Below are 57,671 nucleotides of genomic sequence, written 5' to 3'. Positions count from 1 at the left end.
ATTGGTATACACGGCGATATCTGTGGTGCCGCCACCGACATCTACCAGACAAACACCCAGATCTTTTTCATCATTAGTCAGTACCGCATCGGCCGAAGCGATACCGGAAAACACCAGGTCGTCCACCTTGAGGCCACAGCGTTCAACACTCTTGGTGATGTTCTTGGCCATATCATTGGCGCAGGTGACTATATGCACCTTGGCTTCCATCCGCATGCCGGACATGCCGATAGGGCTGCGGATCCCTTCCTGAACATCTATGGCATATTCCTGCGGCAGTACGTGCAAAATGCGGCGCTCGGTGGGGATCTTCACCGAACGGGCCGTGTGGATGACGTTATCTACATCTTCCTGGGTCACCTCTTCATCATTGATGGAGACCATGCCGTTTTCGTTCTGACAGGCGATATGCTTGCCGGAAATGCTCAAATACACCGAAGACACCTGACAGTCTGCCATCAGCTCGGCCTGATCCAGGGCCCGCTGCACACTGCGCACGATAGAATCAAGGTCGTTGACCCCGCCTTTATCCATGCCGCGCGATGGATGATTACCCAGGCCGACGACACTGATTTCGCCATCGGGCAAGACTTCACCTATGATCACAGCGACCTTGGAGGTCCCTATGTCCAATCCGACGATCAGATTTCTATCTTGGTTCTTGGTCATTAATTAACGGCTCTCTTCTTGTGCATCTTCCCAGCCTACAGCCAGACCCGTGTCATAGCGTAGATCCACTCTGGCGACACTCTTTTCCTGTTTAACCAACTCCGGATACACATTGATAAAACGCTGTATCCGCGCCATCTTGTCCTCTCGCCCCAACGCCAGCATGATGCCATTGCCCAAAGTCGCCTCCCAGGCATGTCTCGGGCTGAGACTCAATCTATCCAGCTTGAAGCTGTTTATCCGCAACAGTTCATCCATCTGCCTAAAGGAGGTCAACACCTCATGCGACATCGACTCTGGTCCCGCCAACCAAGGTAAATCTTCTAACCCGGGTTGTGGTGGCGCCAGGAACACCTCGCCGTGTTCATTGAGCCATTCATCCTGATTCCAATGCGCTACGGCAACCTGTTCCTGCAGATAAACCTTCAGCTTGGCCGGCCATTCACGCCGAACCGAGGCCCGGTATACCCAAGGCAGAGCTTCCAGCGCCTGCTGCACTTCAGTCACATCAGCGCTGAAGAAACTACGCTGCATCAAGTCCTGCAAGGCGCCGCGGATTTCCGCATCCGTGGTGTATTGGCGCTCACCTTTTATCGCCACAGCTTCAATGGGCAAGGCCTCGGCATCATTCAGCACCAATCCCAGCTTCCACGCCGCCATGCCGAATGCCACCAGTACCAACAACAGGAAACAGATCCCGCTGCAGAGATACCAATTGACTCCAGCAAGCCTTTCACGGCTCTTTTGCCACCTGTCCTTCAGCGCCATGGTCGATGCCTGTTAGGTCGGTGGAAAACCGGCCATTATATAGAGCTGGCTTTCTTGGTCAAAAGATACTGTTTTCAAACCATTAACTGGTGAAAATCTATTCAACAATCGCATCTTTCTGCTCACTGTGAAACCCCAGCTTATTACTCGCCAGCTGCCTTGCCAGGGCGCCGATATTGCCGGCACCTTGAGTCATTAGCAGGTCGCCGCCCTTGAGTACATCCGGCAGTATTTCTTGCAACTGCTCCGGCGTAGCGACATAGATAGGGTCGACCTGCCCCCGTAATCTGATGCTGCGGCACAGCGCGCGGCTGTCGGCTCCCGCGATAGGCGCTTCACCGGCGGGATAGACCTCCAGCAGCAATAGACCATCGACCTGAGACAATACCTCGACAAAATCCTCGTAGAGATCCCGGGTGCGGCTATATCTGTGAGGCTGATAAGCCATCACCAGGCGCTTATTCGGCCAACCGGCGCGAGCCGCCTTGATAGTGGCGGCGACTTCGCTGGGATGATGACCGTAATCGTCGACTAACATCACTTCACCCTTGGGAGTCTCGAAGGCCCCCAGGTGCTGGAAGCGGCGACCAATTCCCTGGAACTCCGCCAGCGCCTGCACTATAGCGGCATCTTCTATGTCATCTTCGCTAGCCACAGCGATTGCCGCCAAGGCGTTCAGCACATTGTGCCGTCCCGGCAGATTCAGCAGCAGCTCCAGGTCATCCCGCCCCTTGCGGCGCACGGTAAAACGGCATTGATGCCCTTCCTGGCTGAAGTTGAGCGCCTGCACATCGGCCTCATCGCTGAAACCATAGGTCACCATGTGGCGACCAATACGCGGCATGATCTCTTTCACCACAGGATCATCGATACAGAGCACGGCCACGCCATAGAACGGCAGGTTATGCAGGAAGTCGACAAAGGTGGTTTTCAACTTTTCGAAATCACCACCATAAGTATCCATATGGTCGGCTTCTATATTCGTTACCACACTCACCATGGGCTGCAGATGCAGGAAGCTGGCATCACTCTCATCGGCCTCGGCGATAAGGTAACGGCTGTGCCCCAAGCGAGCATTGGTGCCGGCACTATTGAGCAGACCACCTATCACAAAGGTCGGATCCCGCTCGGCCTGGCCATAAACACTGGCGATAAGGCTGGTTGTAGTGGTCTTGCCATGGGTGCCGGCAATCGCCACCCCATGACGGTAACGCATCAGCTCGGCCAGCATCTCGGCACGGCGCACTATCGGAGTGCGGCTGGCTCTGGCGGCCGCGACTTCCGGGTTATCCGCTTTAATCGCGGTGGAAACCACCACCACATCAACGTTAACCACAGCATCGGCACTGTGGCCGATAATGATGCGAGCACCCAGCGCTGCCAAACGTTCGGTCACGGCATTTTCGGCAATATCCGAACCACTGACCTGATAACCTTCGTTGACCAGAACCTCGGCAATGCCCCCCATGCCTGCGCCACCTATGCCAACAAAGTGAATGCGACGCACCCGGCGCATTTCCGGGATCATGGCGCGAAGCTGGGCGTATTTCTCTGCTCTGTTATTCATCTATTTCCTTTCTCTGCCAGTTCGATACAGACTTGGGCGACTTTATCGGTCGCATCCAGCACGGCGGCCGCTCTGGCTCTTTGCCCCATCAGGGCCAATTCATTTCTATCGCTGCCAAGCAGGGCTAGCTTATTTGCCAGCCTGGGCACATCGACAATCGGTTGCGGCAACAGGAAGGCCGCGCCCGCATCCACCAACACCTGGGCGTTGCGAGTCTGGTGATCATCCACCGCATGGGGATAAGGCACCAACAGGCTGGGCAGGCCAACGGCCGCCAGCTCGGAAACGGTTAACGCTCCGGCGCGGCAGATGACCACGTCGGCCCAGCGATAGGCGGCTTCCATATCATCGATAAACTCAGCCACTTTGACTCTGCCGTCCTGCCCCAGTTGCTGATATTCAGCTTCCACCGGCGCCTGATTACCCTTGCCGACCTGATGCCAAACCGTCACCAACTGCGACTTGCTGACCTCGGCGACCACGGCCGGCATAAGGTCGTTGAAGACCTTGGCACCCAAACTGCCACCGACGACCAGAATTTTCAGCGCATCCTGATGCTGGGCTCTGGGCTGTCCACCCAGAGTGATAAGCTCCTGGCGAATAGGGTTGCCCACTACTTCGGCCTTACCCGGTTCGAAGGTGTTGGCAAAGGCGCACAGCACCTTAGTGGCGATACGGGAAAGTAACTTATTGGTCATCCCCGGAATGGCGTTTTGCTCATGCAACACCAACGGAATACCGCTGAGCTTGGCGGCAACGCCGCCCGGACCGCTGGCAAAGCCGCCCATGCCCAACACCACATCCGGCCGAAATTCGCGGATGACCCTGCGCGCCTGGATAATCGAGCGCAACACCTTGAAAGGCGCCGCCAGCTTGCGCACTATGCCGTTGCCACGCACGCCTTTAATGTCGATAAAATCTATGTCAAAGCCGTGCTGAGGCACTAAACGTGCCTCCATCCGGTCCGCCGTACCCAGCCAACGCACCTGCCAGCCCTGCTGTGCCAGGCGTCTGGCCACTGCCAACGCCGGAAAAACGTGACCGCCGGTACCACCGGCCATCACCAAAATACGTTTGTTATTCACATTATTACCTTTCATGACTTCAGCCTCCCCTGCACCGCCTGGATAAGGCTGAGACGCCGCTCATGATCTATCCGGATCAGCATCATGACCGCAGCCGTCATCACCCAGAGGCTACTGCCGCCATAGCTGATAAAGGGCAGAGTCAGCCCCTTGGTCGGCAAAATGCCGATACTGGCGCCCACGTTCACCACAGTCTGAAAACAGATCCAGATCCCTATGGCGTAGGCCAGATAACCTTCAAATGCCCGGTCCATGGCCAGACATTGACTGCCCAGACGAATCGCCCGCAGCGCCACAAACAGCAATACCGCCAGCACGGCAACTATGCCGACAAATCCAAGTTCTTCCCCTATAACGGCGAAGATAAAGTCAGTGTGCGCCTCCGGCAGGTATTCCAGTTTCTGGATACTGTTGCCAAGCCCCTGACCAAACCAGTCACCACGGCCATAAGCCATCAGCGACTGAGTCAACTGGTAACCACTGCCGAACGGATCCTGCCAGGGGTCGAGGAAGGAGGTCACCCGCCGCATCCGGTAGGGTTCCAGCAACACCAAAGCCACAAAGGCCATGATCCCGGTCAGGATCAGCGCAAAGAAGTCCAGCAAACGGGCGCCGGCCAGAAACAGCAGCCCCACGGTGCCGACAAACAGCACTACAACAGTCCCCAGATCCGGTTGCATCAGGATCAAGAAGGCATAGACGGCAAAAACCGCAATCGGCTTGTAAAAACCCTTGGCGTTCTCACGCACTTCCTGATGCCGCCTGACCAGATAACCGGCCATGTACACGGCAAATGAAAACTTGGCTATCTCGGCCACCTGGATTCTCACCGGCCCCAGAGACAGCCAACGGGTCGCCCCGTTTACCGTGGTGCCTACTATCAATACCGCCACCAACATGACGCCGACCAGCAACAACATCAGTGGACTCAGTTGCTGCCAGCGCTGCATCTCTACCTGCAACACCACGGCGGCGATCACCACGCATCCCACCAGATAAAACAGATGCCGGGTCACAAAGTGAAACGGATTACCTGTCAGGCTCTGGGCTTCCGGCATAGAAGCCGACATCACCATCACAAAGCCAAAGGCGATAAGCGACAAAACGGCAAGCAGCAAACGCCGGTCATACAGTTGCATGCCCTGCGCTTGCTTCTCACCGAACCAGTTGGGCCAGCGCCACTTGAGGCTGGTCCCGAACAGGCTGAGTTGTCGCTCCTCACTGCTCATCCAGTGCCTCCACCAGTTGGCGGAAATCATCGCCCCTGGCCATAAAGTTGCTGTACATATCTAGGCTGGCGCAGGCCGGTGACAATAAGACTATGTCTCCGGAACTCGCCAGCTCGGCGGCCTTGCTCACGGCTTCTGCCATGGAGCCGACCTTGATGGCGTCCTCTTTCAGTGCCGCTATCTTGTCACCGTCTCGCCCCAGGGTAATAAGGTGAGTCACTGTACCCAGCGCACTGGCTAACGGCCGGAAATCGGCTCCTTTACCATCGCCACCTGCGATCAGGATCACATCACCGAGATAGTCACTGAGCCCTTCTAGAGCCGCCACGGTAGCGCCCACATTGGTGGCCTTGGAATCGTTGAGCCAAGTGGCGCCATTCTTGACGGCTACCAGTTCACATCTGTGCGGCAGCCCCTTGAACTCGCGAGCCACTCTGGCCATGGCTTCCTTATCTACTCCGGCCGCATCGGCCAACGCCATGGCAGCCAGCAAGTTGGAATGGTTATGGCTGCCAAGCAGCGCCACATCCATTAGATTCATGATTTCACTGCTGCCGTGGAAAATCTTGCCATCGGTGATCCCCCACTCATCCCCTTCGGGGTTACCCAGACCAAAGCTGTTGTTGTTCATGGGTGACGTGGGCTGCGTTTGCGGATCATCCCGGTTGAAAATCGCCAGTCGGCTCAGCTCATAGAGCCGCAGTTTGGCCTGACGATAGGCTTCCAGATCGCTGTATCTGTCCATGTGGTCTTCAGAAATGTTCAGGCAAGTTGCCGCCAAACATTTGAGACTATGAGTGGTCTCCAACTGGAAACTGGACAGCTCCAGCACATAGTGACTGACGTTTTCGCCCAAAAGCTCCAGCGCCGGTACCCCTATGTTGCCGCCGATAGCCACCTGCTTGCCGCCGGCTTTGAGCATTTCACCGACCAGGGTAGTCACTGTCGACTTGCCATTGGAGCCGGTAATCGCCAGCACACATGGGCCCTTGTCAGCGATAGCGCGAGCAAACAACTCCACATCGCCAATCACTTCTATGCCCATATCCAACGCCGCCCTAACCTCAGGAGTATCCATGGGAACTCCGGGACTAATAATAATCTGCTCCGCCTGCACCAAACCACGGCAATCAAAACCACCGAAGCAAAACTCCAGATCCGGAAACTCATTTTTCAGCGCCTCGGCACCGGGTGGATTGCGGCGACTATCCATCACCATAGGGGCAAGCCCCTGAGCCACCAGATAGCGCACCACAGACAAGCCTGTGGCCCCCAATCCCAACACTATGTGCGAACAGCGACTCATCATGACTGCTTACCTCAACTTCAGGGTGGCCAATCCCAGCAGAACCAGGAACAAGGAGATAATCCAGAAACGCACTATCACTCTGGGCTCGGGCCAACCTTTCAATTCATAGTGGTGGTGTATGGGTGCCATGCGGAAAATCCGTTGGCCACGCAGCTTATAGGATCCAACCTGAAGGATGACTGACACAGTCTCCATTACGAATACACCGCCCATGATCACCAGCAAGATTTCCTGGCGTACCAGCACCGCCATGGTGCCGAGCGCCGCTCCCAGTGACAGCGAACCCACGTCGCCCATAAACACTTGCGCCGGATAGGTGTTGAACCAGAGGAAACCGAGACCGGCGCCGACTATTGCGGTGCAGACGATCACCAACTCACCGGCGCCGGGCAGATGCGGAATATGTAAGTAGCCGGCAAATTGCGCATGGCCGGAGAGGTAAGCAACCAATGCAAACGCGGCTGCCACCATGACGGTCGGCATAATGGCCAAGCCATCGAGGCCATCGGTCAGGTTCACCGCATTGCTGGAACCCACTATGGTGAAGTAGGCCAAAACAACGAAGAACAGCCCCAGTTGCGGCATCACATCCTTAAAGAAAGGCACCACCAGCTGGGTTTCACCTGGCAGAGATGCGGTCGCGTAGAGATAAAAGGCCACCGCAATCGCCGCCAGCGACTGTAAAATATACTTCCAGCGGGCCACCAGCCCCTTGGGATCCTTACGCACTACCTTGCGGTAATCATCGAGGAAACCGATGAGGCCAAAGCTGCCCAGGACGAATAACATCACCCAGACATAACGGTTACCGAGATCGCCCCACAGCAGGACACTGATAAAGATCCCCGCCAGCACCAGCAATCCCCCCATGGTCGGGGTGCCGCGTTTACTGAAATGTGACTCGGGGCCATCGTTACGCACCACCTGGCCTATCTGCAAGACTTGCAATCGCTCGATTAGCTTGGGCCCCCACCAGAGTGCGAAGCTGAGGGCGGTCAACAACCCCAGAATCGCTCTGAAGGTCAAATAGGAAAACACGTTAAACCCGGTATAAAACTGGGTTAGATACTCCGCCAGATACACCAGCATCTACACTAACTCCCCACGCCCGAAGGCTGCTTTAAGGGCCTCGACCACACGTTCCATACGCATGCTGCGTGACCCCTTGACCAACACAGTGACACTCCCTGGCAACTGATTGATATATTTGATTAAACTTTCCACCAAACGCTCCTGGGTATCCAGGTGTTCCGTACCGAATCCCTGGCTGGTGTTCCGGGTTAATTGACCGCAGCAAAACAGGGCATCTATCCCGGCTTCGTGGGCATATTCGCCCAACTCGCGATGCAAAAGGGGGGCATTGTCGCCTAATTCCCCCAAATCGCCCAGCACCAGAATGCGATTTCCGTGAATTTCGTGAAGCCAGTTGATCGCAGCCTTGACCGAGGCCGGATTGGCGTTATAGCTATCGTCTATCAGCTGCACCCGCCCAAGCTCAGTGGGTAGCATGCGTCCCTTGACCGGCTGCATCTGCTGCAAGCCGGAGATAATGTTTGCCATATCCAGGCCCAGCGCCAGGCAAACCGAAGTTGCTGCCAGAGCATTGGCCACCTGATGTCGTCCGGCCAGCGGCAGCGCCAGCGGATACTCCTGCTGCTGCCAGCAAAGCGTGCAGCGATAACGCCCCGAGGCATCGGCCTGTAGATCTTTGGCTGTCAGTTCGGCTGCTGCGTCAATGCCATAGCTTAACTGACGGTAGCCTAACGCAGCCTGACGCATTACCTCGGCGTATCTGTCATCGGCATTGATAATGGCGCAGCCGTCTGGGGCCAAGTGATTGAAAATCTCGGATTTGGCCGCCGCCACACCGGCCTCTGAGCCAAACCCTTCAAGATGAGCGCTGGCGACATTGTTCACCAGGGCAACATCCGGGCGCACTATGGCCGAGGTGTAATTAATTTCACCCTTGTGATTGGCGCCAAGCTCAAATACCGCATATTCGTGTTCAGGCTCCAACCGCAAGGCTGTCAGCGGCACGCCTATGTCGTTGTTGAAGTTACCGGCGGTGTAGAGCACCTTGGCACGTTGCGACAATATGGTCGCCAACATCTCCTTGACGCTGGTCTTGCCGTTGGAGCCGGTCAAGGCAACACACTTGAGTGATACCAGGCTGCGCACCATGGCCGCCAGTTGCCCCAGGGCCTGGTGAGGGTCGGCCACCAGCAGCTGCGGCACATCGAGTGCCAACTCGCGGCTGACCAGGAGCGCTGCGGCGCCATTTTTGACCGCCGTTGGCGCAAACTCATGGGCGTCGAAGCGCTCTCCCTTGAGGGCGATAAACAAACCTTGGGTGCCTATATCGCGGCTATCTGTGCTGACACTCTCAATCAACTGCTCTGCGGCAGTCGCTGGAATCAACTTGGCATTCAGCGCCGTGGCTATCTGTTGCAGGGTTAAAGGGATCATGCCTTGCCTCCGCTAAGTTCCAGCGCCAAGGCCCGCTCATCATAGTGGTGACGGCTTCCGGCCACTTCCTGATAGGTTTCATGCCCCTTGCCGGCCAATAAGATCACATCTCCCGCCTCGGCCTGGGCGCAAACCTGTTTAATCGCGGTCACCCTATCGACACAGGAGAATGCCACATCGGGGCGAGTCAGCCCGGCCATGACTTCATCAATGATGGTTTGTGGCTCTTCGCTGCGAGTATTGTCACTGGTGACCATCAAGCGGTCGGCAAAAGCCTCGGCGGCGCGGGCCATCAGCGGCCGCTTGCCCTTGTCACGATCGCCACCGCAACCAAAGACACACCAGAGGCGGTTGTCGGTATGCAGCCGCAGCGCCTTGAGCGCTTGCTCCAGCGCATCCGGGGTATGGGCATAATCCACCACCAGCGAAAAACCTTGGCTCGATGGGAAACACTCCATCCGTCCGGGCACGGGTTTCAGAGCCGGTGACAGCGACAGCAGCTTTTGCAGCGGATAACCCATGGCATAGAGCGCCGTCAACGCCGCCAACAGATTGGAGAGATTGAATTCGCCCAGCAGCGGGGTTTCCAGCACACCTTTACCTTCCGGCCAGTGGATCTCGGCGCGTACGCCCTTGGCGTGATATTGAGGATTAACAGCAATAACCGCCGCTCTGGGATCTTGCTTAATGCTATAGCTGAGCAACTTGGCCTTGGGCAGCTCCTCGAACCAGGCCTGTCCTGTGGCGTCATCCAGGTTAATCACAGCGTGTTTGAGACTGGCAAACCGCATTAGCCTCAATTTGGCGGCGGCATAAGCCTCCATAGTCTGGTGATAATCCAAATGATCCCGGCTCAGGTTGGTAAACACCGCCACTTCAAAGGGCGCGGCTTCTACCCGTCCCTGCACCAAACCGTGGCTGGACACTTCCATGGCGCAGACGCTGACATCCATCTGCTCAAAAGTCTTGAGCTGTGCCATTACGGCCAAGGCATCACTGGTAGTATTGGTCGCTTCCTGGAGTTCCCCCAGCAAACCGTTCCCCAAAGTACCCATGACACCGGCCTTTTCACCGAGCAAAGACACCCACTGGGCGACTAGCTGGCTGACGGAAGTCTTGCCATTGGTGCCGGTAATCCCCACCAAACGAGGCTTGGCCGCGTGAATGCCATAGAACTGGGCCGCCAGCGCCGATAGCTGCCGACTCAGTTGAAAAAAATAAATGGTTAAGCCTTGCTCCCGCTCTACCTTGCCGTGGGCATCCGGATCGTCCGTATGCAACAAGGCCGCCGCGGCTCCCTTGTTGAAGGCGGCGGCAACATACTCCCGACCATCGGCCTGATGTCCGGGAACGGCCACAAAAAGGCCGCCTTCAACTACTTTCCGACTGTCGAGACAGGGCTCGGTCACCGCCTCCGCGCCGGAGTAATGAAACCAGGGAGCCAGCAGATCCCGCAATAACATCATTCTGCTCTCCTAGGTACCTGAGCCAGTTGTACGCGAGCATCATCACTCACTGGCTCCACATTCAACATCTGCAACGCGCCGGACATCACCTTGCCAAATACAGGTGCCGCCACCACGCCGCCATAATATCTGTCCCCTTTGGGCTCGTTGATCACCACGACCATAGCGAGTCTGGGGTTGTTGGCCGGCGCAACACCGGCAAACAGGGCGACATAATCATCGCCATAGCCACCGGCTATCGCCTTACGACTGGTGCCCGACTTACCGGCGACCGGATAACCCTCAATATGAGCCCGGGTACCTGTGCCACCCTTCTCGGTCACGCCCACCAACATGTTGATCACATCGCGGGCCACGTCCGGGGCTATCACCCGGGTGCCTTCCGGCGGTTGCTTCAGTTTCAGAATCGATACCGGGTAAAGTATGCCGCCGCTGCCCAGAGTGGCGTACATTCGCGCCAACTGCAGCGGGGTGGCTGTCAGACCATAGCCAAAAGATAGAGTCGCCCGTTCAAAGTCAGACCATCTGTGTCTGTCCTGTACCAAACCGGCACTCTCGCCGGTCAGGTTGATCCCTGAATAGTTGCCAAGCCCCATGGACTGATAGGTGCCCAAAAGCTGCTGCACCGGCATTTCCAGCGCCAACTTACTGATCCCCACGTTACTGGACTTGATCAAAATCTTCGCCAACGACATATCGCCATAGTTGCGGACATCCCGCACCTGCCGACCACCAATACGCATCCAACCGGGTGATGTCGGGATCAACTCATCATTCTTGACGATCCCGGCCTCCAACGCTGCCACCACCACAAAGGGTTTTACTGTCGAACCGGGCTCAAAGGTGTCTGTCAGGGCGCGGTTACGCATCCTGTGACTCTGCAGATTATCCCGCGAGTTGGGGTTATAGGAGGGAGTGTTGACCATCGCCAGCACTTCGCCCGTATGCACATCCAGCACCACCACGGAACCAGACGTTGCCTGGTTCATTTCGGTGGCACGCTTGAGCTCACGGTAAGCCAACTGCTGAATACGCTGATCTATGCTGAGCACCAGATCGTTGGGACTCTCGCCCTCCTGGATTATATCCAGCCGCTCAACCACCCGACCGTCGCGGGATTTACGCACCTTCTGTTTGGAGGGCGTGCCGGTCAGCCAGCTGTTGTAGGTGTTTTCAATGCCTTCGATGCCGACATCATCGATATTGGTGATCCCGACCAGCTGAGCACTGATCTCACCAGCCGGATAGTAACGGCGTGACTCGGACTTGAGGTAGATACCGGGTAGCTTCAGCTGCTCAATATAGTGTGCCACCGCCGGGGTAACTTGGCGCTTGAGATAGGTAAAACGCTTCCTGGGGTTGGACTGCACTCTGGCCAACAGGTCATCCAGCGGCTCGTGCAATACATCGGCCAGCGCCCGCCAGCGACGCATGTCATTGAAACCATCCTTGTCGTGAACCACCTTGGGGTCGGCGTAGACGGCACGTACAGGCACACTGACGGCCAACATCTCGCCGTTGCGGTCGGTAATAAGCCCTCTTTGCACCTGGTTGGAGGTGGTTCGCAAAGTACGCATATCACTCTCGTGACGCAGTTTTTCCGGCTCTATCACCTGGATGTAGGCGGCGCGTCCCACCAGTGAGACAAACAACAGGCAAACAAAAGCCACCACCACCTGCAGTCGCCAGTGGATCAGTTGGGGCTTTTGAATCCTTTTAGCCTGTTTTCTCATGGAAGTCTCACTACCACCTCTTCATTGGGTAAGGGCCTTATCATGTCCAATTCCTTGGTTGCAATCCGGGTTATCCGGCTGTGCTCAGCCTGTGACTGTTCTTCCAGTAACAGGTTGCGCCACTCGATATCCAAGCGATCCCTTTCCTGTAACAGCTTGTCCAACTCACTGGTCTGGGTACGGCTGATGTGGCTGGTATATACCACGGCAACCGCATTCCCCAACACCAGCATGCCCAGCAAGAGGAGCCATTTGTGCTGCCAAAGATCCCGCAGCACTATGCGCGCCAGATTGAGTTGCGACTTACTCACCGCCACCTCAGTAGGGCAAACGCTCGGCAATTCTGAGTACAGAACTGCGTGCCCGGGCATTAACGGCAATCTCTTCATCCGACGGTTTCATCGCCTTGCCTATGGGCAACAGCTGCCGCGAGCGGTTGAGCTCGGCCTCGGTTACCGGCAAGCCGTAAGGCACTTCCTCACCTTTGCTGTGACGGCGGATAAAACGCTTCACCATGCGATCTTCCAGAGAATGGAAGCTGATGATCGACAGCCGTCCCTTGGGCGCCAATACCTTCAATGCCCCTTCCAGCGCCTGATCTATCTGATCCAGCTCGCTATTGATATAGATGCGAATCGCCTGAAACACTCGGGTTGCCGGATGCTTGTTGCGCTCTTTGTGTTTGGTGATCCTTTCGATCAAGCCGGCCAAATCTTTGGTGCGTAAAAACGGTTTCTCATCACGATCGGCGGCGATACAACGGGCAATATGGCGGGCGTTTTTCTCTTCACCATAGGTCTTGAACACCCAGGCCATATCTTCGACCTCGGCCCTGGCGAGCCACTGTGCCGCCGTTTGGCCCTGGCTATTATCCATCCGCATATCCAGTGGGCCATCACGCAGAAAACTAAAGCCACGTTCGGCATCGTCCAGCTGCGGCGATGACACACCGAGATCCAGCAAGACACCGTCTATCTTGCCCACTAGCCCAAGTTGCTCAACATAGTCGGCCAACTGGCCAAAACCACCATGGACTATGGAGAAACGCGGGTCGTCAGCAAACTGTTTCGCGGCTTCAATGGCTGCCGGGTCTCTATCGATGGCGATCAGCCGCCCTTGAGGCCCCAGGCGGGCAAGGATCTGACGTGAGTGTCCACCCCGACCGAAAGTACCGTCGATATAGATGCCATCTGGGCGGATATTGAGCCCGTCTACCGTTTCTTGAAGCAGGACAGACAGGTGGGCAAAGTTTTGGCTCATCACTCTCTTCTTTAATCTGGTCTCACTCATCAGAGTGAAAAATCGGCCAGCCGCTCACTGGCGGTTAATCCCTGGCTCTTAATCATCTCCAGGCTGTCGGCCAACTGTTGCTGCCAGACCTGTTCATCCCAGAGTTCGAATTTATTCAACTGCCCGACCAACATGGCCTTCTTTTCCAAAGAGGCGTATTGCCTGAGCGGCGGAGTCAGTAAAACCCGGCCGTTAGCATCCAATTCACATTCCTGGGCATAGCCCAACATCAGGCGTTTCATCGCCCGCTCCTGCGGTTGAAAATCAGATAAGCCGAGCAGTTTTTCGGCAACTTTGTTCCATTCGTTTACCGGATAGACCAACAAGCAGGGAGATTGGATATCCACAGTAATCACCAGCTTGCCCTGATGATCGGCATGCAAAGTCTCGCGGTATCGCGTTGGCATAGCGATCCGCCCCTTGGCATCCAGATTCAAAGCACTTGCGCCGGAAAACACGTGATCTCATCCTTGCTCAGTTAATAGATCCACAAATATCCACAAATTCCCACAGATGCTAAGTTTAGGGACAGTCAACAAGGATTGTCAAGCAATGCAAACTCGAATAAAGCCAGTCGCCAAGCGGGTTAGCAGCGTGTCACAACATTTTTTGAACAGCCGAATTCCAAGTGGCAAAAAGTGGTGCCATCGCTATCGACAGTGGAAAAATTCAACACTGACAAGGGAGGTTTTCACAGTGAAAAGAAACGATTGTGGAGAAGTTTCCCGGATCCGGGCATATGGGAGTGCGATCCAGTACAAACTTCTATGAGTGTAAAACTCGCTCAGGATAAACCACCAAAACCAAGATCCAGTCATACAAGAGGCTTAAATGATGTAAAAATGTTAAGCAATATTTTACTTCTATTATTGCCAGCCTAGCAGACAAGGCGCATCCCCTGCCCAGGCATTTCACTCAAGCTTGCTGACCGCAGCAACATCAAAGCATAAAATTAGGCTAATTTTTAGTCTAAAGAGGCCGATAATGGATATAACATAGACTCACAGGCAAACATTTGACCCGAGTAAGGTCATAGGCAATAGGGAACACTGATGGGATTGGACAGCATTTACGCCATGTTGGCGCGCCCGGTCAAGGCGGTATTTCAGCCCAAACGCGAAGTGGAGCAGGTCAAAACCAGCTCCGCCATAGCACCCGACAGCCACGAAGCCCCGCAATCGCAACTGCCTCCCGAAATAGACAAGCGTGAAAAAGTCGCTGATCGCCGCAAAGAGCAGAAAGGCTTTGCCCGCGAGCGGCGTAAACATAACCGCCGCCAGGAAGATGAAGAAAGGGATGAGTCCAGGGCGCAGGAAGAGGGCAAGGGTCAGATCATAGATATCGATGTCTGACCCTGCCGGTGAATGCCATTGAATCAAGGCTTCACAACTGCGCCGCCACCCGCTGACGTATCTCGGCCAGATTGGTTTCGCGAAGCAGTTTGCCATCCTCATAAACGGTTTGCAGCAGCCCCTGGGCTTCTTCAGCCACCGAAACATCATCTCTCAGCACCAGCTCCCCGTCTTGGATCACTACTTGCAGTAGCCCCTTGGCGGAACGCTTTTGGCTATCAGTCTTGGGCGCCTTGAAAATCGCCAGCGGCTCGCCGTCTTTTATCACATGGGTCGCCTTGAGTGCCGAGCCATGGGTATCTCGGGTGACATACTGATAGCTGTATGAGCCAATCCCCAGCACGACTTTGGAAGCAAAACCTTTTTCCATCAAACGCTGCAGTATTTGTCGTTGGCGCTCGAGCGTGATGGCATCGCCATAGATGGCACCCACATGGCTATCCAATAGCTTGTAACCCTTTTCAGTCAAGGTGCCGCCAAAAATGTCCCACAGGCACTCGATAAGCCCCTTCACCTCGCAGGCCATCAGGGTTTGGCGCTGCAGACCGATAAACTCACCATGCCAACTGATCGCCTCATAACCGCCATCGGCCGCCTTTTGCAAGGCTTCCTCCAGGCCACATTCGCGGATAAGTGATTCAGGCGCCAGCTTATAACCGCTGAGAATGGTCACAGGATCGCCGGAATCGGGACGGATCACCAGGGTGCCGTCACGCTCGAGGATCTCCTGCTTGAGTTCGGGTAAGTATTGCGTCACCAGCGTCCAGAAATCCCAGGTATCGGACACCACACTGAGGATCCCCTTGGGAGACTGGGTCTGCATCAGATAACGGAAGAAGGCTATCTCCCCTTCGAGGATCCAGGAACAGGTCACCGAGTGCTCGGTGGCATCCACTGAGGCGCCGACCAACTCCTTATCGACATCGGCACCATAGTACTTCTCGGCAAACAGCACCGCCGGAATGGTGTCGGTTCCAACAAAACCGCTGGCCAAATGGCCAAAACCACTCATGGCAGCGGCCTGCTTACCGAACATGCCGCGAAAACTGAAGTCATGCCCCTGAAACGCTACCATCTCGGCGGGCAGGCCTGTCTTATCGGCGAACTCTTTAAAGGTACGCAGGTAAGCAACGGCCGTGGTAGCACTGGTTTGTATCGGCCAGTTTTCACAACTGAGCACGGTTTCTATCATGTTGGTCAACCAGGGGAAATCCGGATGGGTGTTGACTATGGTCAACGGCGGCACCAGATAAGGCACCAGAGTGCCCTCTTCCAGCGCCTTGATCCTCAGCGGTAAATACCCAAGGTCGTGGAGTTTTTCCAGGTAAGAGACATCGACACTGTACCCCAGCATGGCGCTGAGAATGCGCTTATGGGCGGCCACCGCCTGCGCCTTGGGCTGACGAAAGAAGCCGTCCCACTCCTCCATCAAATAGCTCTTGATAAAATACTGCAGTCCAATAAAAGCGACCTTGTCATTATCCATTATGTTGGCATTGCGACCGCTGCGGGAAGTGAAGTTGGCATACACCTCGGTCACCTGAGGATGATAGGCGCGACCATGAAACTCTTTGTAGACATCCTTCTGCATTGAGGGGGCGATGATACTCATAATAAACTCCTTTTATTCGAACAGTTTCAAGGTGTGCAGCTCGAGAATTTGCGACTCAAACGGATGCAATGGGCGCAGCGAATCTGTGGTAAACACGGCATCAATCAAACCTTCCAGCGGCTCGATTCCGCGAGAAAATAGGCCATGGGTCACATAGAGTCCCACTCGGGCGGCGCCTTTTTGTTTCAAAAGCCGCGCCAGCTCGATAAAGGTTCTGCCACCGTCGCAAATATCATCCAGGATCAGCAGACTGCGGCCAGCGACATCGGCGTCCAACTCGGATGCCAATATGGCGCCCGTCGCTGGATCCCGACGTTTACTGGCCTGAAAGACTTCGGCCTCAATCCCGACGGCACTCAGCGCATCGGCAACCTTGGTTATCTTGTGGCTAGAGCCCTTGTCCGGTGCCAGCAGCGCCGCCTGGTGGGTTTGCAGCCACTGCTTCAGTTGCGGAAACTGACAAACCAGCTGCGCCTGATGTACCTGCTCGGCCTCAAGCAGTTGCTCACTGACCGCCGAGTGCAGATCCCAGCAGCGGATCTGGCTGAAGCCGGCATTTCGCAGCAATCCCGCCATCACGGCGGCGGAAAAGGCCTCTCCGGCAACGCAAACCCTATCTTGGCGGGCATAGGGGAAATAGGGAAGTTGCAGTGAAACCTGAATGCCGGGGGCGGCGCGGTCCAAAGCATCTTTGATCAGCAGCAGCTGCATGATGGCATCACTGCTCTGCAACCTGGCGCAGATAATCGCGCTCTGTAGCTGTTGTCGATCAAAACCCGCCAGACGCACATGTTGCTCACCACCGGCAAACTGCCATTGCTCAACAGTCAAAGCCTGTCGGGTCGCATCTTTGTTTACTAGCTCAATACTGATATCCATATCGCTCACCATTAAGTGTCTTAGTGACACTTAATCTAAAGCAACAACTTGGAGCGGTCAAGCTTATTTTGAGTCAATAGGACACTTATCTAGAAAGAAGAATTAAACCAATAGAATAGATAAGATGATGGTAAACCAAAGAAGCTCAAATGAAGTTTCAAGCTTCCAGATTGCGTACAAAACGATAATCGGCAGCTTCAGGCAATACCCGGTAGAGCTGGGGTGGGCGACCGACTTCGACCCGGCCCTCTCCACAGGGGGCGAGCACGCCGGCCTGCTCTATCCGCCGCCGGAAAGATTTCTTCTGCAGTGGCTTACCCAAAATGGCCTCATGCACTCGCTGCAACTCGGCCAGGGTAAACAATTCCGGCAGGGCAAAAGCCGCCACCAGGCTGTAAAGTGCCTTTTGGCGTAAGCGCTCCTGTGCCAAGGCTATGATATCGGCGTGATCAAAGGCCAAGTGTTCGGGCAGCGACTGCAAGCTGAACCAGCGGCTCTCTTCAGACCCTTCCATGACGGGATCAAGATGAGGCATCAGCGCATAATAGCTGATGGTGACCGACCAGCCTCTGGGATCCCGGCGGCCATTGCCTATACTCTGTAACTGCTCCAGGTAGGGGGGCACTATGCCGGTCTTTTGCTTAAGTTTGCGCTTGGCCGAAGCATCGATATCCTGATCCTGCTGCAGATCAATAAAGCCTCCCGGCAATGCCCACATCCCTTTACAGGGAAACCCGGAACGCTTGACCAAGAGCACACACAATTGCTCTTCTCGCACACAAAGCAGCACGCTGTCGACACTGGTCAACGGCAGCGGATAATCATGGATATTGTATTGCGTCAGATATTCGGCTTCGGTCGTCACTGTCATGGCGGGCTCACTTTGGTGTCTTTGGGGCACTATTTTGAGTCACTATTCAATGGGTGACAATAACAGCCGACAAGAAACCACCCGGCACATCACAGTTCCTCGGTTTCATGCCAGTGGCGACACCGGTCCACCGCCTTTTGCCAACCACGGTAATAGAGCTCCCGCCGTCCTTCATCCATAGCCGGCTCGAAACAACGTTCAACATCACTCCGGTGAGAAAGATCTTCCACCGAGTCCCAGAAACCACAGGCAAGACCGGCCAAAAATGCCGCTCCCATGGCGGTAGTTTCGGTCAAGGCCGGCCGCAGTACCTGTGTATCTGTGATATCGGCCTGAAACTGCATCAGGAAGTCGTTACTCACGGCGCCGCCATCCACCCTCAGCTGCTTGAGTGCAACCGCGCTGTCTTTACTCATGGCATCCAGCAGATCCCGGCTCTGATAGGCGATGGATTCCAGCGCCGCACGTATGATGTGGTTGCGGTTTACGCCGCGAGTCAATCCTTGCAAGGAGCCGCGGGCGTTGGCGTCCCAGTAAGGGGCTCCCAGCCCGACAAATGCCGGCACCAGATAAACCCCATTGGTATCTTCCACCTTGGAGGCAAAGTACTCTGTGTCCTGGGCATCACGAATAAGCCCCAACTCGTCCCTCAGCCACTGTATGGTCGCGCCGCCCATAAATACCGAGCCTTCCAGCGCGTATTGCACCTCACCCTTGGGGCCTACAGCCACTGTGGTCAGCAACCCATGCTCTGAGCGCACCGCCTTGTCACCTGTGTTCATCAGCAAAAAGCAGCCGGTGCCATAGGTATTCTTGGCCATGCCGGGTTCGACGCAAAGCTGGCCGAACAGCGCCGCCTGCTGATCCCCGGCCATACCGGCGATGAGAATTTCACTGCCCTCACCGGCAATCCGGGTTGTGCCATAGACAGCCATCGACGGCTTGACCTCGGGCAACAACGAAGCTGGGATGTCCAGCGCCTGTAACAGGGTCTGATCCCAGCATTGTTTATGGATGTTGTAGAGCATGGTGCGCGACGCATTGGTGGGGTCGGTCACATGCACCTTGCCCTCGGTCAGCTTCCATACCAGCCAGCTGTCGATCGTGCCAAAGAGCAACTCGCCTCTTTCGGCCCGCTCGCGGGCTCCCTCGATATTATCCAGCAACCACTTAATCTTGGTGGCCGAAAAATAGGGATCCAGTAACAAACCTGTATTGTCGCGGACATAGTCCTCCAGCCCCTCGGCCTTGAGCTGCTCACAGATCTCCTTGCTGCGCCGGCACTGCCAAACAATGGCGTTGGCAACTGGCTTACCTGTGAGCTTATCCCAGATGACAGTGGTTTCCCGCTGATTGGTGATGCCGATGGCTGCCACTTCGTCACTGTGGATCCCGGCGCGGGCGATGACTTCTATCAGTGTCGAACTCTGGGATGCCCAGATTTCCATGGGATCATGCTCGACCCAGCCGGGTTGCGGGTAGTGCTGACTGAACTCTCGCTGGGAGACGGCCACGATATTGGCCTGCTGATCGAAAATAATCGCCCGTGAGCTGGTCGTGCCCTGATCCAGGGCAATAATATATTTTTTTTGCACGTGAAAGCTTTCTTGGGTTGGCTGAATTAATTTTGCTGCCAAGGCTGATCGCCTCGGGGTAAGCCGATTTCCGCTTCGGGGATATCACACTCCTGCGCCGGGTAATACCAGACGGCGGCAATCTTATCGCCTCTCAAGCTATAAACGCCCATATTACATTGGCTGTGTTGCTCGCCATCCTGTTGCCAGCTGACCTTTTCCAGGGTGCTGACATAGTTACCCGAACTCAGCGAGCCAAGAATACTGGCCTTGGCCCCCGGCAAAGTTTGAAAATAGTCGGTCATCGCCGCGCCCAATTCCGAATGCCCGGAAGCTTGTCGGTCGACCTTGGTGATGCTGACATTAAACCAAGTCACGTCTTCCGTGGTTTGCGCCAACATCAGCTCAATCTTTTGCTCATTGAAACCCTGAATAAACATACTGACAGGATCGGATTCGGCCAAACTCGGCATTGAAATCAGTGAGATAGCGCTGGCAAACAGGAATGGATATTTCATGGGCTTATTATTCTTTTGTTAGCAATAGCATGAATATAAGCCCTGAGCTCGGCCACGCCAAGTATAAAACAGCCCTGAGCGCGCTCCTACCAGCGATTAAACAGCCCTGAGTGCAGCCGCGCCAAGTTTAACACCGCCTTGAGCCAGACTTGGCCTGATATGAAAAAGCCCCGCTCGGCGGGGCTCTTGTCTCATTCCTTGGCTGGAATGGTATTACATCTTGTAGGTCACTTGCAGACCCGCCAACCAGACGTGGCCGCTGGCATCGCCCTGGAAGGCAACCTGAGCCAGGCCCATCAGATCCTGAGTCTCGTTGATAGGGGCATCACCGTGGGCATGGATATAGGTCAGACCCAGATCCACTGTCAGGTTCTTGCTGGGCGCATAACCGGCACCGACACTGAACCAGAGACGATCGGTATCTGGAATAGTGATGGTACGGTATTCATCGTCAACCGCCGTCTTATCCAGAGCCACACCGGCACGCAGCAACCATGCGTTGTTCAGCTGGTAGCTGGTACCCAGAGCAAAGCGCCAGTTGTCTTTGAAGTTTTCTTCCTTTACTAAATCACTGGAGATTGGTTGTTTAGTAGCTGGATCGATTGGCTTCTGCTCGCCGGGGAAATACGCCACCAGCTTGTTGAATACGCTCCAGTCGGTCCAGTTGATACTAGCGTGCATCGCCCAGTTGTCGGTCAACTGATGGTAAGAAGCCAGCTCGGCAAATGCCGGCAGTTCCAATGGCAAGTAGCCTTCAACCTCGGCAGTACCGCCGGTATAGACCAGGCCGCGCGCCTGACCGTCCAGATCCAGCTCAACGTGGCTGTGATAGGCGATGCCCAGGCGGTGATTAGCATTGATCTGCCAGCTGGCACCCAGCTGCCATCCATAACCGAAATCATCGCCTTCCAGATGCTTGAGCTCAGTACCGGCGGCAGGCAGACGCGAAGTCACCTCTGCAGGCAAGCCAGGGATAGCACGAACACTTTCAATCCAGCCAGGAACCGAAGCACCGATTTCACCGTCACCATATACGCCGCGCAGACCGGCACCCACAGTGAAGTGCTCATCAATGCGGTAAGCGATATTGGTATTCAGCTCTATGGTGGTCACTGCTGTCTTGTTACCAAAAATAGAGGCGGCATGAGCGGCTGGTAGTTCGGTAGACAGACCATAGTTGGAGTTCAGAGCCAGACCCCAGGTCCAACTGTCGTTGAGCTGATTGGAGTAATAGAAGTTAGGTACTGCGGCATTATCGGCCACATCGAGCGCATCGGCATTCATGATGATAGGTTGTGGCAGCAAAGGAGATGCCAGCGAAACCTGGCCCATGGCGTCAACTTCAGGCATCACATAGATGGCACCGGCAGAGATCTGCCGACCTTCAAGATAGCTAAGCATGGCAGGGTTACGTCCCTGAACCGCTGGGTTATCGGCCATGGCCGCTTCACCGGCGAAGGCTCGTCCAAGTCCGGTCGCGGAAGATTCCGCCAGTTGGAAACCCGCCGCTTGTACCTGAGTCGTTGCACCCACAAAGCTGGCCGCAATGGCGACAGCAATAAGTTGTTTCTTCATTGTTATTCTCTGCCTATTCATTTAGCAATTTCTAAATAGAGTAATCACTCCATTTTATTGCGGCGCAGTTTACTGACACAGAATATCTTTGCAAGTCTCAGACAAAAAACAGCACAAATGACCACAAAAATTATCACAGCGAGATTAAATAGTGATAAAAATCACTTTCCAATTGCGAAAAACAACGAAAATATGACCTTAATGTTTGCTGAAAAGCATTGACAGATAAAACAATCAAAAATGTAACCACATGAAAAAGCTACAAATATAACCCAAACAATGCCAAAACACTCGTACACTTAAGTAAGACATTAAAAACAGTACAAAACACTGCCATATAAAACATATGGTCAATCAAAAGATGGCAAGACCATATAATTATTTGTTTTTAAAGCAAAAGAAATGAATCACCCTAGATAAACAAAGCGATCTAAGACCTAAGAGAGCGGACCAGCTACCAAGCCACTGGTCCGCTCTTGTACAAGTGTACGCTGAAAATACAGATTGGATCAGGCCCGCCAGCCCGGTAGCCCGGCTTCATAATCGGCAATGGCCTGCTCATGGGACAGAGTCAGGCCGATGGCATCCAACCCATTGAGCAGCTTATGACGGGCAGATTCAGCCAGTTGAAATGCAAAGCGTTTCCCGGAGGGTGAAACAACCTGGCACTGCTGCAGGTCCACCTTGATTTCACTGCCTTCGGTCGCCGTTACCTCCTCAAACAACTGCTGCACCTCAGCGGCCTCAAGGATCACCGGCAATAACCCATTATTGATGGCGTTGCCGTAAAAGATATCGGCAAAGCTGGGCGCAATAATCACCCGCAAACCATAATCGGCCAGGGCCCAAGGCGCGTGTTCACGGCTGGAGCCACAACCGAAGTTTTCCCGCGCCAGTAAAATAGAGGCTCGCTGATATCTGGGCTGGTTCATCACAAAGGCAGGATCCGGCTGCTCACCGGCATCGTCCAGATAGCGCCAGTCGTGAAAAAGATGGACACCGAAGCCATCCTTGGTGACCTTGGACAGAAACTGTTTGGGGATGATCTGATCCGTATCCACATTGGCGCTATCCAATGGCACCGCAATTCCCTGATGAATAGTAAAAGCCTGCATTTTATTTCTCCTGGCCAGCGTGGCGGATATCGACAAAGTGCCCGGCAATGGCGGCAGCGGCTGCCATGGCAGGGCTCACCAGATGGGTACGGCTGCCGCGTCCCTGCCGCCCCTCAAAATTGCGGTTACTGGTTGAGGCGCAGCGATCGCCGCTTTCCAGGCGATCATCATTCATCGCCAGACACATGGAGCAGCCCGGCAAGCGCCATTCAAACCCGGCCTCGACAAACAGTTTATCCAGCCCTTCGGCTTCGGCCTGAGCCTTTACTTGTCCCGAGCCAGGCACCACTATGGCGGTCACGCCGTCAGCCACTCGCCGACCACGGATCTGCGCCGCGGCGCTGCGCAGATCTTCGATGCGTGAATTGGTGCATGAACCGATAAAGACCTTGTTGATGGTCACATCCGTCATCAGGGTACCCGGCGTCAAACCTATATAATTCAGCGCCTTTTCCATACTGCCGCGCACTGTGGCATCAGTCTCATTGGCGGGGTTGGGCACAGGTTTATCTATGGCCACCACCTGGCCCGGATTCGTGCCCCAGGTCAGTTGCGGCGCGATTTCACTGCCTTCCAACTCCACATAGGCATCGAAGATAGCATCTTCATCGGACTTGAGCGTCTTCCAGGCTGCCAGGGCGGCATCCCAATCGGCGCCCTTGGGCGCAAACTGACGCCCCTCAAGATAGGCGAAGGTGGTTTCATCCGGCGCGACCATGCCGGCCTTGGCCCCCATCTCAATCGCCATGTTGCACAGCGTCATGCGCCCTTCCATCGACAGGGCGCGAATCGCGTCACCGCAAAACTCCACCACATAGCCGGTGCCGCCATCCATGCCTATCTTGCCAATAATCGCCAACACCACATCCTTGGCGGTAATGCCCTCGCCCAGTTGTCCCTTGACCTCAACTCTCATGGTCTTGGCCTTAAGCTGCCGCAGCGTTTGGGTGGCCAGCACATGCTCCACCTCAGAGGTGCCAATACCAAAGGCCAGCGCGCCAAAGGCACCGTGGGTAGCGGTATGGGAATCGCCACAGACAATAACCGTACCCGGCAGGGTAATGCCCAGTTCAGGCCCCATCACATGCACTATGCCCTGATTGGGGTGGTGAATGTCATACAGACGCACACCGAATTCGCGACAGTTTTGTGCCAGGGTTTCAACCTGAGTGCGCGCCATGGGGCTCAAGGCGTCCAGACTGGCGCTCTTGGTCGAGGTGTTGTGATCCATGGTGGCAAAGGTCTTGTCCGGTGCCCGAAGTTGGCGCCCGGCCATCTTCAGGCCACTGAAGGCCTGGGGCGAGGTCACCTCGTGCACCAGATGACGGTCGACGTAAATAATCGGCGCTTCTCCAGCAGGCGTCGCCACCAGGTGGGCATCCCACACTTTTTCATACAATGTCTTGCCCATTACACCCCCTCCCGAATCGCATTGGCGATATAGTCGCCCATCTCTGCCGTGGTCTTGGCATTATGCCGCTGCTCCGGCGCCAGCAACTCACAGGTAAAGAAGCCATCTGCCAGCGCCTTGCCAACGGCGCGCTCTATCGCTGCCGCCGCCTCTTCCTGCTGCAGGCTGTGGCGCAACATCAAGGCCGCCGACAAGATCTGCGCTACCGGGTTGGCAATCCCCTTGCCAGCAATATCCGGGGCACTGCCACCGGCCGGTTCATAGAGACCGAAACCACTGCTGTTGATGGAAGCCGATGACAACAGCCCCATGGAGCCGGTCAACATGGCGATTTCATCGGAAAGTATGTCGCCGAACAGGTTGGAGCACAGCATCACATCAAAGTCCCAGGGGCGACGCAGCAGTTGCATGGTGGCGTTGTCGATATAGATATGTTCCAGTTCCACATCCGGATATTCGCTCGCGACCTGCTCGACCACTTCACGCCAAAGTACCGAGCAGGCCAGCACGTTGGCCTTGTCGACCGACGTCACCTTGCCGCGGCGGCCACGGGCGGCCTCGAAGGCGATATGGGCGATTCGGCGGATCTCGGCGCGGCTGTATCTCATGGTGTCAAACGCCTCTTCACTCTCGCCCTCCCCCTGACGTCCCTTGGGTTTGCCAAAGTAGATACCGCCGGTCAGTTCACGTACGCACAGCACATCAAACCCTTTGGCCGAGATATCGGCGCGCAGCGGCGACAGATGTTCCAGCCCCAGATGTAACTTGGCCGGTCTGAGGTTACTGAATAAGCCGAAATGGCCCCGCAGCGGCAACAGCGCGCCGCGCTCGGGTTGTTCATTGGGAGGCAGTTTTTCCCATTTGGGGCCGCCGACCGAGCCAAACAAAATTGCATCTGCCGCTTCACAGCCAGCCAGGGTCGATGCCGGCAATGGGCAGCCATGGTTATCTATCGCTATGCCGCCGACATCATATTCGGCGTACTCCATTGCCAGGTCGAAGCGTTGCTCTACCGCCGTCAGCACCTTACGGGCCTGGGCCATGACTTCCGGGCCTATGCCGTCGCCGGCCAATACCGCTATCTGATAACTCATACGCCACCCAACTCCTTTCTCTGTTGTATTTTCTGTTTATGATCCGCCACCTGGTCGGCGCGCTGAATAAGGTTCATCACATGCACCAGAGCCGCGGCCGAAGCCTCGACCACATCGGTAGCCAAGCCGACACCGTGGAAATTGCGCCCCTGGTACTGAGCCGTGATATCCACCTGCCCCAGCGCATTCTGGCCTTCGCCTTTGGCGCTCAACTTATAGCTGCAGATATCCACGCTCTGGCCGCTGGCCCGGGCTATCGCCTTATAGGCGGCGTCCACAGGGCCATTGCCGGTGGCGGCTTCGGTCACGACCTCACCGGCGGCTTCAATACGTACAGTGGCGGTGGCCATACCCTCAGTAGAATCGGATTGCACCACCAGCTGCTGTAACTGGAAGTGGTCGTCGGCCGCCGCCCGGCCCTCCATATACACCAAGGCTTCCAGGTCATAGTCGAACACCTGACCCTTCTTGTCGGCCAGTTTCAGGAAGGCGTCGTACAGTTGATCCAATGAATAATCCTGCTCTGAATAACCCATCTGCTCCATTCGATGCTTGATCACATGGCGGCCGGAACGTGAGGTCATATTCAGGTGATTGCGATTCAGGCCTATGCTCTCAGGTGTCATGATTTCATAGGTGTTTTGCGCCTTTAACATGCCGTCTTGATGGATACCGGATGAATGGGTAAAGGCATTGGCGCCCACTATCGCCTTGTTGGCCTGAATAGGCATATTGCATAACTGGCTCACCATGGAGGAGGTGCGGTGAATTTCCTGAGCCTTGATGCCAGTCTCCAGCCCCAGGATGTCTTTGCGGGTCGCCAGGATCATGGCGATCTCTTCCAGTGAACAGTTACCGGCCCGCTCACCTATGCCGTTGATTGTACACTCAATCTGCCGGGCCCCCTGCTGCACCGCCATGATGGAGTTGGCGACCGACAACCCCAAATCGTCATGGCAGTGCACAGAGATCACCGCCTGATCGATATTGGGCACCCGGTTGAACAGGGTTTGAATAATGCCGCCGAACTCGCTGGGAAGGGTATAGCCCACTGTGTCCGGAATATTGATGGTGCGGGCACCGGCTTCGATGGCCGCCTCGACCATGCGACACAGATTATCTATCGGGGTCCGGCCGGCGTCTTCGCAGGAAAACTCCACATCATCGGTAAAACGCCTGGCATACTTCACCGCCCCTACCGCCATCTCCAGCACTTGGTCGAAGGAGCGCTTCAGCTTGCTCTGCACATGGATATTTGAAGTTGAGATAAAGGTATGAATGCGGAACTGATCCGCGACCGATAAGGCCTGGGCCGCAGCGTCGATATCTTTCTCCAGTGCCCGCGACAGGGCGCAGACCCGACTGTTTTTGATGGTACGGGCTATGGTCTGTACCGACTCAAAGTCGCCGGGAGAGGAAACCGGGAACCCCACCTCCATGATGTCGACCCCCAGGCGCTCGAGAGCCATGGCTATCTGCAGTTTTTCTTTCACTGTCAGGCTGGCTGCCAGCGCCTGCTCGCCGTCCCGTAAGGTGGTATCGAAAATAAACACTCTGTCAGACATCTGGATTCTCCATTCAGGGGTTTCGATTGATTTTTCCCGTGCCAGAAACAAAAAACCCCGCGGTTTCTGGCGCGGGGTTTTGAGTTCTGGCTTGCTAATCGACGTGCAAGTCTAGCTCCTCCGCGCAGGGACTGCGAGAGTAAGGAGGAGGAGAGACAGTTGCATTTGTGGGTTCATTTAGCTGTTCTATACCAGATAAAAATTCGTTTAAAGTGGGTTTATATTCTTCCCACCGGGCTCAAGAGGTTCAATAATTAACTGCCTCCTTGCTCGCTGTCAAGCCTATATTTCTCAGCATCAGTTGAAAATTTCGGCTTAACGTGCTGATTTGCACCATTCAAGCCTTGGTGATCCAAAGCTAAATAGATGAATAAAATCTTGCCGATAGCATCATTTTTTGTGCCAAAAATGATAAAAAATAGTTATTATCCCAACACGATTTCGCCCGGCAAAACTCACCTTCACTCAGCGGAGAAAAAATGGATTTTCGCCTCTTGGCACTGAGCTTACTCCTGTGGTCATTTTCTTGTGTGCTTTGGGCCGCGGAGCGGTTGGACACACTGGCCAACACCCTCTATCAATATCCTACGCTGGCGCTGACCCAAATCAACGAGCTTGAGCGTCAGGCCTCAGAGTTGAGCCAGGCCCAAGTGCTGAGATTACAGTTATTTAAATGTGAAGCACTCCTGCAATTAGGAGACAACGGCGCCGCCATCAATCTGGCCGAACTGGGAGAAGCCAGAGCCAAGCAACTCAGGCTGGAACAGGCAGACAGTTATTTTCAAATTTGCCGCGCCGATGCCTATGCCAATTTCGACGATCTGAAACAATCACTGCTGTTACTCGGCGGCGCCATTGAACAGGCCAAACGCCACAACCAACCCCAGGCTCTGGTCAACGCCCTGAGACTCAAGGGCCAGCTGGAAAACGACCTTGGCAACTATGGCACCGCCATCGAAGATCTGCGCCTGGCGCTGGACATCTACCCGGATATCAGCAGTCAAAATCCGTCCTGGCTATGGCCACCTCTGGCCTATGTTTACGGCGACATGGCCAGCCTGATGTATTCCACCGGCGACCTGCGCCAAGCGGCCTACTATCTCAAGTTGGCACTGGACACAGATGAAGCCAAAGGCAAAGTTCGCCATGTGCTGTTATTGATGGCCGCCGGAGTCGCGCTGGCGCAGGAGGATACAGCCCAAGCCGACAGCCTGCTGAAACAGTCCAAAATACTGCTGCCAGAGATAGGCTCACCGCTGGAGCTTGCCAACAGTTACAGCCAGATAGCCGTGATAGAACTCGCCAGGGGCAGAACCGAGATTGCCGATGAGTTAGTGGGTATTGCCCTGCAGACCTATGAAAAACAAGGCAAAGTAAACAACTATATGCGTGCTACCCGGCTATTGGCCAGGGTACGTCTCGCACAGCGCAACGACGATGAAGGCCTAAGGCTGTTGATGCATTCGGCGCAGCAGGCCGAGCAGCTGCAACTGGCCGATGAAGTGGCCTATACCCAACAGCTTATCAGTGACTATTACGCCGAAAGAGCAGAGTTCAAACCGGCATACGAGGCGATGAAACTGGCGGCCCAGGCCGCGGCCGAGGCCCAAAAGCAGCTCAACAATACCCGCTTTATGCAATACAAGGCCAGGCTCAGCCAGCAGGAGCAGCTGCAGGTAGAAACCCAGCAAAACATTCGTCTTGCCAGTGCCGATCAGCGCTCCAAACTGAGCCAGGCCTACGGCACCATCTCTGTGCTGGCACTCGCCATCATAGGTGCGCTGATCTGGTTGGTCAGTCGCCGTAACCGCTGGCAACAACCGAGTACCGAGGCACTGGAAAAACTGCCTGCGGCCCAGCAGCTGGATGCCATGCTCAGCAGTGCCAAGAAGGGCAACTACCCATTGAGCCTGCTGTTGCTGAGTACCAGCCATATACGTCAGGTGGATCTTTCCGCCCTGCAGCGGGCGCTGGAACAGAAACTCAGAGAGCAAGACAGACTGCTGCGCTACAGCATGGATGAAATGGTGATCCTGCTGCCCTACACCTCGGTCCAGGGCGCCTTGCAGGTCAGCGAGCAACTCAGGCCGATAGTGCAGAGCTGGCAAGAGGCTCATGCCGTGCGTATTGGAGTGGCCTCGCTGCAGCAGCCCGATACCCTGGATAGCCTGGTGAAGCGTGCCGGCGTCAACCAACTCAGTCAGCAGAAAGCCGCCGAGCAACATCAGTCACCGGCGAGATAAGCCTCTATCTCGTCGAGGAACTGATCGCCAAAGCGGGCCAGTTTGCGTTCACCAACACCATTGACCGCCAACATCTCGCCCTGGCTGGTAGGCAAAATCGCCGCCATTTCCGCCAGGGTTGCATCGTTGAATACCAGATAGGGCGGTACGTCCTGCTCTTCGGCTATGCTGCGCCTTAACTGCTTGAGGCGGGCAAACAGCTTGCGATCGTAGTTGAGTGGCGCCTTGCTGCTGACGTTGCGCCTGCGGGTAACATGCAAGTCAATTCTGGGTTCGGCCAACATCAGTGCGACTTCGCCCCTGAGCACAGGCCTGGCGGCCGGATTCAGGCGAATACTCGAGCCGCGGGTAATATCCTGGCTCGCCAGCCCCAAATGGATAAGCTGCCTGGTCACACTGAGCCAGTATTCATGGCTCTTGTCTTTACCGACGCCCCAGGTGGATAACTTGTCGTGCCCCCGGTCGACCACGGCGGCCGATTTGGAGCCTCTGAGCACCTCTATCAGCTGGTTCATGCCAAACTTCTGCCCCAAGCGATATATGCAGGACAACACCTTCTGTGCATCCTCGGTGCCGTTGTAGCGTTTCGGCGGGTCCAGGCAGATGTCACAGTTGCCGCAGGGCTCCAGCGCCGGCTCATCGAAGTAGTGCAGCAACACCTGGCGGCGGCAGGTCTGGGCTTCGGCAAAGGCCGCCATGGTATTGAGTTTATGCAGTTCCACCTGTTGCTGCGGCCCGGGTTCACCCTGCTCAATCAGGTGGCGCACCCGGCCGATATCGGCGGGCTCGAACAGCATAAAGGCTTCGGCCTCAAGACCATCTCGCCCGGCGCGGCCGGTTTCCTGATAATAGGCCTCTATGCTCTTGGGCAGATCGTAATGCACCACAAAACGCACGTTGGACTTGTTGATCCCCATGCCGAAGGCGACCGTGGCCACCACTATATCCAACTGTTCCTTGAGAAATCTGTCCTGGACACTGGCACGCTCGTCGCTGCTCATACCGGCATGATAGCCTTCGGCGGCATAGCCCTGTAACCGCAGCCTTTCGGCCACTTCATCGACCCGGCGGCGGCTGGAGCAATAAACAATTCCGGCGGCGCCGTTCTGCGCGGCGATAAACTGGCGTAATTGATTGGCGGCGTTGAGCTTTTCCGCCACTGTGTAGCGAATATTCGGCCTATCAAAGCTAGAAAGAAGCACATAGGGGGCGATATTGAGCCGCTGGCAGATATCATCCCGGGTTGCCTTGTCGGCGGTGGCGGTCAGCGCCATCACAGGCACGCCGGGAAACAGCTGCTTCAGGCGGCCAAGCTGGGCATATTCGGGGCGAAAATCATGGCCCCACTGGCTGATACAATGCGCCTCATCCACGGCAAACATCGACAGCGGCAGGGATTGCAGCCGCTCAATAAACTCATGTTGCAGCAAGCGCTCCGGCGAGACATACAACAGGCGGATCTCACCCTGATGCAACTGGCGCAGCACCTTGAGGCTCTGCTCCCTAGGCAGGGATGAGTTGAGATAAGCGGCATTGACCCCGGTCTGCAGCAGGCTGTCGACCTGATCTTTCATCAGGGAGATCAGCGGCGAAACCACCAGAGTCAGCCCTGGCATCAACAATGCGGGCAGTTGGTAACACAGACTCTTGCCGCCGCCGGTGGGCATGATCACCATGCAGTCTTCCCCGGCCATCACACGTTCAATCACCTGGCGCTGCCCTTCACGGAAAGTGCGGTAGCCGAACACCTGCTGCAAGGCTTGCTGCATAGGGTCTTGGGGATGATTTAGGCTCTCGGGAGCGATACTCAGCGGCTGATCCATGACTGTCTGTGTCCAAAGAAGAGGCCGCTATTCTAAATGAAGCCAACACCAGAGTGCCAGCCAAGAGGGGATTTTTCCGCCTGGACTAGGCAAACGGCCATATTAGCGTTAGATTGATTGCTCTAAAAAACAACAATAGCAGGAAGCCCTATGAGCCAGGACATTCAAGCCGAGGTACTCGCCAAGGTAGCAGAAGTATTTGATAAACATGTGCCTTTTCACAATCTTCTCGGCCTTGGGATCCGCCGATACGACGCCTCTGGTGTCGAAGTGGAGATCAAAATGAAGCCGGAGCTAATCGGCAACATACATCAAAAAATACTCCATGGCGGGGTTACCGCAACCGTGCTGGATGTGGTTGGCGGCCTAACGGCATTTTCCGGCTTGGTTATCAGTCGCGACAACTGGACAGTGGAGCAGTTGCAACAGCGACTGCAAACCCTGAGCACCATAGATCTCAGGGTCGACTACTTGCGCCCCGGCTGGGGAGAAGTCTTCAGCGGCACAGGTACAGTGATCCGTGCCGGCAACAGGGTCTCTGTCTGCCGAATGGAGCTGCATAATGAAAAAGGCAGCCATATCGCTTTCGGTACAGGGACTTACATGGTCGGCTGAGTAGCTGTTTAAAACCCAAACACTGAATCTGTTGTCGATAACTTGAGCCGAGGGGCTTTGCCCCCTACAATCGCCCTTCTCTCCTTTTCGTCATTGTGTAGTACCTATGCCTGAAACCGAATACCGCAAGGGGGTCATTCTCGCCCTTTGCGCCTATATTTTTTGGGGCTTTGCGCCGCTGTACTTCAAGTTGCTACATCATGTCTCGGCTCCCGAGATCCTGCTGCACCGCATCATCTGGTCCTTCGTCTTTATGGGGGTCCTGATGCAGTTTATCGGTGGTTTCGGCCAGCTCAGGCTGTTACTCAAGCGCCCGAAACAGTTGGCGGTACTGCTGCTGACTTCGATTCTTATCGCCGGCAACTGGCTGCTATTTATCTGGGCGGTCAACAATGATCATATGCTGGATGCCAGCCTGGGCTACTTTATCAACCCGCTGTTCAATGTGTTGCTCGGCATGCTGTTTCTGGGGGAGCGGCTCGGGAAACTGCAATGGGTGGCGGTAACACTTGCCGCCGCCGGGGTGGTGATCCAACTGGTTTCTTTCGGCTCGATTCCGCTGGTATCCCTGGGGCTCGCAGCCTCCTTCGGTTTCTACGCCCTGCTGCGCAAGAAGGTCAATGTCGACGCCAAGACTGGCCTTTTGGTCGAAACTGCAGTGTTAATGCCGGCAGCGCTGGGCTTTTTACTGCTGGGCACTGGTGAAGCCGGCGCCAATATGCTCAGCAACAGTTGGGATCTCAACCTGCTGCTGATGGCCGCCGGTATCATCACCACCATCCCCTTGCTGTGCTTTGCCGGTGCGGCAGTGCGGATCCCGCTGATTATGCTGGGCTTCTTCCAGTACATAGGCCCAAGCATTATGTTTATCATGGCAGTGACCCTGTTCGATGAACCCTTCGATATCGAAAAGAGCATTACCTTCGGCTTCATCTGGGCCGCCCTGGTGGTGTTTACTTTGGATATGCTGCGAAAACGCTCTCGCAGGTAACAAACACAACCGGCCCGGATGGAGTTTCCGGGCCGGTTAAGCAATATTCAACGTTTATCCCGGCAGATTCTGCCCCAGCCCCTTAAGCAAACTCTCCGCCTCGGGCATACTCAGCAGCAGGCTGTAACCAAGGTCGGTCGGCAGTAACAAGACGCTATCTTTTTCCGTCAGAGCCACAAACGCTTTGCTGCCATCATTGAGCCGATACCACCCCAGGGTGTAACCGGGTAGGCCTATGCCCTGGGTACGCATGCCAAGCCTGGGGCCGCTGGCATCGCCGAGATTAATCACTTTCGCCTCTGAGATACGCAGATGCTCTGGAGCCAGGCTCTGGCCGTAGAATGGCACCTCGACCACCAGGCTTTGAGCCGTCAATTCCACCTTGGATGCCTGCGCCTGCCAAAATACCCACACAGATCCCGCCAGTGTTACCAACAGTAAACCCGAGGCGGCGCTCTTGGCCGTTGTCGGCATCTTCCGAATGCGGATCAGCAGCAAGATGGCCGCCAACATCAGTATCAAGGCGATAAAGCTGCCACTGGCGACGCCGGTCAATGGCGCCAACTCGTAACTTCCACTGTTCATCTCTCGCTCCTTAATGGATAGGCATAAGTGGGCTTAGCTTAGGAGCCAAAGACATAATATGTCAACAAATGGAATACGCCTGCTTACAAAGAGCCCCGCTGAGCGGGGCCGGTTTTTACAGATCAAGCGCCAAAATTTTGGAGCGACGCTGGTAGTTATAGAGCTGCTTCTTCTTACTCGGCAAAGCATCTACCTCCACCAGCTCAAAGCCGTGTTCCAGGAACCAGTGAATGCTGCGGGTCGTCAGCGCAAACAGTCTGGAATAACCACGCACCTTGGCCTGGCCTATGATGTTTTGCAACAGCAGGCTACCGCGATCGGCATCGCGATAGTCAGGATGCACCACCAGACAGGCAAACTCGCCGGCGTTGTCCTCTTCAAAGGGATAGAGCGCCGCGCAGCCTATCACCAGGCCATCACGCTCAATCAGCATAAACTGCTCTATTTCTATCTCCAGTTGCTCGCGGGAGCGACGCACCAGGATCCCCTGCTCTTCCAGCGGGCGGATCAGGTTGAGTATGCCGCCAATATCGGCAATGGATGCACGCCGCAAACGCTCGGCACTCTCTGTGACTATCTGGGTACCTATGCCCTCACGGGAGAAGAGTTCCTGCAACAGGGCACCATCTTCCAGATAGCTGACCAGATGGCAACGGGGCACACCGCTGCGACAGGCATCAATACTGGCCTTGAGAAATGCCATGGTGCCGACACAGCCTTCACCCTGGCCGGCCAATTTATCGAGAATTTTCTGGGCATCGTTGGGCATCAGCTCGGCAATCACATCACCGTTGCGATCCAAAATACCATTCTGGGAGCTGAAGCCGATCATCTTGTCGGCCTTGAGTTTGATAGCCACCTGAGTCGCCACTTCTTCGGCGGTGAGGTTAAAACTCTCGCCGGTGACCGAAGCCGCTATCGGCCCCATCAGGATGATGCAGTTGTTTTCCATCTGCCGTTTGAGTCCCTGAACATCGATACGGCGCACCTTGCCGGAGAGGCAATAGTCAATACCATTGTCGACCCCCAAAGGCTGGGCGATGACAAAGTTACCACTGACCACGTTGATCTGTGCGCCCTGCATCGGCGTGTTCGACAGGCTCATGGACAACCTGGCAGTAATATCAAACTGCAAAGAACCGGCTACCTGCTTAATGACCTTGAGAGTGGTTTCATCGGTGATCCGCACGCCTTGATGGTAGGCAGGCTCAATCTGATTGTTAGCCAAGGCTTCGTCTATCTGTGGCCGGGCGCCATAGACCAATACCACCTTGATCCCCAGGCTATGCAGCAGAGCAACATCATTGATGATGGAGCGAAACTTAGGCTGAGCCAACGCCTCGCCCCCCAACATCACAACAAATGTCTTGCCCCTGTGAGCATTGACATAGGGAGCAGAATGACGAAAACCATCAACCAATTCTGTGGTACGCACCTTGGGATTTACCTCACACTCGTTAAAGCCGACATAAAATGAATGCCACCCCCGTGGCACGGATAACATAGTAATGCATTTAAATTCACTTAAAAAGAATTTATTTGCACAAATAATTATTTTAAATCTCTAACTATTCACATGAAGGGTAAGCCATATCCAGCATCACCCCCCTGAGACTCAAACCGAGTAAATATTCGCCGCTGCGGTTCAAGTGATTGCATAGAAAGGTATAGCAGGGATCTGTTTAGAAAGTATGAATCCACCTGAACCGCAGAAGGCCAACAGCCGGATCCTTACGCGGAATAACTCAGGACTAAAGTGGATTGAAGGTGATAGAGGCAGCTTGGTGACAAAGGAGATAAGCTTAAGGGCAACGAGAGCCAAACCGGCTCGACTACGGCCGCGGCGGCTAAATTCAAATCAAAAAAAAGCCCCTGCGAGAGGGGCTTTCCAAGAATTCAAATACCAAGTGGATTACTTGATTTTGGCTTCTTTGTAGATAACGTGCTGACGAACTACGGGATCAAACTTTTTGATCTCCATTTTCTCAGGCATGTTACGCTTGTTCTTGTCGGTAGTGTAGAAGTGACCAGTCTTGGCGCTTGAAACCAGCTTGATCTTCTCACGATTGCCTTTAGCTTTAGCCATTTTCTATTACACCTTCTCGCCACGGGCACGAAGTTCAGCAACAACGACTTCGATACCTTTCTTGTCGATAATGCGCATACCCTTGGTAGAAACGCGCAATTGTACGAAACGCTTTTCGTCTTCTAACCAGAAACGGTGGTTCTGCAGGTTAGGTAAAAAACGACGACGAGTTGCGTTTTTTGCGTGCGAACGGTTGTTACCAACCATTGGTCGCTTGCCAGTAACTTGGCATACTCTTGACATGTCAATCTTCTCCAAAAAACAATTTTAACGCTCGAGCATTAATGTGCCTCGTATGGCCGTCGCCCGAGGCACAAAGAGGGCGCATGTTATACAGGATAACTGAGGAAAGATCAAGCGATGGATCAAACTATCCATCCGCGTTCTGCGAAGGAAACTATCTCGCAATCCCCTACAACCATATGATCCAGAAGTGAAACATCTATGGTTGCGAGCGCACATTTCAACCGCTCAGTAATTCGCCTGTCAGCCTGGCTGGGCTCAGCCACGCCGGACGGGTGATTATGGCAAACTATGACCGCCGCGGCCTGTTTTTCCAGCACCAGTCTAACCACCTCTCGCGGATAGACGGATGCAGAGTCCAGGGTGCCATGGAATAATTCCACGAATTGGATTACTCGGTGCTGGCTGTCCAGCAACAGAATCGCAAACACCTCGGTGGCACGGTCTGCTAATTGTCTCATTAAATAGTCGCGAGTCAAATCCGGATTTGTCAAAACCGGCCCTCTTTGCAGCTTTTCCCGGGAAATTCGCCTCGAAAGTTCGGCGGCGGCCTGCAATTGGGTATATTTCACCGGTCCCATTCCCGGAATTCGGGCAACTTGATTCAGCGGTGCCACCAAAAGTTGCCGCAGTGAGCCGAATGCCGCGAGCAAATCTCTGGCCAATTCGACCGCACTCTGTCCCGCCAGGCCGTTACGCAGCAAGACCGCCAGTAACTCGGCATCACTCAGGCTCTTGGCTCCCTGCTGCAGCAACTTTTCCCTTGGGCCCTCTCCTGTAGGCCAGTCTCTGATACCCATCCTTGGCTCCCGTCCCTGTGCCCTATACTTTGTTTCAATTATGGTCGAGATTTTTGAAGCTGCATCCTGCCAAGTCGGGGGAGCTTTGTGATATCTTAGCCGCCAATTACCATCAGTTGATTGTCTCTATGAGCCTGAAGCATAAAAAAATCCTCTTGGGGATAGGCGGTGGCATTGCCGCCTACAAGAGTGCCGATCTGGTGCGGCGCCTGCAGGACAGAGGTGCCGAAGTCAGGGTCGTCATGAGCCAGAGCGCCATGGAATTCATTACTCCGCTGACCTTGCAGGCGTTATCCGGCCATCCTGTGGCCTCAGATCTGCTGGATCCTGCGGCCGAGGCTGCCATGGGGCATATCGAATTGGCCCGCTGGGCCGATCTGGTTATCATTGCCCCCGCTACCGCCAACCTGTTGGCCCGCATTCGTGCCGGTATGGCCGATGAACTGATCACCACCACCTGCCTGGCAACGGCGGCTAAGGTGATGCTCTGCCCGGCGATGAACCAACAGATGTACCAAAACGCAGCGACCCAGGAGAACCTCAAGGTGCTGGCAGAGCGCGGCTATGGTATCTGGGGCCCGGATAGCGGTAGCCAAGCCTGTGGTGAAGTCGGCCCGGGGCGTATGCTGGAACCCAATGATATCGCGCAGCGAGCCGCCGCTTGCTTTGAGCCACAGCTGTTGGCCGGCCAAAAGTTGCTGCTCACCGCCGGACCGACCCGCGAAGCGATAGATCCTGTGCGTTATATTTCCAACCACAGCTCAGGCAAGATGGGGTTTGCACTGGCCTCTGCGGCGGCGCAGATGGGCGCCGAAGTGACTCTGGTCAGCGGCCCGGTTAATTTGGCTACCCCGGCAGGGGTGACTCGAGTCGATGTGCAATCGGCCAAAGAGATGCTCGATGCCGTGATGCAACGGGTGGAACAACAGGATATTTTTATTGGCTGCGCCGCAGTGGCAGACTATCGTGTCGCCGATGTCGCCGAAGCCAAAATAAAAAAATCTTCCGAAACCATGGCATTGGCACTGGTGCGTAACCCGGATATTCTGGCCACGGTCGCCAGCCATTCTATCCGGCCCTTTACCGTGGGTTTTGCGGCAGAAACCCATGAAGTGGAGACCTACGCGCGTGACAAGCTCAAGCGCAAGAAACTCGATATGATTGCCGCCAACGATGTGTCTGTTCCGGGTCAGGGTTTCAATGCCGACCGGAATGCTCTGAAAGTATTTTCTGCAACAGGTTGTGATGAACTGCCGGCCACCGACAAGTTGAGCCTGGCCAAACAGTTGCTGATCCTGATAGCGAAGCATAAAAACCACTCATGAAAACACCCATAGAACTGAAAATTCTCGACTCGCGTATTGGCAGTGAATTTCCGCTGCCAAGCTATGCGACCCCAGGCAGTGCCGGCATGGATCTGCGCGCCATGCTGGACACCAGCATCACCATAGCCCCGGGTGAAACAGTGTTGATCCCGACCGGAATTGCGGTTCACGTGGCCGACCCTTCTCTGGCGGCGGTGATCCTGCCCCGCTCGGGGCTGGGCCATAAAAACGGCATAGTACTCGGCAACCTGGTCGGCCTGATCGACTCTGACTATCAGGGCCCGCTGATGGTTTCCTGCTGGAACCGCAGCCAGACACCTTTCACCCTGGAGATAGGTGACCGCTTGGCCCAATTGGTGTTTGTGCCCGTCGTTCAAGCCCAGTTCAAACTGGTGGATGAGTTTGACACCTCGGACAGAGGCGAGGGTGGCTTCGGTCACTCAGGCACTCAATAATCCCTGCCACTGACAGAGCGAAACATGGCTGTAAAAGAAAAAATCAATCGTCGTGAACACATACTCCAATCCCTTGCCAGAATGCTGGAAACCAATCCGGGGCAAAGGATTACCACTGCCAAGTTGGCCTCGGAAGTTGGCGTGTCGGAAGCGGCGCTCTATCGCCACTTTCCCAGCAAGGCGCGGATGTTTGAAGGCCTGATTGAGTTTATTGAAGACTCTCTGCTGTCACGCATCAACCTCATCATGGATGAGGAGAAAGACACCATGAAACGCTGCCAACAGGCACTGCAGCTGTTATTGGTGTTTGCCGAGCGCAACCCAGGGATCTCCCGGGTTCTGAGCGGTGATGCCCTGCTGGGCGAAAATGAGCGTCTCAGAGAACGGATCAATCTGTTGTTTGCCAAGTTGGAAACCCATCTAAAGCAGATCCTGCGGGAAAAGTCCCTGCGAGAAGGGCAAAAATTCGCCCTGGATGAAGCCATTCTGGCAAATCTGCTGTTGGCGGTGGCCGAAGGTCGCATTGCCCAGTTTGTTCGCAGTGAATTCAAGCTCAAGCCAACGGCTCACTTCGAGGAGCAGTGGCAGTTTATTCAAAGCCAGTTATTGCAGAGCTGAATACCCTATTTTTTCGGGATAAAGGACGGTAAAAACCGTCCTTTTTTTATGGATTTAGCCTTGTCCAAACCCAAGCATTTAATTAACATTGAACAAACATAGGTTACTTATAATAAACACAAGGATGTAAAATGAAATTCCAACCTTTGTTGACCGGTATATTATTGCTGGCCCCCGCACTCGCACTGGCCCAGAGTAATCAAACGCCCACGCCGGCAGAAATTTTCAGCCAGGGGGCGCAATACACCAATGTGAAAATCTCCCCCTCCGGTGACTATCTCAGCGTGATCATGAATCACGAAGGAAAAGATAAGCTACTGATCCTCAATACTGAAGACCTCAGTGCCAAGCATATTGTTTACTTCCCGGGCAATGCCCAAGTGGGCAGTTACACCTGGGTCAACGATGAACGTGTCGTGGTCGCCAAGGAATACCTCAAGGGCTGGGATGATCGCCCGCTCTACTATGGTGAATTGATGGCGGTGAATGCCGACGGCTCCAAGGTTGCTTATCTGTTCGGTTACAATTCGGGCCAGCAACAAACCGGTTCCCACTTGAAGAAAAACACCGCCATCCAGGCCACTGCCTATGTGCTCGATCCCTTGCCGGATGATGACCGTTACATGTTGGTTAATGCCATCCCCTGGAACGGCGGTCGCAGCCTGGATTACGAACAGTTGCAGGATGTCTATCGGGTTGATGTCTACCGCGGCACTCGCAAGAAAATTACCCGTTCTCCCATAGGAATGGCCAGCTTCATGACAGATGATGACGGTGAGGTGCGCTTTGTGGCCGGTCAGGACAGAAGCAACAACACCCGTATTTTCTACCGTAATGACGGTGAATGGATTGACACCGACAAGCTGAATATCGGCCTGAAGGACTTTACCCCAATCTCCTTCACCGAAGACCCCAACAGCGTCTATGCCGCCGCCTCCCAGGCCGATGAGCCCAAGGCCGTGTATCGGGTCAATCTGAAAACCGGTGAAAAGAAGATGATGGTCAATGACGCCAGAGTCGAGCCGGACAACTTCTGGATCAACGGCCAAAACAAACAGCTCTACGCGGTGGAGTTTGCCAACGGTTACCCAACCTACGCCTTTGTTGATCCGGAAGATCAGCATGCTGTGTATCTGAAGCAACTGCTGGCCAGCCTGCCGGGGCACCAGGTGCGCATCATCAGCGAGACCCGCAATGCCGACAAGATGATCATTCTGGCCTTCAACGACCGCAACCCGGGCGACTACTATCTGTTTGACACTAAAGCGGTCAAACTCAGACACCTGCTGCGTACCATGGAAAGCATAGATCCGGCCCAAATGGCCGAAGTGAAACCCATGGATATCAAGGTGCGTGACGGCATGACGATTCAGGCCTACCTGACCTTGCCACCCGGCAAAGATCCCAAGCAGTTGCCTTTGGTGGTCAACCCGCACGGCGGCCCACACTATGTCAGGGACAGCTGGGGCTTTGATCCTCAAAACCAGATGCTTGCCAATCAGGGCATAGCCGTACTGCAGGTTAACTTCCGCGGCTCAGGTGGTTACGGCGAAGCCTTCCAGCAAGCGGGCTACCGCAAGTGGGGCAGTGAAATTCAGTACGACATCATAGACGCCACCCGCCATCTGATAGATCAAGGCATAGTGGACAAGCAGCGCATCTGTATTGTCGGCGGCAGCTTTGGCGGCTACAGCGCGCTGCAAAGCTCGGTCATGGAGCCGGATCTGTTCAAGTGTGCCATCGGCTTTGCCGGGGTGTACGACCTGGAAATGATGTTTAAAGAAGGTGACGTGCAGGAACGTGACTCGGGTACCAGCTACCTGCGAACTGTGCTTGGTCAGGATCAAGCCGTGCTGCGTGCCATGTCGCCCACTCGCAACGTCGACAAGCTCAAAGCCAACCTGCTGCTTGTGCACGGCGGCAATGATGAGCGCGCCCCCATAGAGCAGTTTGAAGCCTTGGAAGATGCGCTCAAGAAGCGTAACTACCCCTACCAGAAAATCATCATGGATGATGAGGGCCACGGTTTCTACGATGAAAGCCACAGAGCCATCTACTATCAGAAAATGCTCAACTTCCTGAAGCAGAATCTGGGCGTTTAAGTTTAACTGCCGTAAACCAAGCCGCTCTCCAGAGAGCGGCTTTTTTCGTGCTATGGGGCTTTTCTGGTATGAATTTACAGCAAATAGCGGTATCCTCCGCTTCCCGCAGATAAATGTGAAAAGCGTCACAGCTTGCGCGGACAGTAACAAACGGAAGGCGCTGGCTTGGCGTCTATCCGCCGGAGGAAAACAATGGCATTGAGTGAAGCAGCTTTGATGGTTCAGACCGCGCTCCTGGAGCGAGGACTCGAGACCCCCATGGTACCCTGTGGCTTGTCGGCCGAGGAGCGCAAGGAAAAAATAGAGGCCCATATGAAGGCCATTTTGACCTTGATGTCGCTGGATTTGAGCGACGACAGCCTGATGGATACGCCAAAACGTATCGCCAAGATGTATGTCGACGAAATTTTCTCCGGCCTCGACTATGCCAACTTCCCCAAGATCACTGTTATCGACAACAAGATGGGCTTCGATGAAATGGTGCGGGTGCAGGACATCAGCCTCACCAGCACCTGTGAGCACCATCTGGTGACCATAGATGGCACGGCCACTGTGGCCTATCTGCCGCGGAAGAAGATCATCGGCCTGTCGAAGATCAACCGCATAGTACGTTTCTTTGCCCAGCGGCCACAGGTGCAGGAGCGCCTGACCCAGCAAGTACTGGTTGCGTTGCAGACCCTGCTGGAAACCAAAGATGTGGCGGTAAAAATGGATGCAGTGCATTACTGCGTTAAATCCCGCGGTGTGATGGATTCCACCAGCTCCACCACCACTACGGCTCTTGGTGGCGTGTTCAAGTCCAACCCGGCCACCCGCGCCGAGTTTCTGCATCAGGCCAAATAGCCTCTCCGTAATAAAAAACGCTGCCAAGGCAGCGTTTTTTATTGGACTGTACAGAAGTTTATTCAAGCTTCTTTAAGAGCCGAGATTCTATCCTGGACGGCATTAAATACCATACTGTTCACGATAGGCGCTAACGGCGGCCAACTCCTGCTCCATCCCCGGCTTCTCGGCCAAGTAGGCAATCAAATCGGCCAGCTTGATGATGGCCACTATCTGGCAACCAAAGTCGCGCTCCACTTCCTGAATGGCAGACAGTTCGCCCTTGCCCTTCTCCTGACGGTCGAGTGCAATCAATACCCCGGCCAGAGTCGCGCCATTGGCCTGAATGATCTCCATGGACTCGCGAATAGCGGTACCTGCGGTGATCACATCATCCACCAACATCACCTTACCCTTGAGCTCGCTGCCAACCAGGTTGCCGCCTTCGCCGTGGTCTTTCTTCTCTTTGCGGTTAAAACAGTAAGGAATATCCAGATCATGGTGTTCGGCCAAGGCTACAGCCGTGGTTGTGGCGATGGGGATCCCCTTGTAGGCCGGGCCAAACAGGAGATCGTAGTCGATACCGGCATCCACCAGCGCAGCAGCATAAAAACGGCCCAGGCGGGCCAGATCCCGGCCAGTGTTAAACAGACCGGCATTGAAGAAGTATGGGCTCTTGCGGCCGGACTTCAGGGTAAACTCACCGAATCTCAACACCTGACGCTCAAGGGCAAATTCAATAAACTCGCGCTGATAGGCTTTCACGATCTCTCCTCTTGTGATTATGGGTAAGCCCTTAAGGCTCACGGGTACGAACAAGTACTCTCTGGAGTACGAAAAAAAGGACCCTCATGGGGTCCTTAAAAAAACTTAACTCAATGCAGCCTTCTGCACATCGATAATCTCACGAATGCCATGCTTGGCCAGCTCCAGCAGACTCAGCAACTCTTCATGGCTGAACGGCTCGCCTTCAGCGGTGCCCTGAATCTCGATGATCTTGCCGGTTTCTGTCATCACCACGTTCATATCGGTTTCGGCGGCGCTGTCTTCGATATATTCCAGGTCACAGATAGGCTCACCTTCAAAAATCCCCACGCTCACGGCGGCGATCAGGAATTTGAGCGGATTGGCCTTGAGAATACCCTTGGCACGAGCCCAATTAAGTGCATCTACCAGAGCCACACAGGCACCTGTGATGGCTGCGGTACGGGTACCGCCGTCGGCCTGAATCACATCACAGTCGATCACTATGGTGTTTTCACCCAGCAGCTTCATATCCACAGCAGCGCGCAAAGCTCGGCCGATGAGGCGCTGAATTTCCTGGGTACGACCAGACTGCTTGCCCCGGGCCGCTTCGCGATCCATACGGCTATGGGTAGAACGGGGCAACATGCCATATTCTGCCGTCACCCAACCTTGGCCCTGGCCTTTGAGAAATCTCGGCACCCCTTCGGTAAAACTGGCGGTACAGAGTACTTTGGTATCGCCGAACTCGACCAGCACAGAACCTTCCGCATGGGCGGTAAACTGGCGAGTGATTGAAATGGGGCGGGTTTGAGCCGGAGTTCTGTTGCTGGGACGCATAGTGAATTCCTGTATTTTGTCGTCTGGACTGAATTGGCTGCATATTATAGGGCCTTGCGGCGCTTGACGCCATGGCGGATCCGTATAGAACCGACAAAGTGTATACACTTCACTTTAACCCCGGAGGCAAGCTGTCTATAATCCTCTGCTACACCCGTCTTCAAGCAACTGGAATATCTGATGATCCACAGCATGACCGCCTACGCCCGTATCGAGCATAAAGCCGACTGGGGCACAGCCTCCTGGGAAATCCGCTCAGTCAACCAGAGATATCTGGAAACCTATCTGCGCCTGCCGGAACAGTTCCGCAGCCTGGAGCCTGTGCTGCGAGACAGACTGCGCAAGCGTCTCAATCGCGGTAAGGTAGAAGTCAACCTGCGCTACGAGCTGAGCGATCAACAAGGTACCCAGCTGAATATGAATCAGGACTTGGCGCTGCAACTGTTGCAGGCCGCCAACTGGGTAAAACAGCAAGCCGGCCAGGGTGAGCTCAACCCGGTGGATATTCTGCGCTGGCCAGGGGTCATGTCCTCATCCGAGCAAGACATGGATGCCATTGCCGCCGAACTGCTCAAAGCCTTCGACGGCGCCGTCGATCAGTTTATCGAAGCCCGCGGCCGTGAAGGCAGCGCCATCAAAGAGATGCTGCTGACCCGCCTGGATGCCGTTGAAGCCCAGATCGCCATAGTCCGCGAGCACATGCCCAAGGTCATGGAATGGCAAAGGGAAAAACTCAGCAACCGCCTGGCCGAAATCCAGGGCGAACTGGACCCGGCCAGACTGGAACAGGAAATGGTATTGCTGGCCCAAAAACAGGACGTGGCCGAAGAGATGGATCGCCTCGAAGCCCATGTGGCCGAAGCCCGCCGGATCCTCAACAAGGGTGGCAGCGAAGGCCGCAGACTGGACTTCATGATGCAAGAGTTCAACCGCGAATCCAACACCCTGGCCTCCAAGTCAATCAGCAGCGAAATCACCGCCGCCGCAGTCGAGCTTAAAGTGCTGATTGAGCAGATGAGAGAGCAGATCCAGAACGTGGAGTGATGTTTTAACATTCACAATGTACAGCATTAAGCCTCATTTTTTTGAGGCTTTTTTGTTTTCACAGACTCGTCCTCGACAGTTGTAGCATTTATGGTGGGCAGCCTAAGCCATTAATTTACAAGATGGTGGGCAAGGTATCGGATGACAACAAGATAATTCAAAACGGTTAATGGTAAATTATTTGAAGTCCAAGTTGGTAGTCGCTACAACCATCGATAGAAGTAGGTTATCCATTGTCATCAAAGCAATCTGAACAAAGCATTAAACACAGTTGGTTTGGCCATTTCTATATGGGCAAGCCTGATGCTGTAAAACTCACTAGCTGTGGTATTACTTTTCATCGTGGTAAAGGTTTGTTTGCGCCAGAACACCCCGTAATCAATAACACGAGTGATGAAGTGAGTTTTAAGTGGCAGCAACTTGACTCGCCACCAACATTTAACTTTAGTCCTTTGGGTTACCTACTTAGCTTTACCGTATCCGGTGAGGTTTATCAATTGCCCTACTTAACCTACTGGGCTCGTTATCAATCTAGTAAAGAAGTGACACAACGGTGGGCTGCTGGTAATGGGCAAAGTATCTGTGAGCTGGTGGCTCGAGTTGAGCGCACCCTTGCTACTGAGTACCTGCGCCAATCACGCTTAGAGATGATACAGGCCAGAGTTAAGCGTGAGTATAAACGCTGGTTCCCTTGGTCTGAAAATATGCAATTGGATAATGATATAACAGCAGCACTAACCAAGTTAAAGCTGATGCATTGCTGGAGCCCAACCGATATAGAAAGGTTACGTGAAAACTATGTTCAAGCACAGCTGATCAAGTTTGCCGATTTCTTTGAGCATGTTGAATCTAACCCTCTGACCGATAAGCAGCGACGAGCCTGCATCATTGATGATAACAATAACTTGTTATTAGCGGGTGCTGGGACAGGAAAGACCAGCGTTATGGTGGGTCGTGCTGGCTACTTAGTTAAAAGTGGTCAAGCACAAGCCGATGATATTTTGCTGCTCGCCTATGGCAGAAAAGCCGCTGACGAGATGGATGAACGGATAAAAGAGAAGCTTGGTACAGATGATATTAAAACGAGCACTTTTCATAGCTTAGGTTTAAGGATTATTTCTGAAGTTGAAGGCGCATCACCCAGTCTGTCTCCTTGGGCTGAGGATGAAAAATCCAAAGATAGGTGGGTACAGAGCACCCTTGAAACTTTGATTGAAAATGAGGCCTATCGTAAACAGCTGTTTGAGTACTTTAGCCAATGCTATTATGTTGAGAAAAGCCCTTTCGATTTTGAGTCAAAGGGTGAGTATTTCCAGTACTTAATTGATAACGATATTCGCACCTTGAAAGGGGAGCGAGTAAAAAGCTTCGGCGAGCTTTATATCGCTAATTGGCTATTCAGTAATGGCATTGAGTACCAGTATGAAGCTAAATATGAGCATGATGTAAGTAGTGTTGATTTCCGCCAATATCAGCCTGACTTCTACCTACCTGACTATTGTGTCTATATTGAGTATTACGGCACTGATGAAGATGATAGCACCGCGCCTTACATTGATAACCAGCAATATTTGGAGTCAATGGAGTGGAAGCGCCAGCTGCACAAAAAGCATGAAACAGTCTGTCTTGAACTGTTTTACCATCAGCATAGAAAAGGCCTGCTCATTGAAAAGCTCGAACACGCCATCCAAGCATTAAAAATCAAAGAGTCCCCTCTACCCGATGAAGCGATACTCGCAACCCTTAATGAACTTGGTCGCGTTACCGAGTTAGCTAAGCTTTTCAGTAAGCTAATTGGCTTGTATAAAGCTGCTTGCTTGGATAACAACGGGCTAGAGAAGGTATTTAATAATGCCGCAGATGCCAAGCAAACTCGTAAAGCATTTGAGCTGCTAGAGCCGATACTAAGCAGGTACCAACAACACCTGTCAGCTTCTGGCGATATAGATTTTGAGGATATGATAGCCAAAGCACTCGGCTATCTTCAACATGGGCAATTTATTAGTCCATGGCGCTATATTATGGTGGATGAGTTTCAAGATATCTCAGAGCCCAGAGCGCGGTTAGTTAAAGCCTTAAGGGATTCAAGCTTACCTGGCAGTAAATCAAAAGCATCTCTATTTTGTGTTGGTGATGACTGGCAAGCGATTTATCGCTTTAATGGTGCAGATGTCAACTTAACCACACAGTTTACAGATTATTTCGGTCCAACTACTAAAACGTACTTAGATCAGACATTCAGGTTCAACAGCAGCATTGGTGATGTTGCAACACAGTTTGTGACTAAGAACCCTGTGCAGCTAAAGAAAGATATTCGCTCTCTATCGCAAGTCGATTACCCCACGGTTTCATTGATACGACGGGGTGAGCAAGAGCCAGCAACTAAAGATGAACCAAGCCCTAATGCACTTGAGCAGGCTTTAAAAGCTATTAACATGCGTGCTAATAAGGCTGAAGATAAACTAAAGAGCAAGCCTGTTGTGTACCTGCTCGCTCGTTTCTGGTTTCAACTACCGGATAAGAGTGAGCTAAGACAGCTGAATCGGAAGTATCCAAGTTTAACTATTGAGTGTCAGTCTTTTCATGCCTCAAAAGGTAAAGAGGCGGATTATGTGGTGATCACGGGGATGAAAACGGGAAAGCATGGCTTCCCCTCAACGAAAGTCACCCCACCAATACTTGATGCATTTTTACCTAAAGCAGAGTCATTTGAGTTTGCAGAAGAGCGTCGCCTATTTTACGTTGCCTTAACTCGTGCAAAACACCGCGCCTATGTACTTGCCGATATGACAGATGCTAGCCCGTTTGTAGTCGAACTACTCAAGGAAAACTATGCTGTTGAGCAAGAGGAGTTCAGCACCTCACTAGTGCAAAAGATCTTTGAAGAGATAAGTTGTGTACGTTGCACCACTGGTACGCTTAAACCAAGAGTCGGCAAGTTCAAACCCTTCTTCTCATGCTCACACTTTCCCTTATGTGATCATAAAGAGGAGGGCTGTGAGCTTTGTGGTAGTCCCATGACACGTAAACGCTTTACTGGCTTTAAAGTATGTCTTAATGACACTTGTAGCCACACTGCACCTGTTTGCAGCGTCTGTGGTGGAGATATGAAATTAAGAAAAGGTCCCTACGGTGAGTTCTGGGGCTGTATCAACTACAGAAGAGATATCCCCACTAGCTGCAGTAATAAAATTAATAAACAAGTGGCGATTAGCCTGTTGGAGCAATCTAAGAGGGACCATTAGCAATGCTAACCAAGATTTAAATTATTGGCTAAATTGTACTAGCTCAGACCTGATCTGACAGTTACCCGATTTTGGGGTGCCGTTGTCAGATTAGATTTGGGCTAAATTCTTTTCCGCCCAAATCCGTTTTCCATCAATTAATGTTGCCATCGGTGTGCAACCGCAGCGCATTTTGCCTTGATGGGTGCGTTCATTGTTATACAGCGCCAACCATTCGTCCAAGTCTTTTTGCAGTTCCTCCAGTGTGCCGTACAGCTTTTTGCGGAACACGACCTGATAGAACTCATTCAGAATGGTCTTGTGGAAACACTCGCAGATACCGTTTGTTTGCGGATGTCTGGCTTTGGTTTTTGTGTGGTCTATGTCATTGATGGCCAGATACAGCTGGTAATCGTGCTGTTCAACTTTGCCGCAGTATTCGGTTCCTCGGTCAGTGAAGATACGCAGCATCGGCAGCGCCTGGGCTTCGAAAACGGCAATACTCTGTCGTTCAACAGTTAGACTGAGGTGATTGAGGTTTTGGTGGTGTAGAACTTGGCAAAGGCGACTTGTGGTGGCCAACTGCAGCAAGCTCATCAGCAAACCCGGCTTACCAGCAGCGCCATACTGCCGCAGGCTAACAGTACCCATCCCAAGTGCTGCACCGCGCCTGCCAGAGCCAGGCCGCTGCCGATGAGTAAGTAGTACATCAAGCCGAACAGGGCACCGGCGCTGCCGGCCTGCTGTCGGTACTGAACCAAAGCCATGCTGAGCACATTTGGGATAGCTATTCCAAATGCCATAACCACGAGTAGCATAGGCGCCAGAAACCCGATGGAGTTCAGCGAGAGTTGTACTCCTATGGCTCCCAGAAGCAGCAGTAAAGCGGCGCCTTGCAAGAGCTTGCCTTGAGAGACTCCCTTGGAGATCAAGCGTTTATTGCTGTAGCTGCCAACCAGTGAGCCCAGGCCAAGGATTAAGCCGCTGTAACCAAACTGTTCCGGCGTGAACCCAAGCCTGGCAAAGTTGAACCCACCGAGTTGGTAGTAAGAAAACAGGGCGACGTTATAGGCAGTGACCAAGAGCGCAGATTGCCAGATTTGCCTGTCACCGAGCATACGTTTACTCAAGGCGACCAGTTGCAAACTCTGCCTGCTGGTTTGGGTTTCCGGCAACCTGATAAAACAATAGGCGAATAAACCCAAGGCCATAATAAACAAAGCCAAAAACACCGCATGATGACCACCCACCTTGACCAATTGGCCACCAGAAAACATGCCGATAACCGGGCTGATGGCAATCCCAAGTCCCATCACACTAAACACTTTCGCCAACTCTTCACCGCTGAAGGCGTCACGCAGCATGGTTTGGGTGACGATTGAGCCGACAGCAATACCAAAAGCGCTGCAGGCTCTGGCGGCCATCAGCACGGCGAAGCTGGTTGTTGACATGGCCACCCAGGCTGCGACGCCATAGATAAAGAGTCCCAGCAACATGGCCTGGCGACGGCCCCAACTGTCGGCCACTATGCCCCACACAGCCACGCCAAAAGCGAAAGCCAGAAAATAAATCGATAGGGTTTGCGCCGCCTGAGGGTAGGACACGGCAAATATTTGCGAAATCGCCCCCAGGGCCGGGCTGTAAATGGTTTCCACTATTTGCGGAAACATCAGTAGCGCCAGCATCAACCATAACGAAGGTTTGGTTTTCATCTCTTATCCTTATAACAATCAAGCAAGGTGCGAACCACGCATCCGGGCTTGATTCGCGCTTTTCCGAGTCGGCGCGCAGTGTATACTCGTGATGAAACGGCACATTAACGACATAAAGACAAGAAACATCAAAATAGGGACATCATGGCGATTATTGAGCAGGAAACTGAGTTCGATGCGGATACCTTTCCAGCCAGTGTTATCGGCATTGCGGCCGATGTTGGCCAGCACGATTCGGGCATGCACCAACACCATAAAGGGCAACTGCTTTATGCCCCCCACGGCTGCATGAGCTTTGCATTGGAGAATGCCATCTGCATCTTGCCGCCCACCAAAGCCGTGTGGATCCCGCCCGGTATTTTGCACCGCGCGGTAATGACCAATGTGGTGGCCTATCGCTCTTTGTATTTTGATTGTGCCAGGTTCAACACTCCGGCTGAGCTTCGCATGATAGAGGTCAACGCCCTCTTGAAAGCCTTGATAGACAAAATGGCACTGTGGCCTTGGGACACGCCGGAGCAGAATATGGCCAATAGCAGTGCGTTATTTTGGGAAGAGTTTTATGCCGCAAAGAAACATTCATTTCAGCTGCCACTGCCACGGGATCGCAGGTTTCGCCGATTCCGCCAGCGGCTTATCAAGGAAGAGTTTCTCGCGCCGGATATACGCAGGCTTGCCAGCAGTGTCGGCGCCAGCACCAAGACAGTCACCCGGTTATTCAAGGCTGAAACCGGTATGACTTATCAGCAATGGCGCCAACAATGGCGCCTTTTGAAGGCCATTGAACTCCTATCCGGCGCCAAATCAGTCAGCGAAGTGGCCCACAATCTGGCGTTTTCTTCCGACAGCGCCTTCATTGCGTTTTTTAAAAAGCAGACGGGCCAAACGCCTTTGAGCTTTATTCACAATCCAATCAACTGACAAAAGAGTCAAATGCACAAAAAACAGCCTAAAATCACAGTTCCCCAACCGGTTGATTTACATCTAGCATTCTTAGTGGTAAAAATTGAGCAGTAAAGCTACTTTCAACTCTCATTGAGGCATTGATGCTGGAGATTGTAATCATCAGATAATCAGTTAACTGACCTTCCAAGGCCGGTCTGATTATCAATGCGCGTAAATCAAAGGTGGACACTGACAAGTGCCCGCACGTTTTGCTCATGATGATTATCGAGTTTTTCCAGTATGAATATATCCCGTCAGGAACAACGTACCCTGCACGTCCTCGCCAAAGGCGGACGCATTTGTTATTTTCGCGACACTTCAGGTCGCGTCACAGCCGTTGAATGTTATAGCCGCGAAGGGCTTGTTCTTTGCGACTGTACCCTCGCCATTTTCAAAAAGCTCAAAGCCAAAAAACTGATCAAATCTGTCAAAGGTCAGCCCTATCGCATAACCACGGTCGGCTTGCACAATGTGCGCGCCCAACTGGACAACCGTTGAGGAAAGAAAGATGAATACACTATTTTCCCGTGACTATATCAACAGCAACATGATGGGCCCCAACGCCCTGCTGCTGGCCGAAGAAGTCTGCCGGTCACTGCAACTGCAACCGGGTATGCGGGTGCTAGACTTGGCCTGTGGCACAGGCATGACCTCCATCTATCTGGCGAAAGCCTTCAACCTCGAAGTCACCGCTATGGATCTTTGGATAGCGGCCGAAGACAATCAGGCAAGATTCAAGGCCGCTGGCCTGGAAGACAAGATCACGGCAGTGAACTTTGACGTAACCCAGATGCGGCCGGGACATGCCCCATTCTCAGAAAACAGTTTCGATGCCGTCTTGTCCATCGATGCCTACCACTACTTTGGTGCCAGTTCAGCGTTTTTTGACACCCACCTAGCCCCTTTCATCAAGCCGGGCGGCCAGGTCGCCATAGTGGTACCCGGGCTGAAAAAGCCTTTTCCACTGCAGCAAAGCGTTGCCCCTGAGCTGGCTCCCTGGTGGCAGCCCGGGATGAACTTTTTCACCGTCGACTGGTGGATGCAACTCTGGCAACAGAGCGCATTTTTACAGATGGAGCTGTGCGAAGAGAGCGGCCAGTGCACCCAGGCATGGCAGGAGTGGTTGGCATGCGACACCCCTTATGCCGTGCAAGATCGCGAGATGATGGCCGCCGAAAACGGCCAGTGGTTCAACTTTACCAAAATGACAGGCCGCATACACAAGTAAGCTTTAGAAAAGCAAGGAAATGTATGAATATCAATAAGCTAATCAGCCAGCATTTGCCAATAAGGCTGTTGCCGAACGAAAGCAAAATTCCCTGGAATGATGCCGATTTCAGCCTGCGAATGCTGGAAAACCACCTCTCCCAGGAGCACGATTGGGCTAGTAGAAAACTGGCGGTGATTGAGCGCCAGGTAGATTGGCTCTGCAGCCAGCTGGCTCCTGGCGCACAAGTGCTGGATCTGGGTTGTGGCACCGGCTTTTACACCCAATTGCTGGCAAAACGCGGTTTTTGCTGCACCGGCGTCGACTTTTCACCAGCCTCTATAACCTACGCCCAACAACAAGCGCAGACGGCTGGACTGGATATCGACTATCAACTGCTGGATGTCAGAAGCTACCGGCCGACCAAGAAGTTTGACTTCATCATGATGACCTTCGGTGAGCTGAATGTTTTCAGCGCAGCGGATGCCAAGAGTTTACTCAAGGATTGTGCAAACTGGCTGATGCCGAATGGCAAACTACTTGTGGAAGTTCACAGCTTTGATGAAGTCAAACGACAGGGACTGGCAGAGCCAAGCTGGCAAAGGCATTCACAGGGTCTATTTCTCGATGCACCCCACCTGCTGCTGACGGAGCATGCTTGGGACGAGGCACTCCAAACCAGTTCCACACTGTTTTGGGTGATTGAAGAAAACGGCAAGGTGACGCGATTCGGCAGCCGGATGCAGGCTTGGCAAGATGAGGAATATCGGCAGCTGTTAAACGAGTGCGGCTTCAACAAGATTCAGCGGATAGACACAGCAGTGTAGCCCAGCAGCCATACCTTTGAGGGCAAGCTCTACACACTAATGGCGTGCGCAACCCGATAGTACGGCTATGTTTGAAAGAGAAAGATGCCTGAACAGATAAATTTGGGCATCTATCTATGACATCAACACCATGTTGTAAATGGGCAGATTTTGCGATGTTTGAATTTAGCCGATTGTCCCATTTACCGGTACCAGTGTTGCGCTTGACAGTCGACTGGCTACCACCAAAAATGCAGCTGAATTTTAAATGCCGAGCCTTTTCACCGAGCCTGCTGCGGCTTTAGCCACAAGGCAACATACAGATAAAGCCTCAGAAAGAGCCTAAAACAGGCTGCTTGGCGGACTACCTTAGGCACTGTCTGCAAAATAGATGGCGCGACTTATGCACTTTATGCCGACTATGGCAGCCATTTCCAAGCATAAGTGAGCAGGCGCTAACGCCCTGTCAACGCCAGCTTAAGATTGAAGCCTGGTGGCGACTGCGGTTAACATAGTCGGTCGATTTTTCTTTTTATGATCCTGAGGGAGCCCAAGTTGTCCTTGATCCGAGGTTGTCTTGCCTTTAGCGGCTATGTTATCAACACCCTGTTTTGGAGCCTGCCAATTCTGCTGGGCAGCCTGATAAAACTGCTTCCTATAAAGCCGCTGCAACGCTCTTGCAGCCACTTCCTGGACATCTGCGCCAGCGCCTGGATCAGTGTCAATGGCGGTATCGAAAAGCTGTTTCATCCGCTGAAGATGCATATAGATGAGCTTCCAGAGCTGTCAGAGCAGGAGTGGTATATGGTGGTAGCCAACCACCAGAGCTGGGTCGATATTTTGATCCTGCAGCGACTGCTGAATCGGCGGATCCCTTTTCTCAAGTTCTTCCTGAAAAAAGAGCTGATTTATGTGCCCGTACTGGGGCTGGCCTGGTGGGCGCTGGATTTCCCCTTTATGCGCCGTTACAGCACGGCCGAGTTAAAAAAGAACCCCAAACTCAGGGGCAAAGACATTGAAATTACCCGTAAGGCTTGTGCCAAGTTCAAGCACAAGCCGGTGAGCGTGATGAACTTTGTCGAAGGTACCCGCTTTCAGCCCAGCAAGCACCAGAAGCAAAACTCACCGTTTAAACACCTGCTCAGACCCAAGGCCGGTGGCATGGCCTTTGCGTTGTCGGCCATGGGCGATCAGATCCATAAACTGGTGGATGTCACCATCTACTATCCGGGTAAAACCCCCAGTTTTTGGGACTATATCAGTGGCCGTCTACCTGAGGTTTATCTCCACTTGGAGGTCAAAGAGATAGACCCGGGGATGCGGGGCGACTACGTTAATGATCGTCAATTCAAACAAGCCTTCCAAGAACGGCTAAACGCCCTTTGGCAGCACAAGGATGAAGTGCTGGAGCAACTGGCCGCCAAGGCAAACCATTCTCAAGGGGACTCCTGATGTTGCACTTCCTGCCCGGGCCTGTGCTGTTTATTCTCAGCCTGAGCCTGTTGATCATCAACACCGCCGTCTGGGGCTCGCTGGTGTGTATCGGCGGCCTGTTCAAATTGTTGCTGCCCTGGAAGAGTGGCCGTATCGCCATGACCCGGTTAATGAACCGTTTCATGTGGGCCTGGGCCAGCTGTAATGGCGGCATACTGCACCTGATAGCCAAGGTAGAGTGGGATGTGCAAGGGCTTGAAAGCCTCAAGCCAGATGGTTGGTATCTACTGATCAGCAACCACCTCAGTGGCTTTGATATTGCTGCGCAGACCTATATTCTGCGCAACAACATCCCCATGCTGAAGTTCTTTCTCAAGAAAGAGCTGCTGTATGTTCCTATCATGGGACTGGGTTGCTGGGCACTGGACATGCCCTTTATGAACCGTACCAGCCCGGAAAAGCTGAAGAAGAACCCCAAGCTCAGGGGCAAGGATCTGCAAACAACCCGGCGCTCCTGTGAAAAGTTCAAAGACTTGCCCACTTCCATCATCAACTATGTGGAAGGCAGTCGCTTCACCGAAGAGAAACGGCAAAGGCAAAAATCCCCCTACAAGCACCTGCTGCGGCCAAAAGCCGGTGGCATCGCCTTCACCCTGTCGGCCATGGGCGAGCAATTTGATGCCTTGCTGAATATGACTGTGGTTTATCCCGATGCCCCCAAGGATATTCTCGGCGCCGTGATGCAGGGTAAAGTACACAAAATCGTGGTGCGAATCGAGGCTCTGCCCGTGCCTCAGGTGGATTCTGTTCGCTACTTCAGCGAGCCAGAGTACAGGGTCGAGTTTCAACGCTGGCTCAATGACATCTGGCAACAAAAGGATGCCCAAATCGATCAACTACTGGCCGAATACCAACCTGCCGACGACTACCGTAAGCTGGCACAAAAAAGCCACTGACAGCGATTATCCAAGACAAAGCAATGCCGGGTCTAAGCCCGGCATTGTTGTTTTTAAACTGAGTAATTTCGACTCAAGCACTTTTATCGCATTCAGTCAGATACTTCTCAGCGGCGTCCAACTCAAACTCGCTGAACACTTGAATGCCATGGCGCATCAGCAAGGCGGCGGTCACGCCGTCGCCCTCTATGAGTTGGCGGGAGAAACTACCATCGTAAATCTTGCCTTTGCCACAGGAAGGACTGCGGGCCTTGAGAATGGCTACAACCACTTGCTGTTGCTGCGCCTGGGCCAGTGCCAGCTCGGCGCCTCGCTTAAAGGCCTCGGTCACATCCTCACCGTCACAGGTCAGCACTCGTCCCTGTATCTGTTCGGCCGGTGCTCTGGGTGTCGGCAGGCCGCCGGCGCACTCGGGACAGAAAGGCACCAGCCGTCCTTGGGCCTGCCATAGCTGCACTCTGGCATCATTGAGCAAGTTATGGCCACCGTCATAGCGCACCTCTTGCCCCAATAAACAGGCGCTTATCAATATCCGATTCGGTTTTGCTGTGCTGATGATTTCTGCGCTCATACTTTTTTCATTCTTGCCGTTCTCGCCGCTCTCATCACTCGGACGACTCTCTTAGGGTAACCGCCTCGCCTGATTGGCAATGACTCATGTTCTCGGTTTAACGGCCCAGGGTCTGGGACACCGCGACGGATAACAAGCTTCGCTCTTTTCCTTGCCTGCCGCTGACAAAGAGCATTCTATCAGTCGCCCCTCAAGAAAACTGTTTAAAACAAGATTGTCGACAATAGTTGCAATAGCAAGTGTAAACCCATGCTAACAGCAAGTTTAAAAAGGATACCTAAGATAATGTTAGATAAGGGTTTAAATACCAAAAACACTAAAATATTAGACTTACGTCTAGGTAAAGACATTGTTGACAATGACCCAGATCACATCTAATGTCGAGCCATTGTTAATAATTGAGCAGAACTTAACCAGTGACTCAGGTAACTGTGTTGGACAAAAACAGCGTCGATAAAACCACTCCGGAGAAGAACAGTACCCTGGTGGATCAGATCCTGGTGCAAATTCAGACCAGCATCATCAAGGGTGAACTGGCTCCCGGCAGCAAGATCAACGAGCAGGCACTGGCACTCAAGTACGGTATCAGCCGAGGTCCAACCCGTGAGGCCTTGCAACTCCTCGAACGTCAGCGCTTGGTAGTACGCATCCCCCATGTGGGCGCCAGAGTTGCAGATATGACAGTGGCCGAGCTCAACGACCTCTACGAACTGCGCAGCACGCTGGAAGCCATGGCCTGTGAACTGGCCGCCAAACGGATAACCGATGAGCAGCTCGACCAGTTGTGGCAACTGCTGGCCCGTCAGGAAGCGGCGCTGGCAGAAGGCGACACCTATTTTCAGGAAGAGGGTGATGTGGACTTTCACTACCAGATCATCCGCGCCAGCGGTAACAAGCACCTGCAAGAAACCCTGATCGGCGGCTTATATCACCTACTGAGAATGTATCGCTATCAATGCACCAATAAGAACCGCCCGGTCAAAGCCATCGCCGAGCACAGACGCATAGTCGAAGCCATAGCCCAGCGCGATGCCGAACTGGCCGGCTTGCTGATGCGCCGTCATATCGAACAGGGACGGCGCAATACCGAACTCAGACTCAAACAGCTTCAGGCGGAGCATGCCGCCCTGGACTCAATATAAGGAAGCAAACAGATGACTCGCAGCGCAGGACTCAGATTCCGCCAGGCTCTGGCCAAGGCCAAGCCACTTCAAATCGTGGGAACCACCAATGCCTATTTCGCCCTGATGGCCGAGCAATCCGGTGTTCAGGCCCTGTACCTTTCCGGTGCCGGTGTCGCCAACGCCTCTTACGGCCTGCCGGATCTCGGCATGACCTCAATGAACGATGTGCTGATCGATGCCGGCCGGATCACATCGGCCACCGAACTGCCGCTGCTGGTCGACATAGACACTGGCTGGGGCGGCGCCTTCAACATTGCCCGCACCATCAAGGAATTTGAAAAGGCCGGTGTCGCCGCTGTGCATATGGAAGATCAGGTGTCACAGAAGCGCTGTGGTCACAGACCCAACAAGGCCGTGGTCAGCACCGAAGAGATGGTCGACCGTATCAAGGCTGCCGTGGATGCCCGCACAGATGAGAACTTCGTCATCATGGCCCGCACAGACGCGGTTGCCGTGGAAGGGCTGGATGCTGGTATCGAACGTGCCCAGGCCTATATCGAGGCGGGTGCCGACATGATCTTTGCCGAGGCGCTGACCGAGCTGGATCAGTACCGTCGATTCAAGGCGGCCGTCAACGCCCCGATCCTGGCCAACATGACCGAATTCGGCAAAACAGAGCTGTTCAACAAGGAGCAACTGGCCGAAGCCGGAGCCGACATGGTGCTCTACCCATTGAGCACCTTCCGCGCCGCCAACCTGGCCGCCCTGAAAGTGATGCAGGCACTGATGGCCGACGGTCACCAACGCAATGTGGTCGATGCCATGCAAACCCGTGAAGATCTGTATAAGTTCCTCGGCTACCACCACTACGAAACCAAGCTCGATGAGCTGTTCAGCCAAAAGTAACGGCTGAATCCAGGGATGATTGACCGGCGCAGACGCGCCGGTTACAGGGTTTGCCCATGAAACACCCGGGGTTGCCACCCTACACAGCGCCCCAGAGCGCTGAAAAAGGCAACCGCAAACCAGACCAGCCATGGCTGGCCAACAAATTGACAAGAGTGTAACGGAAGAGGGAATGCATTATGACTGACAAGAAACTGAGCGGCGCCGGATTACGCGGCCAAAGCGCAGGCGAAACTTCACTGAGCACAGTCGGTAAGTCCGGCTCAGGCCTGACCTACCGCGGCTATGACGTCAAAGATCTG

Annotated in this window: 53 protein-coding genes and 1 pseudogene (2 of these 54 cut by a window edge); 20 read left to right on the top strand and 34 right to left on the bottom strand. The window is 53.9% G+C overall.

Translation table 11 applies throughout. The features are described from left to right. The 13 genes from ftsA to mraZ form a co-directional block, all read right to left on the bottom strand. On the bottom strand, nucleotides 1-669 hold the 5' portion of the coding sequence (gene ftsA / locus K5621_RS01900) for a cell division protein FtsA (protein WP_039035199.1). It extends 567 nt beyond the left edge of the window; the window shows 669 of its 1,236 coding nt (coding positions 1-669); its start codon is at nucleotides 667-669; its stop codon lies beyond the left edge, outside the window. 3 nt (nucleotides 670-672) lie between these two features. Further along, on the bottom strand, nucleotides 673-1,437 hold the full coding sequence (locus K5621_RS01895) for a cell division protein FtsQ/DivIB (protein ID WP_221050283.1): 765 nt from the start codon (nucleotides 1,435-1,437) through the stop codon (nucleotides 673-675). 97 nt (nucleotides 1,438-1,534) lie between these two features. Beyond that, nucleotides 1,535-3,004: a UDP-N-acetylmuramate--L-alanine ligase gene (gene murC / locus K5621_RS01890; RefSeq protein ID WP_100146112.1), complete on the bottom strand. Its 1,470-nt coding sequence runs from the start codon at nucleotides 3,002-3,004 to the stop codon at nucleotides 1,535-1,537. Continuing rightward, nucleotides 3,001-4,104, bottom strand: coding sequence for an undecaprenyldiphospho-muramoylpentapeptide beta-N-acetylglucosaminyltransferase (gene murG / locus K5621_RS01885; protein WP_144379712.1), 1,104 nt, complete (start codon nucleotides 4,102-4,104; stop codon nucleotides 3,001-3,003). Before murG ends, murC begins: the two co-directional genes overlap by 4 nt. Then, nucleotides 4,101-5,318 (bottom strand): cell division protein FtsW, encoded by a 1,218-nt coding sequence (gene ftsW / locus K5621_RS01880; protein ID WP_100146108.1) that lies wholly within the window; start codon nucleotides 5,316-5,318, stop codon nucleotides 4,101-4,103. The genes murG and ftsW overlap by 4 nt, the downstream gene beginning before the upstream one ends. Continuing rightward, on the bottom strand, nucleotides 5,308-6,627 hold the full coding sequence (gene murD / locus K5621_RS01875; RefSeq protein ID WP_221050282.1) for a UDP-N-acetylmuramoyl-L-alanine--D-glutamate ligase: 1,320 nt from the start codon (nucleotides 6,625-6,627) through the stop codon (nucleotides 5,308-5,310). Before murD ends, ftsW begins: the two co-directional genes overlap by 11 nt. A 6-nt stretch (nucleotides 6,628-6,633) precedes the next feature. Continuing rightward, nucleotides 6,634-7,716 carry a phospho-N-acetylmuramoyl-pentapeptide-transferase gene (mraY, locus tag K5621_RS01870; RefSeq protein ID WP_100146104.1) on the bottom strand — a complete coding sequence of 361 codons (1,083 nt, stop codon included), beginning with the start codon at nucleotides 7,714-7,716 and terminating at the stop codon, nucleotides 6,634-6,636. Then, nucleotides 7,717-9,093 (bottom strand): UDP-N-acetylmuramoyl-tripeptide--D-alanyl-D-alanine ligase, encoded by a 1,377-nt coding sequence (locus tag K5621_RS01865; protein ID WP_221050281.1) that lies wholly within the window; start codon nucleotides 9,091-9,093, stop codon nucleotides 7,717-7,719. After that, nucleotides 9,090-10,559, bottom strand: coding sequence for a UDP-N-acetylmuramoyl-L-alanyl-D-glutamate--2,6-diaminopimelate ligase (gene murE, locus K5621_RS01860; protein ID WP_221050280.1), 1,470 nt, complete (start codon nucleotides 10,557-10,559; stop codon nucleotides 9,090-9,092). The genes K5621_RS01865 and murE overlap by 4 nt, the downstream gene beginning before the upstream one ends. Further along, entirely contained in the window at nucleotides 10,556-12,292 is a 1,737-nt protein-coding gene (locus tag K5621_RS01855; protein ID WP_221050279.1) for a penicillin-binding transpeptidase domain-containing protein, read from the bottom strand. The genes murE and K5621_RS01855 overlap by 4 nt, the downstream gene beginning before the upstream one ends. Further along, nucleotides 12,289-12,603, bottom strand: a complete 315-nt coding sequence (ftsL, locus tag K5621_RS01850; RefSeq protein ID WP_221050278.1) for a cell division protein FtsL — start codon at nucleotides 12,601-12,603, stop codon at nucleotides 12,289-12,291. The genes K5621_RS01855 and ftsL overlap by 4 nt, the downstream gene beginning before the upstream one ends. Before the next feature lie 7 nt (nucleotides 12,604-12,610). Continuing rightward, the gene (gene rsmH, locus K5621_RS01845; protein ID WP_039035208.1) at nucleotides 12,611-13,552 is read right to left on the bottom strand and encodes a 16S rRNA (cytosine(1402)-N(4))-methyltransferase RsmH; all 942 of its coding nucleotides are present in this window, start codon (nucleotides 13,550-13,552) and stop codon (nucleotides 12,611-12,613) included. Between the two features lie 29 nt (nucleotides 13,553-13,581). Next, nucleotides 13,582-14,040 (bottom strand): division/cell wall cluster transcriptional repressor MraZ, encoded by a 459-nt coding sequence (gene mraZ / locus K5621_RS01840; RefSeq protein ID WP_100146096.1) that lies wholly within the window; start codon nucleotides 14,038-14,040, stop codon nucleotides 13,582-13,584. 591 nt (nucleotides 14,041-14,631) lie between these two features. On the opposite strand from mraZ, the gene K5621_RS01835 reads away from it, so the two are divergent. Further along, nucleotides 14,632-14,934, top strand: a complete 303-nt coding sequence (locus K5621_RS01835) for a hypothetical protein (protein WP_167387706.1) — start codon at nucleotides 14,632-14,634, stop codon at nucleotides 14,932-14,934. 31 nt (nucleotides 14,935-14,965) lie between these two features. On the opposite strand, the gene K5621_RS01830 is transcribed toward K5621_RS01835, so the two are convergent. The 10 genes from K5621_RS01830 to leuA all read right to left on the bottom strand — a co-directional run bounded on the left by K5621_RS01830 (nucleotide 14,966) and on the right by leuA (nucleotide 27,148). Then, nucleotides 14,966-16,546 (bottom strand): nicotinate phosphoribosyltransferase, encoded by a 1,581-nt coding sequence (locus K5621_RS01830; RefSeq protein ID WP_221050277.1) that lies wholly within the window; start codon nucleotides 16,544-16,546, stop codon nucleotides 14,966-14,968. 12 nt (nucleotides 16,547-16,558) lie between these two features. Beyond that, nucleotides 16,559-17,425: a ribose-phosphate diphosphokinase gene (gene prs / locus K5621_RS01825; RefSeq protein WP_221050276.1), complete on the bottom strand. Its 867-nt coding sequence runs from the start codon at nucleotides 17,423-17,425 to the stop codon at nucleotides 16,559-16,561. A 157-nt stretch (nucleotides 17,426-17,582) separates the two neighbouring features. After that, nucleotides 17,583-18,296 carry an NUDIX hydrolase gene (locus K5621_RS01820; RefSeq protein ID WP_221050275.1) on the bottom strand — a complete coding sequence of 238 codons (714 nt, stop codon included), beginning with the start codon at nucleotides 18,294-18,296 and terminating at the stop codon, nucleotides 17,583-17,585. Nucleotides 18,297-18,385: 89 nt separating this feature from the next. Further along, nucleotides 18,386-19,891: a glycerol kinase GlpK gene (gene glpK / locus K5621_RS01815; RefSeq protein ID WP_100146085.1), complete on the bottom strand. Its 1,506-nt coding sequence runs from the start codon at nucleotides 19,889-19,891 to the stop codon at nucleotides 18,386-18,388. Between the two features lie 26 nt (nucleotides 19,892-19,917). Then, nucleotides 19,918-20,388 carry a nuclear transport factor 2 family protein gene (locus K5621_RS01810; RefSeq protein WP_221050274.1) on the bottom strand — a complete coding sequence of 157 codons (471 nt, stop codon included), beginning with the start codon at nucleotides 20,386-20,388 and terminating at the stop codon, nucleotides 19,918-19,920. Nucleotides 20,389-20,601: 213 nt separating this feature from the next. After that, a complete protein-coding gene (locus K5621_RS01805; RefSeq protein WP_221050273.1) occupies nucleotides 20,602-21,963 on the bottom strand; it encodes an outer membrane protein transport protein in 1,362 nt (453 codons plus the stop codon). A 509-nt stretch (nucleotides 21,964-22,472) separates the two neighbouring features. Next, nucleotides 22,473-23,078 (bottom strand): 3-isopropylmalate dehydratase small subunit, encoded by a 606-nt coding sequence (gene leuD / locus K5621_RS01800; protein ID WP_144161759.1) that lies wholly within the window; start codon nucleotides 23,076-23,078, stop codon nucleotides 22,473-22,475. Between the two features lies 1 nt (nucleotide 23,079). Further along, nucleotides 23,080-24,489 (bottom strand): 3-isopropylmalate dehydratase large subunit, encoded by a 1,410-nt coding sequence (gene leuC / locus K5621_RS01795; protein ID WP_221050272.1) that lies wholly within the window; start codon nucleotides 24,487-24,489, stop codon nucleotides 23,080-23,082. Beyond that, nucleotides 24,489-25,583 (bottom strand): 3-isopropylmalate dehydrogenase, encoded by a 1,095-nt coding sequence (gene leuB / locus K5621_RS01790; RefSeq protein ID WP_162207085.1) that lies wholly within the window; start codon nucleotides 25,581-25,583, stop codon nucleotides 24,489-24,491. Before leuB ends, leuC begins: the two co-directional genes overlap by 1 nt. After that, nucleotides 25,580-27,148, bottom strand: coding sequence for a 2-isopropylmalate synthase (gene leuA / locus K5621_RS01785; RefSeq protein WP_044733534.1), 1,569 nt, complete (start codon nucleotides 27,146-27,148; stop codon nucleotides 25,580-25,582). Before leuA ends, leuB begins: the two co-directional genes overlap by 4 nt. Before the next feature lie 479 nt (nucleotides 27,149-27,627). Between leuA and K5621_RS01780 the strand changes: the two genes are divergently transcribed. Beyond that, nucleotides 27,628-29,391, top strand: coding sequence for a diguanylate cyclase domain-containing protein (locus K5621_RS01780; protein ID WP_221050271.1), 1,764 nt, complete (start codon nucleotides 27,628-27,630; stop codon nucleotides 29,389-29,391). On the opposite strand, the gene recQ is transcribed toward K5621_RS01780, so the two are convergent. Further along, nucleotides 29,373-31,160, bottom strand: coding sequence for a DNA helicase RecQ (gene recQ / locus K5621_RS01775; protein WP_425332461.1), 1,788 nt, complete (start codon nucleotides 31,158-31,160; stop codon nucleotides 29,373-29,375). The genes K5621_RS01780 and recQ overlap by 19 nt on opposite strands. A gap of 204 nt (nucleotides 31,161-31,364) precedes the next feature. On the opposite strand from recQ, the gene K5621_RS01770 reads away from it, so the two are divergent. Continuing rightward, on the top strand, nucleotides 31,365-31,829 hold the full coding sequence (locus tag K5621_RS01770) for a thioesterase family protein (RefSeq protein WP_044733531.1): 465 nt from the start codon (nucleotides 31,365-31,367) through the stop codon (nucleotides 31,827-31,829). Nucleotides 31,830-31,935: 106 nt separating this feature from the next. Then, nucleotides 31,936-32,820: an EamA family transporter RarD gene (rarD, locus tag K5621_RS01765; RefSeq protein WP_221050269.1), complete on the top strand. Its 885-nt coding sequence runs from the start codon at nucleotides 31,936-31,938 to the stop codon at nucleotides 32,818-32,820. Between the two features lie 54 nt (nucleotides 32,821-32,874). Here the strand turns inward: rarD and K5621_RS01760 are convergent, their stop codons facing one another. From K5621_RS01760 to radC, 5 genes are all read right to left on the bottom strand, one after another. Then, nucleotides 32,875-33,405, bottom strand: coding sequence for a PH domain-containing protein (locus tag K5621_RS01760; protein ID WP_221050268.1), 531 nt, complete (start codon nucleotides 33,403-33,405; stop codon nucleotides 32,875-32,877). A 115-nt stretch (nucleotides 33,406-33,520) separates the two neighbouring features. Continuing rightward, nucleotides 33,521-34,840: an amino-acid N-acetyltransferase gene (argA, locus tag K5621_RS01755; protein ID WP_221050267.1), complete on the bottom strand. Its 1,320-nt coding sequence runs from the start codon at nucleotides 34,838-34,840 to the stop codon at nucleotides 33,521-33,523. A gap of 477 nt (nucleotides 34,841-35,317) precedes the next feature. After that, a complete protein-coding gene (gene rpmG / locus K5621_RS01750) occupies nucleotides 35,318-35,491 on the bottom strand; it encodes a 50S ribosomal protein L33 (RefSeq protein ID WP_025010872.1) in 174 nt (57 codons plus the stop codon). A gap of 6 nt (nucleotides 35,492-35,497) precedes the next feature. Next, entirely contained in the window at nucleotides 35,498-35,734 is a 237-nt protein-coding gene (gene rpmB / locus K5621_RS01745; RefSeq protein ID WP_028769274.1) for a 50S ribosomal protein L28, read from the bottom strand. Between the two features lie 122 nt (nucleotides 35,735-35,856). Continuing rightward, nucleotides 35,857-36,534, bottom strand: a complete 678-nt coding sequence (gene radC, locus K5621_RS01740) for a RadC family protein (RefSeq protein ID WP_039035359.1) — start codon at nucleotides 36,532-36,534, stop codon at nucleotides 35,857-35,859. 128 nt (nucleotides 36,535-36,662) lie between these two features. Between radC and coaBC the strand changes: the two genes are divergently transcribed. The 5 genes from coaBC to folE all read left to right on the top strand — a co-directional run bounded on the left by coaBC (nucleotide 36,663) and on the right by folE (nucleotide 41,877). Beyond that, a complete protein-coding gene (gene coaBC, locus K5621_RS01735) occupies nucleotides 36,663-37,859 on the top strand; it encodes a bifunctional phosphopantothenoylcysteine decarboxylase/phosphopantothenate--cysteine ligase CoaBC (protein ID WP_039035387.1) in 1,197 nt (398 codons plus the stop codon). Next, on the top strand, nucleotides 37,856-38,314 hold the full coding sequence (gene dut, locus K5621_RS01730) for a dUTP diphosphatase (RefSeq protein WP_025888140.1): 459 nt from the start codon (nucleotides 37,856-37,858) through the stop codon (nucleotides 38,312-38,314). The genes coaBC and dut overlap by 4 nt, the downstream gene beginning before the upstream one ends. Before the next feature lie 24 nt (nucleotides 38,315-38,338). After that, nucleotides 38,339-38,932 carry a nucleoid occlusion factor SlmA gene (gene slmA, locus K5621_RS01725; RefSeq protein ID WP_025010868.1) on the top strand — a complete coding sequence of 198 codons (594 nt, stop codon included), beginning with the start codon at nucleotides 38,339-38,341 and terminating at the stop codon, nucleotides 38,930-38,932. A gap of 131 nt (nucleotides 38,933-39,063) precedes the next feature. Further along, nucleotides 39,064-41,034: an alpha/beta hydrolase family protein gene (locus K5621_RS01720; protein ID WP_221050266.1), complete on the top strand. Its 1,971-nt coding sequence runs from the start codon at nucleotides 39,064-39,066 to the stop codon at nucleotides 41,032-41,034. 192 nt (nucleotides 41,035-41,226) lie between these two features. Then, on the top strand, nucleotides 41,227-41,877 hold the full coding sequence (folE, locus tag K5621_RS01715; RefSeq protein WP_025010867.1) for a GTP cyclohydrolase I FolE: 651 nt from the start codon (nucleotides 41,227-41,229) through the stop codon (nucleotides 41,875-41,877). A 102-nt stretch (nucleotides 41,878-41,979) separates the two neighbouring features. Here the strand turns inward: folE and pyrE are convergent, their stop codons facing one another. Together pyrE and rph are read right to left on the bottom strand one after the other, a co-directional pair. Beyond that, nucleotides 41,980-42,621 (bottom strand): orotate phosphoribosyltransferase, encoded by a 642-nt coding sequence (gene pyrE, locus K5621_RS01710; protein ID WP_025010866.1) that lies wholly within the window; start codon nucleotides 42,619-42,621, stop codon nucleotides 41,980-41,982. 105 nt (nucleotides 42,622-42,726) lie between these two features. Next, on the bottom strand, nucleotides 42,727-43,440 hold the full coding sequence (rph, locus tag K5621_RS01705; RefSeq protein ID WP_025010865.1) for a ribonuclease PH: 714 nt from the start codon (nucleotides 43,438-43,440) through the stop codon (nucleotides 42,727-42,729). A gap of 180 nt (nucleotides 43,441-43,620) precedes the next feature. Here rph and K5621_RS01700 point away from each other — a divergent pair, with 180 nt between their 5' ends. Beyond that, nucleotides 43,621-44,484, top strand: coding sequence for a YicC/YloC family endoribonuclease (locus K5621_RS01700; protein ID WP_101056442.1), 864 nt, complete (start codon nucleotides 43,621-43,623; stop codon nucleotides 44,482-44,484). A gap of 233 nt (nucleotides 44,485-44,717) precedes the next feature. Then, nucleotides 44,718-47,729, top strand: coding sequence for a UvrD-helicase domain-containing protein (locus K5621_RS01695; RefSeq protein WP_221050265.1), 3,012 nt, complete (start codon nucleotides 44,718-44,720; stop codon nucleotides 47,727-47,729). Nucleotides 47,730-47,819: 90 nt separating this feature from the next. On the opposite strand, the pseudogene K5621_RS01690 reads toward K5621_RS01695, so the two are convergent. Together K5621_RS01690 and K5621_RS01685 are read right to left on the bottom strand one after the other, a co-directional pair. After that, nucleotides 47,820-48,280, bottom strand: a pseudogene (locus tag K5621_RS01690) (integrase core domain-containing protein); the annotation flags it as partial. A gap of 24 nt (nucleotides 48,281-48,304) precedes the next feature. After that, nucleotides 48,305-49,420, bottom strand: a complete 1,116-nt coding sequence (locus K5621_RS01685) for a multidrug effflux MFS transporter (RefSeq protein ID WP_221050264.1) — start codon at nucleotides 49,418-49,420, stop codon at nucleotides 48,305-48,307. A 144-nt stretch (nucleotides 49,421-49,564) separates the two neighbouring features. Here K5621_RS01685 and K5621_RS01680 point away from each other — a divergent pair, with 144 nt between their 5' ends. From K5621_RS01680 to K5621_RS01655, 6 genes are all read left to right on the top strand, one after another. Beyond that, a complete protein-coding gene (locus K5621_RS01680; protein ID WP_221050263.1) occupies nucleotides 49,565-50,341 on the top strand; it encodes an AraC family transcriptional regulator in 777 nt (258 codons plus the stop codon). 264 nt (nucleotides 50,342-50,605) lie between these two features. Further along, nucleotides 50,606-50,863 carry a YjhX family toxin gene (locus K5621_RS01675; RefSeq protein WP_221050262.1) on the top strand — a complete coding sequence of 86 codons (258 nt, stop codon included), beginning with the start codon at nucleotides 50,606-50,608 and terminating at the stop codon, nucleotides 50,861-50,863. A 10-nt stretch (nucleotides 50,864-50,873) separates the two neighbouring features. Next, nucleotides 50,874-51,593, top strand: a complete 720-nt coding sequence (locus tag K5621_RS01670; protein ID WP_221050261.1) for an SAM-dependent methyltransferase — start codon at nucleotides 50,874-50,876, stop codon at nucleotides 51,591-51,593. 23 nt (nucleotides 51,594-51,616) lie between these two features. Next, nucleotides 51,617-52,399, top strand: a complete 783-nt coding sequence (locus tag K5621_RS01665; RefSeq protein ID WP_221050260.1) for a class I SAM-dependent methyltransferase — start codon at nucleotides 51,617-51,619, stop codon at nucleotides 52,397-52,399. A gap of 534 nt (nucleotides 52,400-52,933) precedes the next feature. Then, a complete protein-coding gene (locus tag K5621_RS01660; protein ID WP_229672029.1) occupies nucleotides 52,934-53,830 on the top strand; it encodes an acyltransferase in 897 nt (298 codons plus the stop codon). Continuing rightward, nucleotides 53,830-54,768: an acyltransferase gene (locus K5621_RS01655; RefSeq protein ID WP_221050259.1), complete on the top strand. Its 939-nt coding sequence runs from the start codon at nucleotides 53,830-53,832 to the stop codon at nucleotides 54,766-54,768. The genes K5621_RS01660 and K5621_RS01655 overlap by 1 nt, the downstream gene beginning before the upstream one ends. Before the next feature lie 73 nt (nucleotides 54,769-54,841). On the opposite strand, the gene K5621_RS01650 is transcribed toward K5621_RS01655, so the two are convergent. Continuing rightward, nucleotides 54,842-55,339: a 2-thiouracil desulfurase family protein gene (locus K5621_RS01650; protein ID WP_221050258.1), complete on the bottom strand. Its 498-nt coding sequence runs from the start codon at nucleotides 55,337-55,339 to the stop codon at nucleotides 54,842-54,844. A 416-nt stretch (nucleotides 55,340-55,755) separates the two neighbouring features. Between K5621_RS01650 and K5621_RS01645 the strand changes: the two genes are divergently transcribed. From K5621_RS01645 to prpC, 3 genes are all read left to right on the top strand, one after another. After that, on the top strand, nucleotides 55,756-56,481 hold the full coding sequence (locus K5621_RS01645) for a GntR family transcriptional regulator (RefSeq protein ID WP_221050257.1): 726 nt from the start codon (nucleotides 55,756-55,758) through the stop codon (nucleotides 56,479-56,481). Nucleotides 56,482-56,493: 12 nt separating this feature from the next. Next, a complete protein-coding gene (gene prpB, locus K5621_RS01640) occupies nucleotides 56,494-57,369 on the top strand; it encodes a methylisocitrate lyase (RefSeq protein WP_071476421.1) in 876 nt (291 codons plus the stop codon). A gap of 179 nt (nucleotides 57,370-57,548) precedes the next feature. Continuing rightward, a protein-coding gene (gene prpC / locus K5621_RS01635; RefSeq protein ID WP_025889866.1) for a bifunctional 2-methylcitrate synthase/citrate synthase crosses the window boundary here: on the top strand, nucleotides 57,549-57,671 show its beginning. The gene runs 1,002 nt beyond the window's last position; 123 of the gene's 1,125 nt are visible here — the first part of the coding sequence; its start codon is at nucleotides 57,549-57,551; its stop codon lies off the right edge, out of view.

Origin of the sequence: Shewanella carassii (assembly GCF_019670705.1) — a bacterium.
Classification (GTDB): domain Bacteria; phylum Pseudomonadota; class Gammaproteobacteria; order Enterobacterales; family Shewanellaceae; genus Shewanella; species Shewanella carassii.
The sequence above is the reverse complement of the archived record's forward strand: the minus strand, read 5'-3'. Positions and strand labels throughout refer to the sequence as shown.

What these genes read in the sequence shown, in the direction of transcription:
- K5621_RS01655 (WP_221050259.1), top strand. Translation starts at nt 53,830, where the DNA reads ATGTTGCACTTCCTGCCCGGGCCTGTGCTGTTTATTCTCAGCCTGAGC.
- murG (WP_144379712.1), bottom strand. Translation starts at nt 4,104, where the DNA reads ATGAAAGGTAATAATGTGAATAACAAACGTATTTTGGTGATGGCCGGT.
- murE (WP_221050280.1), bottom strand. Translation starts at nt 10,559, where the DNA reads ATGATGTTATTGCGGGATCTGCTGGCTCCCTGGTTTCATTACTCCGGC.
- slmA (WP_025010868.1), top strand. Translation starts at nt 38,339, where the DNA reads ATGGCTGTAAAAGAAAAAATCAATCGTCGTGAACACATACTCCAATCC.
- prs (WP_221050276.1), bottom strand. Translation starts at nt 17,425, where the DNA reads ATGGATATCAGTATTGAGCTAGTAAACAAAGATGCGACCCGACAGGCT.
- K5621_RS01700 (WP_101056442.1), top strand. Translation starts at nt 43,621, where the DNA reads ATGATCCACAGCATGACCGCCTACGCCCGTATCGAGCATAAAGCCGAC.
- rph (WP_025010865.1), bottom strand. Translation starts at nt 43,440, where the DNA reads ATGCGTCCCAGCAACAGAACTCCGGCTCAAACCCGCCCCATTTCAATC.
- dut (WP_025888140.1), top strand. Translation starts at nt 37,856, where the DNA reads ATGAAAACACCCATAGAACTGAAAATTCTCGACTCGCGTATTGGCAGT.
- coaBC (WP_039035387.1), top strand. Translation starts at nt 36,663, where the DNA reads ATGAGCCTGAAGCATAAAAAAATCCTCTTGGGGATAGGCGGTGGCATT.
- K5621_RS01685 (WP_221050264.1), bottom strand. Translation starts at nt 49,420, where the DNA reads ATGAAAACCAAACCTTCGTTATGGTTGATGCTGGCGCTACTGATGTTT.
- leuA (WP_044733534.1), bottom strand. Translation starts at nt 27,148, where the DNA reads ATGTCTGACAGAGTGTTTATTTTCGATACCACCTTACGGGACGGCGAG.
- folE (WP_025010867.1), top strand. Translation starts at nt 41,227, where the DNA reads ATGGCATTGAGTGAAGCAGCTTTGATGGTTCAGACCGCGCTCCTGGAG.
- K5621_RS01805 (WP_221050273.1), bottom strand. Translation starts at nt 21,963, where the DNA reads ATGAAGAAACAACTTATTGCTGTCGCCATTGCGGCCAGCTTTGTGGGT.
- rpmB (WP_028769274.1), bottom strand. Translation starts at nt 35,734, where the DNA reads ATGTCAAGAGTATGCCAAGTTACTGGCAAGCGACCAATGGTTGGTAAC.
- K5621_RS01650 (WP_221050258.1), bottom strand. Translation starts at nt 55,339, where the DNA reads ATGAGCGCAGAAATCATCAGCACAGCAAAACCGAATCGGATATTGATA.
- K5621_RS01720 (WP_221050266.1), top strand. Translation starts at nt 39,064, where the DNA reads ATGAAATTCCAACCTTTGTTGACCGGTATATTATTGCTGGCCCCCGCA.
- ftsW (WP_100146108.1), bottom strand. Translation starts at nt 5,318, where the DNA reads ATGAGCAGTGAGGAGCGACAACTCAGCCTGTTCGGGACCAGCCTCAAG.
- K5621_RS01680 (WP_221050263.1), top strand. Translation starts at nt 49,565, where the DNA reads ATGGCGATTATTGAGCAGGAAACTGAGTTCGATGCGGATACCTTTCCA.
- K5621_RS01895 (WP_221050283.1), bottom strand. Translation starts at nt 1,437, where the DNA reads ATGGCGCTGAAGGACAGGTGGCAAAAGAGCCGTGAAAGGCTTGCTGGA.
- K5621_RS01665 (WP_221050260.1), top strand. Translation starts at nt 51,617, where the DNA reads ATGAATATCAATAAGCTAATCAGCCAGCATTTGCCAATAAGGCTGTTG.
- K5621_RS01820 (WP_221050275.1), bottom strand. Translation starts at nt 18,296, where the DNA reads ATGACAGTGACGACCGAAGCCGAATATCTGACGCAATACAATATCCAT.
- K5621_RS01760 (WP_221050268.1), bottom strand. Translation starts at nt 33,405, where the DNA reads ATGAACAGTGGAAGTTACGAGTTGGCGCCATTGACCGGCGTCGCCAGT.
- murD (WP_221050282.1), bottom strand. Translation starts at nt 6,627, where the DNA reads ATGATGAGTCGCTGTTCGCACATAGTGTTGGGATTGGGGGCCACAGGC.
- K5621_RS01780 (WP_221050271.1), top strand. Translation starts at nt 27,628, where the DNA reads ATGGATTTTCGCCTCTTGGCACTGAGCTTACTCCTGTGGTCATTTTCT.
- K5621_RS01810 (WP_221050274.1), bottom strand. Translation starts at nt 20,388, where the DNA reads ATGAAATATCCATTCCTGTTTGCCAGCGCTATCTCACTGATTTCAATG.
- K5621_RS01865 (WP_221050281.1), bottom strand. Translation starts at nt 9,093, where the DNA reads ATGATCCCTTTAACCCTGCAACAGATAGCCACGGCGCTGAATGCCAAG.
- K5621_RS01670 (WP_221050261.1), top strand. Translation starts at nt 50,874, where the DNA reads ATGAATACACTATTTTCCCGTGACTATATCAACAGCAACATGATGGGC.
- prpB (WP_071476421.1), top strand. Translation starts at nt 56,494, where the DNA reads ATGACTCGCAGCGCAGGACTCAGATTCCGCCAGGCTCTGGCCAAGGCC.
- K5621_RS01770 (WP_044733531.1), top strand. Translation starts at nt 31,365, where the DNA reads ATGAGCCAGGACATTCAAGCCGAGGTACTCGCCAAGGTAGCAGAAGTA.
- K5621_RS01830 (WP_221050277.1), bottom strand. Translation starts at nt 16,546, where the DNA reads ATGAGTATCATCGCCCCCTCAATGCAGAAGGATGTCTACAAAGAGTTT.
- recQ (WP_425332461.1), bottom strand. Translation starts at nt 31,160, where the DNA reads ATGCAGCAAGCCTTGCAGCAGGTGTTCGGCTACCGCACTTTCCGTGAA.
- leuC (WP_221050272.1), bottom strand. Translation starts at nt 24,489, where the DNA reads ATGGGCAAGACATTGTATGAAAAAGTGTGGGATGCCCACCTGGTGGCG.
- leuD (WP_144161759.1), bottom strand. Translation starts at nt 23,078, where the DNA reads ATGCAGGCTTTTACTATTCATCAGGGAATTGCGGTGCCATTGGATAGC.
- leuB (WP_162207085.1), bottom strand. Translation starts at nt 25,583, where the DNA reads ATGAGTTATCAGATAGCGGTATTGGCCGGCGACGGCATAGGCCCGGAA.
- K5621_RS01675 (WP_221050262.1), top strand. Translation starts at nt 50,606, where the DNA reads ATGAATATATCCCGTCAGGAACAACGTACCCTGCACGTCCTCGCCAAA.
- radC (WP_039035359.1), bottom strand. Translation starts at nt 36,534, where the DNA reads ATGGGTATCAGAGACTGGCCTACAGGAGAGGGCCCAAGGGAAAAGTTG.
- rarD (WP_221050269.1), top strand. Translation starts at nt 31,936, where the DNA reads ATGCCTGAAACCGAATACCGCAAGGGGGTCATTCTCGCCCTTTGCGCC.
- K5621_RS01855 (WP_221050279.1), bottom strand. Translation starts at nt 12,292, where the DNA reads ATGAGAAAACAGGCTAAAAGGATTCAAAAGCCCCAACTGATCCACTGG.
- rsmH (WP_039035208.1), bottom strand. Translation starts at nt 13,552, where the DNA reads ATGAGCCAAAACTTTGCCCACCTGTCTGTCCTGCTTCAAGAAACGGTA.
- rpmG (WP_025010872.1), bottom strand. Translation starts at nt 35,491, where the DNA reads ATGGCTAAAGCTAAAGGCAATCGTGAGAAGATCAAGCTGGTTTCAAGC.
- murC (WP_100146112.1), bottom strand. Translation starts at nt 3,004, where the DNA reads ATGAATAACAGAGCAGAGAAATACGCCCAGCTTCGCGCCATGATCCCG.
- mraY (WP_100146104.1), bottom strand. Translation starts at nt 7,716, where the DNA reads ATGCTGGTGTATCTGGCGGAGTATCTAACCCAGTTTTATACCGGGTTT.